We start from the raw sequence: 55,842 nt of genomic DNA, 5'->3' as shown, positions 1-55,842 counted from the left end.
CTGGTTTTTTAAAAAGGGTGTATGAGTAGTGAGATTCTGAGCTTTTAAGAAGGACGCATTGTTTTCCTTTTTTAGATTTTGCCATAACTTATAAAGATTTTGAGATTTGTAACAGCAGTAATTTAATTGTCAAGTTTTTATTGCATTTTATTTATTATTTTTGTAGAAGGAAAGAAAAAAGTTTATGTTATATGAAGTATTAATAGGATTTTTTATTGTTATTACAGGGATTGATTTCTTGTATCCAAAGAGGTATTATAGAAATTTATTGTTATATTTTATATGTTTAATATGTTTTAGTGGATTGCTTTTTAAAGCAAGTGGGGCGGAAGAGGTTATACATTTTGGGAGTGTATATTTAGTTGAGATGATGTTAAGCATTGACAATGTATTTGCATTTATTGTTATAGTATCGGCGTTTAGGTTAGATAGAAGGGGGGAGATGATTGTGGTGAATGCTGGGGTAATTATTGCGATATTAATGAGGGTTATTTTTATCAGCATTGGTGTAAAGATATATGATATATGGTATATTGAGAGGTTAATGGGGTTATTTTTAGTAATTACTGGGGTGAAGATGGTATTAATGAGAGGAAAGGAAGGGCAGTCATGGTTAATGGCAAGGATAAAGGATAAGGGTAGGGATTATGGGTTAATTATTGCGATTATATGTGTTGGGATTATGGATGTAGTATTTGCGATTGATTCTGTACCGGTTGCGTTATCACTTACAAGAAATGAGGATGCGATAATATTTGCAAATGTATTTTCTATAATGGGTATCAGGGGTTTATTTTTTATTATGAAGGAGGCTGGGCAGAGATTTAATTTTTTAGAAAATGGGATATGTTATGTACTAGTATTTATAGGATGCAAGATGTTATTGAGTATTCATATTGGGATTTTATTAAGTGTTAGTATTATTATTGGGATATTTTTATGCAGCATGGGTGTAGAGAGGTATAGATTAGTAAAATCTTAATCCGATTTCGGTTGTATTTATTGTTGTTTCTTTAGCATAGATTTGTCTATCGTATAGCATTCTATCTGTGTCAACAGCATTTAAAACATCTGTTTTTTCATTAAAGGCATTAAATGGGGAGATGATTGATGTGCGATTACCGACGAAGAGGGTTGTATTATCGGAAATGTCGTAGTTAATATGGAAGTAGGTTGATTTTATTGATATTTGGTCTTTTGATGCACTACTACCGCCTGAGCCAAGGAAGGTAATGGAGCCGATTGAAGATCCTTTTCCATAGGATGGATAGAGTTTAAATTTATATCTAAAGAGATCAAAGTGAGCGGAGAAGCCTGCTTGATACATGATGAAATTACCGTATTCATCTGATGGTTTAGATATTGCTACTTGGTTTTTAAAGTTAGATATTTGACCTGAGCCTTTAGAGTAGACGGATGATAGTTCAAGGCGAATTGCACTAGCGAGGATGGTGCGAAGTTCAAGACCACCTGCAACTGAAAGTGAGGTAATTTTTGTGTAGTCTTTATCGAGGCTAAAGTTTGTTTTCATGTTGCCATTTGGGGTGATTAATCCTGTATTAGTATTAATGATGGCAGGTTGCTCTGATGATGTAAAAGATGTAGAGCCTGTTGATTTATATGCAAAGGAGAAGGCGCCATAGAATCTATAGTTAGGGCGGATATCCATTAATTGCATTTGTTTTGCAACTGGTATTGGTGCTTTTGCGGCTTGTGTTGGTGCTTTTGATTCTGGTTTAACGATTTGCGGTGTTTCTTTAGTTGTATTTGCTATCAATCTTTGGCGAGAGAGCATCATGAAGTAAGGATTAATTTGTTCATCTGATTCAGTTGGAACGGGGATGAAGCGGTATTGTATTTTACCTGCTTGTTGTGGTTCTGGTTGGAGTATTAGGGGTTTTTGATGGCAGGTTGATTGTTTACAGCTTTTTTTACCTTTTGGGCATGGGCATTTAATGATATCGGAGAGATTACCATTTTCAAATTTTTTTAGGTCAAAGTCTTGTGTTTTTATGAATTCATCGCCTTGTTTACCTTGTTGAAAGTTTTGTACTGTATTTGGTTTTGATGGTTCATCATTTGAGTCAAAATAATCTGATGGGAATGTTGGTTTATTTTCGGTTGCAAATGAAGGATTTGACAGCGCGAGTATTATCAATGTACAATAGAGTAATTTGTTCATAGATCAATCAATTGAGGTGATGGTAGCATTAAGGTTATTATTTTCAAGAGTTTTTACAATAATATTTTCAAGAATATTTCTAGATGAGGGAAAAGGCTTATTGTATTTAGAGAATATGCGACTTAGAAGGTTGATATTGGATGTATTTTCTTGTTTAATTTGAGAGATTGTATGATAGCCGGTTGTAACGAGGAAGGCAAGTTCCAGTTTGATGTATTCAAAGCATATATCGTTTTGGTTATGCTGTATTGCTATTGAAAGGAAGTCAAGAAGGTGGGTATAAAGGTGTTTATATGTGTGGTTTTCATCGATTAGGGAGTTTAGGATTTCGATTATTGAAAGGGTTGAAAGGGTTGCTATTTTTGAGTGAAGTATTAGGCTTGAGTAGGATTTTATATTTTGGATTTTAAGAAGGCCAAGGGAGTTTTCACGGCCTTGCCAAGCAAAGTCAACAAGGTTTGATATTTGGCATATTTGGGAGTTTTTACGAGAGAGTGCGGATTTACAAAATCCACGAATTATTTGGCCGTCGCTTGAAAGAAGTTTTACAAAAGCGTCGTTTTCATTTAGTTTTTTGCAGTGTATTATTATAGCTTTACCATTCAAAGTTGTAAAATATGTTATTTTTATTTGACTTTCATATTTTAATATTGCAAGAAGTTTTTTTAGAATTTGTTATTATTTATGAAAACGGATATTTGTATTATTGGTGCGGGGCCAGTTGGGATTTTCAGTGCATTTCAGGCGGGGATGCTTGGGATGAAGTGTGTAATTATTGATGCGTTATCGTTTGCTGGTGGGCAGTGTAGTGCGCTGTATCCTGAAAAGCCGATTTACGATATTCCATCGCACAAAAGCATTACAGGGCAGGGGTTAATTGATGGATTATTAAAGCAGGCTGAGGTTTTTTCGCCAAAGTTTATTTTAGATTCCAAGGCGACGGATTTAATTGAGGAAGATGGTGGTTTTAAAGTGAGGGTAGCTCACAAGGATGGGCTTGAGTCTAGTGTATGGGCAAAAGCTGTTATAATTGCTGGTGGTTCAGGGTTTTTTGGACCAAACAGACCTCCCCTTAGCGGCATTGAGAAATTTGAGGGCGACAGTATATTGTATTTTATAGACAAGATGTCAAGATTTGAGGGCAAGGATGTTGTAATTGCAGGGGGTGGAGATTCTGCTGTGGACTGGGCGATAAGTTTGGCAGCGATTGCAAAAAGTGTATCTATTGTGCACAGGCGTGGAGATTTTCGTGCAATGCCAGAGAGTGAAAAGCAGCTTTTAGAGCTTGGAAATAGTGGAAAGATTGGCATTTTTACACCATATCAATTAAGCGGGATTGTTGAAAATAATGGCGTTTTATCTGGGGTTGAGATTGAAGGCATTAACGATGAGGGAAAGAGAGTTATTAATGCTGACTATTTATTACCATTTTTTGGATTAAAGACGGATATTGGAGACATTGCAAAGTGGGATTTAGCAATTGAAAAGAAGGTTATTTCTGTTGATCCATCAAGGATGTCAACATCAAGAAAGGGTGTATATGCTGTTGGGGACATGTGTTCATACGCGGGTAAGTTAAAGCTTATTTTATGTGGATTTTCAGAGGCTGCAATTGCTGTTCACGCTGCATACGCGGATGTATTTCCAGACAAGCCATTGCATTTTGAGCATTCGACATCGAAGAAGATGTAGGCAGTATTTGCTGCATGATTTTAAATTGGCATATAGTGCAAACCAAGCGAGTTGTGTTTATTGCAGGCAGTATTTGAAATTAGCATTGGATTGCATTGATAGGTCAAGGGGCGATGCACATTTTAGCGTGCATCGTTTTGGGTTTTAGTTGTTTTAATCACGTCCGCCGCCGAAGTTACTTTTAGTGTAGTTGAGCGATGATTGATTAATTCGACTGCCACTGCCACTGCTTGGAAAATTTGAGATTAGTACTCGATTATTTACTTCATCAAGTTGGTTTGTTTTTTTAAGTTTCTCTAAATCATATTGCTTTCTGGTATATGCATTTCTTTTGTCTAAAGATTCTTGATATTCAGTGGTATCTTGAATGCGACCTTGATTTGCTTGGTTATATCTGAATGTATTTGTTATTGGGTTTACCTTGCCATCAACTATAGCATAAACCTTGTTAGTTTCTTTTGCTATTTCATCTTGCTGATCTTTTAGTGAGTTAAGAAGAGTTTTACAAGTTTTTCGTACAATAATTTCTTGTTTTTGATTGATTGTGCTTTGTTCATTTCTTGTGTTTTCCAATGCGTTATATACTTTAGTTTGATTAGCATTACCTTGTTCCTTTTTGTTAAATCTGAATGTTTGTTTTTGTGGAATGTTGACGATTGTATTATGCGATATACTATTTTGATGGGCTTGACTGTCATTTTGTTTGGCAATTTGCAAGAATGTTTGATTTTGTATTCTTTGCTGAGTTGTAGCAATGTGTGCTGCTTTTGTGACATCTTCTTTAATGTCAAGCATTTGCACGCGAGTTTCTATTGGCTGTCTTGATGAGAACTGCTCAAGAAGCTCATCTGATGATGTAGTTTTGAATATTTCTGCTTGGGTTTTTTCTCTTTTTAGGCGTGTTTCATTTCTGCCTGTATTATACGCAGTTGTATTTGTTGGAAGGTCTGCGTTGCTCTGTTGTATTTTTAATGTAATCATTTTAGCATTTTGTTGTCGTATGCTATTTTGTGCATCGACAATGCCTTGTTTTGCGTTCAATATATCAATTCTATTGATTGCATCGTTTATTTCGTCAATTTTGAGATTATAGTTGCGAATTGTAGAATTTATGTTTCCAATTTCATTCTTATCTTCTTGCGACGATAGTTGATTGCGTGGTTTTATTAACTGTGATAGTTTATCATTTATTTCTATTTTTTGTTGAAGTAATTGCGATTTTTGTTCATGAAGGTCTGGAAGCTTATCGATTTCTTGGATTGCGTGATCAATTTTATTAATTTCATTTTGTTTTTCATCAGGGCTATTATCGTATTTAGCATTTTCATAAATGTCTTGAATTAATTCCAATTTTGCATCCTCAAGTAATAAAATTGCCTCATCTTTTGTTAGTTCTTGTTTATTCACTTTTTCTTTTACTTCTTCTATTGTTACTTCTTGTTTTACTTCTTCTCCACCTTTTCTCTTTTCTTCTTCTTTTATTAACAAATTCATTGGTGTAATGATTTTTACAACAAGAGCATTTATTTTTTCAAGTTCTTTTACATCTTCTGTTTTAGAAGATTCCTCTTGCAGTCTGCGTAGCATTACTGAAAGTGTGAGAATATAAAAGTGAGTATTATATATGGCAGTTAGAGTTAGACCTTGTGTATCAGTTAGTTTCATTTTGTCAAATTCATTTTCCATTTTTTCAATATTATTTTGCTGAAGCTGAGTTGAGTTAATGAGCTTGCGTTTTGGTTGGAAGGCAGATGAAGATTTGAAGGCTCATAATGTTGTGGAAGGTCTGATGGTTTTCATAAAAGCTTTTAAATAAGTTTTCATAAAAGCTTTTAAATAAGTTTTCATAAAAGCTTTTAAATAAAGATACAAAGGGAGTATATGAGGAAAAAAATAAAAGTCAAGAAGTGCTTGCAAATTATTTTTTTATTTGTAGTGTGGTTATTGCGAGAGATCGCTATGGCAATATAGTGCGTGGTTTTGAGTATTCTTTTTGGACTAGGGGGCAGAACCCTACACCTCCACCACGAGGGCTGAATTTGGTTTTGTTGCATAGGTCATTTTCAGCTTTCTTGATGGGGGTGAATTAGCTTCGACAGGGAGAGAAAAGGGATTAAGCCTTGCTGGGTTGATGAGATTCCCACCGCTTGCGGTAAAAATTATCAAAGCTATGTAAATGGCAAAAAACTAATTGCTGCTGTTGCCGCTTTTGCTGCGACTATTGCAACTGCGTTTGCGTCTGTTAGAAATAACATCGCATCAAGCTTCGCTCCACGCGTAAGCTACGCTTTTGCTTAAGTCATAAGGCTTAAGACGGCCGTTGTGACAAGCATTGTGCCTTGTCAGATGGCGCGGTGTGAATCACCATAATCTTCAGGGGTTTGCCACTTCTCCTTGCAACAGAAAGAGTGGGTTTTAGGCGAAAATCCTAAGCATCACCTGATAATCTTCAAGGCAGTTTCCACTCTCCATGGAATGAGAAAAAGTGGGATATAGGCGAAAATCCTAAGTGTCATCGGATAATCTTCAAGGCAGTTTCCACTCTCCATGGAATGAGAAAGAGTGGGATATAGGCGAAAATCCTAAGTGTCATCGGATAATCTTCAAGGCAGTTTCCACTCTCCATGGAATGAGAAAGAGTGGGATATAGGCGAAAATCCTAAGTGTCATCGGATAATCTTCAAGGCGGTTCCCACTTCTCCTTGCAACAGAAAGAGTGGGTTTTAGGCGAAAATTACTTTGCGTTAGCGGATAATCTTCAGAGTGGCTGTTATCATAAACAAGTGGATTGATTAAAGGGGTTGTAGGCATTTTTTCGAGGGCTTGTTTGCAAGATAAGATGGGAAAGTGTAGTATTTATGGGGGTATTTTGGTTATTTTTTGAGTATATGGGGGTGCATTTAGGTTGGCAATGATTTTATATAGAAATTGATTATTATAGTTGATGATTTTGATTTTTTAAACAAAGAAAAAACTTGACTTTATTATTTTTTAATCTAGATGTCAAGTGAAGTTAGTTGTTTTTACATGATAGCTGGGAAAATTATTCAGATTATATCGTCTGTTGTTGACATTGAATTTGAGGGTGAATTACCGAAGATTTTAAATGCACTTGAGTGCGAGCATGATGGCAGAAAAGTGATTTTAGAGACTGTTCAGCACATTGGAAATAATGTTGTAAGGGCTATAGCTATGGATACAACTGATGGATTAATTCGTGGGCTTAAGGTAGTGGATAGCGGAAAGCCGATTTGCGTTCCGGTTGGGCAGAAGGTTTTAGGCAGAATACTTGATGTATGCGGCAATCCTGTTGACGGAAGAGGTGATGTAAATTCTGAGGAAAAATGGGAGATTTACAGGTCTGCGCCTGAATTTACAAAGCAAAGCACGAAGGTTGAAATATTTTATACTGGAATTAAGGTAATTGATCTTTTAGCACCCTATATTAAGGGCGGAAAGATTGGATTATTTGGCGGCGCGGGTGTTGGAAAAACCGTGTTAATTACTGAGCTTATTAACAATGTTGCGAAAGCGCACGGAGGGGTATCTGTATTTGCAGGCGTTGGCGAGAGAACAAGAGAGGGTAATGATTTATATCACGAGATGATTGAATCTGGGGTGATTAATGATAAGGATCTTGAGAAATCTAAGGTTGCGCTTGTATATGGGCAGATGAATGAATCACCGGGGGCGCGTGCGAGAGTTGCTATGTCTGGGCTTACGCTTGCGGAGTATTTCCGTGATGTAAAGTCACAGGATGTGTTATTTTTTGTGGACAATATATTTAGATTTACGCAGGCAGGGGCGGAGCTTTCGGCGCTACTTGGAAGAATTCCATCTGCTGTGGGGTATCAATCTACGCTTGCAACTGAAATGGGAGCCTTGCAGGAGAGAATTACCTCGACTGTAAATGGGTCTATTACATCTGTGCAGGCTATTTATGTTCCTGCGGATGATTTGACGGATCCTGCGCCTGCGACATCTTTTGCGCACCTTGATGCAACCACGGTTTTATCGCGTCAGATTGCGGAAATGGGGATATATCCTGCGGTTGACCCGCTTGACTCGACATCTACAGCGCTTGATCCGCACATTGTTGGAAAGCAGCATTATGAAGTTGCAAGAAAGGTACAGGCGATATTGCAAAAATACAAGTCTTTACAGGACATTATTGCGATTTTGGGTATGGACGAGCTATCTGAGGAAGACAAGCTTACAGTATATCGTGCAAGGAAAATACAGAAGTTTTTATCACAGCCGTTTCATGTTGCGGAGGTTTTCACTGGGGTAAAAGGGGTATTTGTTGATATTAAAGAGACAATTCGTGGCTTTAGCGGCATTTGTGATGGCGAGTTTGACGAAATTCCTGAGCAATATTTCTACATGGCAGGCAGCATTGACGAGGTCTTAGCAAGGAATGCAAAGTAGCACCACAATTGAGATTTTTAAAGCACGATACAGTTTAGCTTTGGATATATTTCCTTTGTTTTAATGAAATTAAATTGACATCAACTTTACGAAATTATTTGCTGCAAAGTGGTAATTTAGTGTGATTTATTTTGATTTAAGGATTGACGAGGTCTTGGCAAGGAATGCAAAGTAGCACTACAATTGAGATTTTTAAAGCACGATACAGTTTAGCTTTAGTAGATTTTTTGGTTACAAAGTGTGAATTTAAAGTTTATCTTATATGTTTAAAGACAGTTAAGCTATATGAAGGATTGATGAGGTAGGCATTGAAGATATAGGGGGTGTGATGTATAATTTCGTGGATATTTTTTAGTTTTAGGAAAAAGGAAGAAAAAGCTTGACAATAAATAAAGTATTTTTTGAGTGTTTTAAGATTTGATATAAAAATGTTTGACACTAATTCAATTATTTGGTTTAATGGGAAGCTTGTGCGTGCAAGTGAGGTATCGCTTAGTGTTTTTACGCATGCTGTGCATTATGGAACGGCGATTTTTGAGGGCTGTAGGGCGTATAATGGGAAGATTTTTAAATGCGATGAGCACAGTGCGAGATTGATAAATTCCGGCGTGTTAATTGATGTTCCTGTTGGTTACAGCAAGGAGGAGTTATCAAAGGCTGCATATAGCGTACTTGATGCAAATGGGTTAAGGGACGGGTATGTTAGGCCGTTTGCATGGCGTGGGGATGAAAATCTTGGGATAAAGTCATATGCGAATTCTGTAAATGTAGCGATTTTAGCGTGGAGTTGGCCAAGTTATTTTGGACCTGAAAAGCTTAGCGAGGGTTTGAAATTATCTGCAACGAAATATGTAAGGCCGGATCCAAGAAGCACCCAGACGCAGGCAAAGGCTTCTGGGTTGTATTTTGTTGGCAGTATTATGCAAAACAAGTGCAAGAATGAGGGTTATGACGATGTATTAATGCTTGATTGGAGGGGGTATATTGCAGAGTGTGCGTCGTGCAATGTATTTTTCATTAAGGGTGATGAGATACACACGCCTATTGCGGATTGTTTTTTAAATGGAATTACACGTCAGACTGTAATGGATATTGCAAGGGGGCTTGGGTATCGGGTAATTGAAAGGCACATTATGCCGCAGGAGTTAGGCAGTTTTAGTGAGGCGTTTACGACTGGAACTGCTGTTGAGATTATGCCAATTGGTGAGATTTTTGACAGTTTCAATTATAGCAAAAGGGATGTTACAATGAGGATAAGAGATGAGTATTTAAAGATGGTAAATAGATGAAGTATAGTGATTTTCTTGAACATTTTATTGCATTAAAAAGGGTAATTTTAAGGATATTGTGTTTTTTTTTAGTATGCTTTGGTATTGCGTATTGCAATTACGAAAGCCTGCTGTGTATTTTAACCAAGCCTTTTAGCGATAAGGTAAGCGATATTTCGATGATTTACACTGGGCTGACCGAGGGGTTTTTATTGCGTATTGGGATATGTTTTTCGTGCAGCATTTTTGCAAGCATTCCATTTGGGTTGCAGCAGATATATGGATTTTGCGCAATTGGGCTGAAGAAGAGAGAGAGGGTAATGGCAAAGTATGCGATTATTTCTAGTGTTATGCTATTTTTTATTGGGGCATTAGTTGCATATTATTTTATTATTCCATCTGCGATTGATTTTTTTATAAAGCACTCAAGCACATCTATTATTGCTGCAACGCTTGAGCCGAAGATTGTTGATTACATTGATTTAACGCTATCGATTATGCTTGGATTTGGGATTGCATTTCAGGCGCCGCTTATAATATTTTTTTTACACGCAAGCGGTTTAGTTGATGTAGATGTTATGTGTAGGTACAGAAGGCACATTATTGTTATTGCTTTTATTATTGGGGCGATTTTCACGCCACCTGATGTAATGAGCCAGATTATTTTAGCATGTATTATGATTGGATTAATAGAGGCATCGTTTATTGTATGCAGAGCATTTCGTAGTGCAAGGGGTTGAGTTTAAGGTTTGATTACTAGTGATTAAAACCACATACCAAGGATTATTCCTTGTGCTTTATTACCTTCTTTACTATGGCCGATATATTTTGATGATATTTCGTAGAAAAGACCGAATTGGACGAGGATATTGGAGCCTGCGTCAAAGAGGGTTGATACAAGGATTTGATTTATATCGTTATATTGTATGCCGTTTTGTTGTGGGGTTATGAGTGGATTATTAAAGTCTTTATAGATTTTATTTATTCTAAAGTATTGTATTAGAAGCATTTTAAGGGTATCATCATTAATTTTATAGCCAAGGTCTATTTCTGAGCGTATTTCATTATAATTGAGGTATTTTTGATTTTTACGATATGCGACTTCAAGGTTAATGAAGGAGCCATCGCCGCCTATGATACCTGAGAGCAGTCCGCCGTTACCGCCGCCAAGGCCGAGCATTATTCGAGTTTCGAAGGCATTATTTGGTTTAGTATTTTGAGGGTTATACATATTATGATTACCTGGTATTGCAAGGGTTGCTTGGGTTGAGAGGGCGACATAATCTGTTTTAAGGATATTAATTTTAGTGAAGAGTTCTGTGAAGTCTATTGCTGTTTTTTGGTCATTAGGGTTTTGGGCTGATTCATCGTATATTTGTTTAATACCGCCAAAGGACGTTATACCTATTGATATTCTATTTGTGAGGCCGTGTTCAAGAAATAGTGAAAGGGATGATGCTTTTATATGTGCGGATATATCATTACCGCCGTATCTATTACCGTAGATATTAGAGCGGGTATTCCAGTTTTGGATGATGAGTTGTTGTTTATTTTTACCGACAAGCCAAGCTGCTGCGAGGGAGTTATTGGTGTGTATTATTGCAATTAGAGTTACAAGGATGGGAAGTTTTATGATATTTAGTGATTTATTAGGGGTGATTGAGGTTATGGATTTTATTATTTGAGGCAGTAGCATATTTATGATTTATTAGGATGGATCCAGTCTATTCTAATATTAAAGAGTGCATATTTACCATCGCCGGGGTTATTTTTATTTATGAGGGTTATTTTAGGGGAGACAAGGGTACGGGAAAGAGGGGAGATGGAGGTAAATATTTCATCTTGAAGGTTACGGGGGTGGCCTGGGAGGAACATTTGAGTTTCAAAGTCTTCGTAAAAGAGGTCATGTTTTATGAGGAAGTGTATATGTGGTGCACGGGTACCGTAGTAGCCGGGGGCTATTGTAGTGAATTCATAGTGGCCGAGGTTATCTGTTACAAATGTACCGCTACCTGGGAAGTCTATATCGTATTTTGTATCATCTTCGGTATTTTTAAGAAGATGGTTATAGTAGCCAAAGATATTAGTTTGCCAGATGTATATTCTAGCGTTTTCGATTGGATTATTTAGAAGGTCTGTGACATAGCCTTCTATGAAGAGATATTCACCTTTAGCAAGGAATGGGCTACCTGTTTTACGGCGAAGGTTATTAGTTTTATAGAATTCTTGTGGTTTTGTTGGGGCATCTTGGTCATCTGGGATGGATGGGGTTATGAAGCGGCGATTATAGAGTATTATTTCTGGGGAGTGTTTTGCATATGATATTGGTGCATACAAAAGGAGTATAGCAAGGATGGATATTTTATATGATATTACAGGCATTTTCATAGATTTTATAGTCAATTTTTTTAAGGTCAGAGGTATCGATTTCATCGAGGGTTTTGGTATTATCTGAGTCATCATCTATTTTATCATTTGCAAAGACATATAGTTTTTTAGCATCAAGGATTGGTTTAAGGGATTTACAGCGGGCGACATGGAGGCGGACTGCGATTAAAAGGTTATAGTAGAATTCTCGTGCGATTTGGCGGGCGACATTATCTTGGGCGTTAAGTTCTGCGGTATATTCTGCAAAGAGGTCTATTGGGCTACCGGAGTATTGGGCGGATGACTGAACGATGCCTTGGTATATAGTATATTGTGTTTGTGTATTAGATGGGGCAGGTAGTTGATTATTATTTATTGGTTTTGAGACGGGGTTAATTGGTTTAGAGGATTTATTAAGGACTAGTTTATATGAAAGGATTGCTTGTTTAGTGTATTGCATTATTACGCCTGATGTACTAGCGCCAGATGGCATTTTATTGAATTGTATATCTATATCAACTGAGAGATGTTTATTTGAGGATATACGGGAGTGATTAGCTGTCATATCATAGAAGGTATTAGCGAATATTCTATGGTGATTTTCTTTATATGGGATATTTAGTGTTATTTGGTCTACGATGGATCTAATATCTGAGCTTTCTGTATTGGATGGATTGGATGTCAAAATTGAGCAGGAGGAGATGAGGATTAAGAGTATAAAATACATTTTTTTTGCAAAATTTTATGTTGTTATAACATAAAAAATGTAAAAGTAAAATTTTTTTTTTTGGGAAAAGTATTGATAGATATTGAGATTTTTAAAAAAGTATGATATTTTCTAAAAAAAACACTTGCGAAATATATTTTTTCTTTTATTAATGGGTAATAATTTGTATGTTATTTAATTTTTATTATGCAAACTTTCAAAAAACAAGACTTAATTGATTCTACTGCGAGTGCAACTGGAATGTCAAAAGTTCAATCTAAAATAGTTGTTGACACTATTGTTAGCACTATTATTGAGGCTCTTGAGCGTGGTGATTCTGTTGCGATACAGAATTTTGGTTCATTCAATGTGAAGCAAAGAAATGCAAGAACTGGTGTAAATCCTGCTACAGGACAAAAAATCAAGATTCCTGCAAGAAAAACTGTAACATTCAAGGCAAGCTCTCAGCTTAAAACTGGTGTTAACAATGGTGGCGTGAAGAAAAAAATAAAGAAATAGTTTTATTTTAGCCCAAGGAGATGTCTATTTATTAGGTATTGACTTGGGTTTTTTAGTATTTAGATTATGGCCAAGATGCCGCATTGGCTGATAAAAATGAAGTAGCCAAGGAGATGTCTATTTATTAGGTATTGACTTGGGTTTTTTAGTATTTAGATTATGGCCAAGATGCCGCATTGGCCGCTATATTTAGGGGCAAACAAAGAGAGGGTTGACAGCAGGGAAAAGGTATTAAGGGTACTTAGTGCTTTGCATGATCCACACATGGATTTAAGGAATATTATACACATAACGGGGACGAACGGAAAGGGGTCTACTGCGGGGTATATTAGTGAGATTTTAAAGCAATCTGGATACAAGGTTGGAAGGTACACATCGCCGCATATACATATTTGCAACGAAAGGATTTGCATAAATGACGAGATGATAAGTGACATTGATTTATACGAGATTATTGAGGAGATTAGGGTAATTTGTGAAAGGCAGGGGATTGATTTAACGATTTTTGAGGCAACGACGCTATGTGCGTTTATATATTTTAGAAGAAATGAGTGTGATTTCAATGTAATTGAGGTTGGCATGGGTGGGATGATTGATGCGACGAATGTTTTTGATGAAAACAGGCCGATTTGTTCGATTATAACGCCGATTCACCTTGATCATGTGAAATATCTTGGGGCGAGTATGGAGGAGATTGCGTTTCAAAAGGCGTTTATTATCAAGGGGGATTCGTTATGTATTTGCGCGCATCAAAGCGAGAGTGTTGAAAAGCTTATTGAGCTAAGGTGTGAGGCTGTTGGGTCTAAGGTATATTTTGAGGGAAGGGATTTTAGTGGAAGTTACATTGAGGAAAATGAGGATGAGTGGTTATTTTCGATGCATTTTGAGAAGTATGGCAGGGATATTATGAGAGATATAGTATTACCAAGGCCAAGTTTAGCCGGGTGGCATCAGATAGGAAACGCATCTATTGCAACCATGGCGTGTATTGAGATTAGTGCAAGGCTGGGGATTGAGGTGTAATTATGGGTTAATTTGCAGGAGGGATGTTGTAAAGTCTGAGAGTTCATATGGGTGTGCCGGGTTTGTTTGCAAGCCAAATGGTGCATTTGGCCAAAATGGGTCGTGTGTAAATCTAGCGATTATATGGCAGTGAAGTTGAGGGGTTTTATTACCAAGCATTGAGATATTTAATTGGTCTGGTTTTAGGGTAGTGTTTATAGTTTTGGAAACGAGGTTAATTTCATACCAAAGGAGATTTTGCAAGTTTTGGTCGAGGTCTAGGATATTTTTAGCATTATTTACCATTGGAACAAGAATGACCCATTTTAGGTCTAGGATGGGTTCGACAAGGATTTTACAAAGCTTAAGGTCTTTAACAAATATTTTATTATTAAAGTCTGGATGGAGAATGAAAGACATGCAAGGAGTATATTTTATGGGATATTAGGGGTAAATTTTTTAAAGTAAAGGGTTTAGTGAAAAAGTTTATGTTGAATTATATAATTTATATGTTGTATGATGGGGTGATGTGGTATTAATTATGGCAAAGTTTAGTGTATATATTGTTATATTTTTATTAGGGTTATGCTGCGCGCGGGCAAATGAGATAGTAGCTGTGATAGATGACAAGGTTATTATTACATCTGACGAGATGAAGCAGAATATTAAGATTGCGATATTAATGATGAAGATAATGAATGATAAGAAGGGTATTAGCGGATTAACGAATGAGGCGTTAGAAAAGGAGATTGGCGGTTTAAGAGAAGGGGATATAAAGGGGTTTTTAAATGGGATGGTTGATGACAAGATAGTTTTTTTAGAAAGAAATGAGGAGGCTATGGTTGATCCAAGTAGTTTTATTGATGGATTTGCAAAGAGGCACAAGATAAAGGATATTGATGTATTTTTAAGGGAATATGGCATTAGAAAGACATATTTTGAGGAAAGATTTATAAGGGATATTGTAAAGGATGGGATTGTAGGAAGTATTTGTCATGAGAGAAAGATATATGATGTATCGGAAAGTGAGATTATGGCAAGATTAGGAGAGATGAAGTTAGGAGATGATGAGGAGGCAAAAAAGAGGGCGAGGTATTATATTATTATGACAAGGCGTGGGGAGATTGAGAAAAGTTTCATTAAGGTGCTGAGGAAAAAGCACTATATTGAGATATTAATTTGATGGTTTATCAGGGGTTGTATTTTGGGATGGTTTTTCTATTTGTATATCATATTTTAGAAGGTTTTTATTAGAGAATTTTGGTTTATTTTGTTGATCGATTGGTTTTTGATCAAAGTAGAGGGATGAGACAACATCTGATGAGAAGGTTATTTTAAGAAGGTCTCGGTCAAGTGGTAAGAAGCTTGTGAGGTTACCGTCTGTACCGTTTATTCGTGCGTAGTACCAAGTATTATCATCATGATAGAAGGATGGATGGCCGATATTTTGAATTATTTCTGATTTAGTTGTTTTATTAACTTGTATTTGTGATTGTATTTTTTGGATATTTGGATAGCCTATGAAGCGAACATTCTTTTCGCATGATAAAAGCAGGAGGGTTATTATAGTGTAGTATAAGTATTTCATATTAAAATGGTGTTCTAAGATATTTAGGTGAGATGATTTGATTTTTGTCAAGAGTTTTTTTAAAGTAGGAGGCTGCGGTTATCATTGCTATTGGGGAGGTTTTAGTTGCAATGATTTTATTATCACAGGAGAGATTATTAGATATTGAGTCTTCGAGTATATAGAGGGTATTATTATTTATGTTAAGGTTTTCAAGGGTTGTAAGGGATGGGTTAGAGGTTATAGTATGATTTAGTGGGTTGTATGTTTTTATGAATATTGAGTTTAGGGAGTCTGCTTTAAGTATGACTGATATTGAGTTATATGGAGTTGTATTTGGGTTATTTAGGAGAAAGTGAGAGTATGATATATCGAAGGTATCTATTGAGTGTATTGAAGGGTTTTTATTAAAGGCAAGAAGGCCTGCAAGGTATGAGGAAGCTATTCTAAGGCCTGTGAAGCTACCTGGGCCAAGGTTTATTATGAAGTCTGTGATGTTATGAAGTTTGAGATTTTGGTTAGCAAGGAGGTTATCGATTTCTTGTATTAGAATTTCTGCGTGAGCGTTAATTTTTGAGCTAAGAAATGTATGTATTGAGTTATTATGTTTTAGGGCAAGTGAGAGGTAGGCATTTGCGGTATCTATTGCAAGATGAGTCATTGTAGTAGCGATGCGTAGTGTATTGTGTATGAGGGAAGATAAAAAGCAATGAAAAATTATTGACAATAAGATTTATTTTTTTATAAAGCTAGGGATGGTTTATTAAAAGTATGAAGATGTTTAGTTCAAGAATATTAAGTGAGTGTGGGATAGGGCATGGATTTGTAGGGATGGAGTTTGAAGGTGGAGAGAATATAAATTTTAGCAGGGGAAATGATGTATTAAGGGCGAGAAGTTATGCGTTATTGGAAAACGAGATTGGGATGGAAGTATTGGGGTTAGATCAGGTGCATTCAAGTGATATTTTAGTAGTTGATGATGAGGCAAGGTTTAGTGTAAGTGGCAATGGTTATGATATATCAAGGTTACCAAAGGGTGATGGGATAATATGCACAAAGCGTGGATTTGCTATAGGCATTCAGACTGCGGATTGCGTGCCGGTATTATTTACAGACAAGGGCAAGAGTGTGATAGCTGGGGTGCATAGTGGGTGGCGTGGAACATTTGGTGGAATATCGCAGAAAATGATTGGATGTCTTGAGGATCTTGGGTTTAGGGCTGGGGATTTAGTTGCGGTATTAGGGCCGAGCATTGCACAAAGGGATTATGAGGTTGATGTAGATTTTAGGGAGAAGTTTGTAGGTATGGACAGGGCAAGTGGTGTATTTTTTTACCCATCTGAGGATGGAAAGTACTATTTTGACAACAGTGGATATATTAGAAGCGAGCTTGAGAGATTAGGTGTTGGATTAATTGAGGATATTGGTGTAAATACGTATAGCGAGGGGTCATTATATTCATATCGGGGTGCAAAAAAGGGTGTAAAGGGTGATGGGACGAATGTAAGTTTTATTTGCCTTAAGTAGTTTAGGTTTTGAGTTAGTATTAGTATAGATTTAGGGGCAAAAAAGGCTAATGCTTGACATTTAGCATTTTAGGGTTAGGATTGGTAAAATTTTTAGTGTATGACTGGTGAGCAAATTATTCTTTCATCGTCTGTACCGACGTTTTTCATTATTGTTGGGCTTGCATTTATTTTACCGAAGAAGGGTGAGAAAAGTGATGTGAGAAAGGGTATTTAGTATACCCTGTTATTAGGCAAAACTTGAGCGTAAAAACCACAAATGTTTTTGATGAGCGGCGAGTCTTTCGTTTAGCATATCTACTGTTACATCATCTGATGATTTTTTAACATCTTCGATTTGAAGGATGATATTTTCATGGTCTAGGGCAAGGTTTTTTAGCATATCACTTGGTAAAAGATTTGGATTAATTTCAAGATTTTGCGATATTGATGGCACTTTATCGCCAAGGATGCGTATTCTTTCTGCTATTTCATCGATTGAGTTTGAGATTTCTTCGTATTGTTCTTCAAACATTTTATGAAGGCTGTAGAAGTTAGACCCTTGTACATTCCAGTGGAAGTTTTGAGTTTTCAGTGCAAGATTATGTGTAAGGATAAGGATATTAAGTAGTTTTGGCATATTAATAAAAAAAATTGTTTAAAGATTTAGCTGTGAGTAAATTGGATGGTATATGATTTAAGTTTTGTCTCAAGCCCCCCCGCAGGCACGGGGGATTATGGTTATTTAACTTGTATAGTTTTTTCACCTGCTTTCCAGTTACAAGGGCAAAGTTCATCTGTTTGAAGAGCGTCTAAGATTCTTAGTGCTTCAGATGGTTTTCTACCGACTTTCATATCAGTTACTTCAACGTATCTAATTGTTCCTTCTGGGTCAACAAGGAAGGTTGCTCTTTTTGAAACGCCGCTGTCTCTATCTAAGATGCCAAGAGATGTTGAAAGTTCGCGTTTAACATCTGCAAGCATTGGGATTGGAAGGTCTTTAAGAGCTTCATTATCGCGTCTCCAAGCAAGGTGAACGAATTCATTATCTACACTTGCACCAAGAACTTGGCAGTCTCTATCTGAGAAGTCTTTAGCAAGTTTACCGAATTCTGCAATTTCAGTAGGGCAGACGAATGTGAAGTCTTTTGGCCAAAAGAACACGCAAAGCCATTTACCTTTATAGGTTTCATTTGAGATATCTTGGAATGCTTTTTCCATTGACTCAAGAGAAACTGCTGCTGTTAGTTTAAATTGTGGGAATTTATCACCGATAGTTAACATATATTAAACAAAAAAACTCATTGCTAAGCGCAACTTATTATCGTAATACATGTGTGATTATATAAGTCAAATATATTCTTATTATATTAAAAATAAGTTTTGATTATATTAGCTGTATAGATGTGTTTTAGTTGATATAGACTTATTTGCAATTGCAAGCTGGGCTTTTTTATTTTGCATAGCGGTTTTATTGGAGATTTTGTATTTTGCACAGGATACTTGCATCATCAATAAAGCAACTGCAATGGCGTAGAGTATGTATCCGCAGTATGTTTTGAGTGTATTTTGAATTTGCATAAAGGCATTTATTTTGTGTATTATATCATATATTTAGCGTAATGTCAAGTTTTTTTATGTAAAAATTTATTATTGTATTTAGTTTCTTGATGTGCGTTATGAATTATGTGAGAGAGTATTGTGTTTACTTGGGTTTTTGTAGGATTTTTTGCCGGAAATTTCGCGATTTAATTGCTGCATTAAAGACGTTTATAGTTTTTTGCAATTATTTATAAATATCATCATTTTCTTCAGGTTCTCTGGTATTTTCCGCGCGCCATTTAGCGATTTCTTGATGATTTCCGTCAAGCAAAACACTTGGGACGGATATTTCATTCCAGATTTGCGGTTTTGTGTACTGGGGATATTCAAGTTTACCGTTTAATGCTTTGGAAAAGCTCTCCTCGTCTACTGTTTCGTTATTTTTCAAAAATTTCGGCAAAAGACGAAGGCTTGCTTCAAGTATTACGCACACAGCCACTTCGCCGCCTAGCAAAACGTAGTTGCCAATTGAGATTTCACGGATATTATATTTATCTATTATACGCTCATCAACCGCTTCAAATCTATTGCATATTATGTTAATTTCATCGAGTTTTGCTATTTGTGATGCTGTTTTTTGCGAAAATTGAATTCCACGAGGAGATGTTAGGCAAAGCAGTCTATTTTCAGATGGATTTAGGCTTAAAAACTGCTGTGCATTTGGTATTTTCGCACAAATTGCACTTTCAAGAATATCGGGGCGCATAACAAGACCATTTCCGCCGCCGTAGGTTGTATCGTCGATTTTTTTATGTTTTCCATCGCCAAAGTCGCGAAGATTTACAATTTCAAGAGACCAAACGCCTGTTTCCATCGCATTTTTCAGCAGGGATACAGTGAGATTATTTTGGAAATATTCGGGATATGCAGTGAAAATTCTAACCAACATTTTGCGTGACAAAACTCATGAAGTAATTAATTTTCGGCGATTTTATAAGGGAAAATTCGCTTTTGAGCGGATTGTATTTTAAACCACAAATATCGACATTTTTAAAGTTATTTGCCTCCATTTTTTCATTAACTTGATATGGTGTGAGGAATTTTTCTATACTGTGAGTGCCTTTTGGAACGATATTTAGGATATATTCAGCCGCAAATTTTGCAAGCAAGATCGAGGCAAGATTGCGATTAATAGTTGAGATTATAACGATAGATTTTTCCTTTGCGAATTTTAGATTTTCATGCAAAAATTCACCCAGATTATCAACATGTTCCAAAACTTCCATAATAGTAATTACATCGAATTTTTTATTGCAATTTACTAGATTTGTTGCGTAGTGTATATTGTCAATTTTACCGATATTTGCGTGGTTTTTTGCAGTTTCGACATTACTTTCACTTGCGTCAATTCCAACAACATTATGCCCAAGTTTTGCAAGGGATTCTGAAAGTATTCCACAGCCGCAACCAAGGTCTAAAATATCAAGATTTCCTGCATTATTACTGTATTTTTCGATGATATTTTGTATATATTGAACGCGTATTGGGTTAATTTTATGCAACATCTTCATATCGCCGTTTTCATCCCACCAATTATGGGAATATTGTGAAAATTTCTGCGCTTCCGACATAAAATTCTTGCAAGTTATTTTTAATGTTATTTACTCAAAAAACAAAAATCAAGTGTTTTATGAAAAAGCTTATTATTGGAAACTGGAAAATGAATTGCAGTCGCGAGTTTTTATGCGATTTTGGCGTGAATTTTCGTCCAAATCTTAACAAATTTGATGTTGCAATTTGCGCCCCCTACACATTTTTACAGGATGCAAAGGAAAAAATGCCTGATGGCGTAAGGGTTTTTGCGCAAGATGTTGCAGGTTTTACATCCGGTGCTTACACTGGGCAGATTAGCGCGAAAATGTTGATGGATATTGGTATTTGCGGCACTTTAATAGGTCATAGCGAAACAAGAAAATATTTTCAAGACGAAGAAATTAGCTCAAAAGTGCAGTGCGCAAGCAGCGAGAAAATTGACATAATTTACTGCATTGGAGAAAGCGAAAAAGCTAGGTCTGATGGCGTTTATTTGGAGTTTTTAGAAGCTCAGCTAAAGGCCATAAAAGACATTAATTGTATGATAGCATACGAGCCGATTTGGGCCATCGGCACTGGGAAAGTTGCAGGTATTGCCGATATTTCAGAAGTTTCTAGCTTTATATCATCAAAATTTGGAAAAAAAGTGCTATACGGCGGCTCTGTAAATCTTGAAAACTACGCACAAATACTAGAAATTCCCAGCATTCATGGGCTTTTAATTGGCGGCGTTAGTCTAAAAGTTGATGAAATGAATGAGATTTTAAAATAACGACTACCAGCCTAGCTTTTGAGAAAATCTTCGTTAATTTTGTCTAAAAATATCTTTTGCCTATCATGATTTCATACTAACGGAAAAATACTGAAATCCCCAGCATTTATCGAAGTAAATTAGGCTTTTAAACAAAACATTGCAACACTATGCTTTACAATTTACAAATATAGCTACTTGGCTGAATACCCCAGTATTTATCGGTATAAATCAGATTTTTGCACGCTACTTAGCTTTTCAAAAAATCTTCGTTAATTTCATCTGAAAATATCTTCATTATCAGCGATATATACTCATTATTTTTGTATTTTTCATCTTTTATGATTGATTTTACAAATTTTACCGCCTTTTCCATAACATCAAAATCACGCTGAATACTTGCAATTTTATAGCCCACATCGCCACTTTGAGCCGTTCCAAGAAGACTGCCGGTGCCCCGCATACGCATATCTTCCTTCGCAATTTCGAAGCCATTACTGGTATTTTTCAGTATTTTAAGACGCTCAAGTGATGGATTTTCCGCCTCGCAATTATGCAATAAGATGCAGTACGATTGAAGATTTCCACGCCCAACACGCCCACGAAGCTGATGCAGCTGCGCAAGCCCAAATTTATTTGCATCCTCTACAATAATCACAGTTGCCATCGGGATATTTACACCAACTTCAACGACTGTGGTTGCGATTAAAAGTGCTATATTTCCATGTTGAAAATCGTTAATAATTGCGTTTTTTTCGTCCTCCTTCATTTTGCCATGTAAAACTGCAATTTTCTCAGGATTTATGCGTGTTTTTATATCATTTGCACGCTGAAAAACCCCAGCTTCGCCGTCACTATCGTCAATTAAACTGCATATCCAGTATATTTTCTCGCCACCATCGATCTTTTTTGCAATATGCGATATTAAATCTTCATATCTTGCCATAGACATTATACTTGTCTGAATTTCCTTTTGGAATGAGGGTTTTTCGACAATTTGCAGCACATCTATATCACCATACATTCCCATTGCAAGAGTTCGCGGAATTGGCGTTGCAGACATCATAATTATATCGACTGCATCTTGCTTTTTCACCATTTTCATTCTCTGTTTCACACCAAATCTATGCTGTTCGTCAATAATAATAAGCCCGATTTTCTCTGATTCCAGCTCATCATTTAACAATGAATGCGTTCCAAAAAGCACATCAATTTCACCGTTTTTAAAATTTGCAACAATCTTTTTTCGCCGTGCAGCGGTAATTTTACTAGTTAGAATCTCGCTTTTTACACCAGTTCCAAGAAAAAGTTTTTCCGCAAGTTGAAAATGCTGCATAGCAAGTATTGTAGTTGGAGCCAAAAACATAGCTTGCATCGAGGTTTTTACCACATTCAAGCACGAAAGCAGGGCAACTATTGTTTTTCCAGAGCCAACATCACCCTGTATCAATTTAAAGATTTTCTCAATACCCAATTGACTTTTTTCAATATTTTCAAACACAGATTTTTGATCGCAGGTTAATGGGTATGCAAAATTTTCAAGCAAAATCTCCTGTTCTTTCCTTGCTTTTTTATAGGAAAATCCACGATTTTTATGGTCTTTTTTACGAAGATATTGTATAGTAAAAATTGAAGCGGAAAATTCGGCGAAAGCAAGGGTTTTAATGCTATTTAATAGGTTTTTTTCATTATCGGGAAAGTGAATTTTCTCCAAAACGGTAATTAAATCGACATTTTCCAAATTTTCATTTAAAACATTAATTTTTTCCGAAAGCGAGTTTTTAGCAATATCTATCGCAATTTTTATAATATTTTTTACATCATTTTGCGCAACTTTATCAACCAAGCTATATTTTGGCAAGATTGCGAAATTCTCAGCTTCTATCAAGGTATTTTCATCAAAAGATTCACTAGTTCCAAGCAAACTTGGATGTGAAAACACATAATTTCCTCGATAGAAAGTGAGTTTTCCGCGAACACGAACTATTTTATCGCTTACAAATTTATCCAAATACGTTTGATTATATTTAAAAAAATTCAGCAATACCTTAGTATGATTTTGCGTCAAACATGCGATGGAATATACAGTTTTCCGCCCACCTTTTAGATAAATTGGCTTTATATGTTTCACAACTTTCAGCAAAATTGTAACATCCGAACCAATAAAAGCATCGGAAACATCGACGCAGTCTTGGAATTTCACGTATTTTACAGGCACATAAAGCAGCAAATCAATTAATCTTGGCAAATTTTGATTAAACAGCAATTTAATTTTTCCAAGCTGTGATTTTGTAAACTGACCTTCAAATTTCGCAGTATTTATGTAGAAAATTTCATGCATAAAAATATACTTGACTTTTAAAAAATTACCCTTTTTTCTATCCTAGAACTTTATTTTTTCAATGTCAACAAGAAATACTATTGAGGACTGTATAAAAGTAGTAGAAAACCGTTTTGAGCTTGTATTACTTGCATCTTGCAGGGCTCGTGAGCTTTTTTCTGGTGCTGAAGCAAAGATAGAAGGCGAAAATGCCGCTGAAAGTGAGATGTTGACATCTTTACAGGAGATAGCGGAAAATGCGATAGATATTGATATTTTGCGTGCAAGACTTGCAAGCGGAGAGGGAAGGGGTGAAAGCTCTATGGCAGGGCTTGGTTCTGGAATTCCTGAGTTTTTTGCTGAGATTAGCGACAATGATGAGGAGATTTCAAAAAATGACAAGCATAATGCAAAGATAATAGATGCTGGTGTATTTGACAAGGTGTTTAGTGGGCAGGATATAACCTCTGAGGAGTAATTTATCAATTAAATTGTTACATATTTTACCTAGTCAGATTAATTTTGTTTAGTGAATATTTGATTAATTTATGCAAAACGGAAATTTAGATGAGATGGATTTTCAAGTTACAGATTATTCTATTAAAAATCTTAATGAAAATATAATTAACGCATTATTAAAACAAGCAAAAATAAATCCAGAAAAGACTATACAAGAATATAAATTTTTACTAAATAAACGCAAGGTAGATATTATTGAAAATGCGAAGAAAAGTATAAAAGATATTAAAGATTATAATGAAATTGAGGATATATTACGATACGCAGTAGAAAATAAAAAATATAATTTAGCAAATGAGATTAAAGATTATTATTTAGATATAATCAGTCTTCGTACATTATTAAAACAAGCAAAAATAAATCCAGAAAAGGCTGCAGAGGGGGCTAAAGTTTTGCTAAATCAAGGCAGCCAAGAAGCCATTGGAAATGCGCAAAATGTGTGTGATAATATTGACAAAATCGGCATTGATGTAGTCAGAAAATCTGCTATACTCGATTTTAAAAAAGCCTTCTCAGGTTATAAAAATAGCGCAAAAACAGACAATGACAAGAATCGCTTTATATTTAATTTAGGTTGTATAATTGATGATTTAAATCTATCTTTTGCAAAGATTAAGATGCCTCGAAAGAGTTGGAATAATATTAAAAATTATGAAAAATGGAGGAGCGAATTAAGCAAGCAAGCTATTAGGGATCTTGAAAATATTTTTACACAATATCAAACTGGTGAAATGTCGCAAAGGGGGTTTATTAGTTTAGCAAGTGGGATTATTAGTAATTTTATAACTTGTATAAGCAGTAATGAGAAATTAAAAGAGATGTGCAATGAAGATGGAAAGAGGATGCAGCCAAGAAGCGTGATGATTACAAAGCATATTAAGGGCAATGGTTTAGGTTTAAATGTAAATTTAAAGAAACCGTCAAGAGAAATAAGTGAAGTGGGTAAAAGATCGTCTTCAGATCAAGAAAAAAGCAAAGCAAAGCGTGAATTAATCAAAGTAAAGGCCAAAGGAAGTGGTGGAGTAGTTGATTTTGGGAGCAAAGAGGTGAGTCAAATAAGGTCGTTATAGGTTTGTTATGAGGTTTATACTTGGTTCGTCATCTGAAAGCAGGAAAATGATGTTTCAAAGGATAAGCGATATAGAGCTGGAGATTATATCGCCCGAGATTAATGAGGATGTTTTAAAGGGCGAAAAGCCAAGGAGCTATGCAATTCGCATGGCAAATGAGAAATTAGATGCTGTGATGAAAAAGGTAAGCAGTGAAGGTTTTAATGGAGATTTTTGCATTATTTGCTGCGACACTGTTTGCGCGCGCGGAAGGATCATTCTACCCAAGGCTGAAAACAACGATGATGTGCGTTATTGTATGCAGATTTTATCTGGCAGAAAACACGATGTATTTACGGCTGTATCTGTATATATTTCATCGAAAAAAAAGAAGATTAGAAAGATTTCGCACACAAAAGTAAAGTTTAAGCGTTTAATGGACAAAGACATAGCGGATATGGTGCGATCTGGTGATGGAGTTGGCAAAGCCGGTGGGTATGGAATAAACGGCTTTGCAGAGAGCTTTATCATCAGCATTAACGGGTCATATTCTGGAATTGTTGGCTTTCCATTATATATTATTCGTGGTATTTTAACATATATTGAGAATATTAGGAGAAAATAGTGATTTATCGCATATTTTGGTTATTTCCATTCCCATTTTGCTGCTGTCCGCCGTTATTATTTTGATTCCCATTTTGCTGGTGCTGATTTCCATTTTGTTGATTTTGTAGATAATTTACCCAGTTATTAAGCTGTTCTTGCGCTGGTGCTGGAGCATTATTTTGGTTATTTCCATTACCATTTTGCTGATTTGCCTGATTTTCTTGATGCACGGCGTTTGCTTGTTGTATGAAGTTTTGTATTTCATTTATATTTATCCATCCATCGTTATTATTGACCAATTGTTCATCTTGCTGTGGCGGTTGATTTTGTGCAATAAATGCCAACAATGCCTCGAGGTTATTAAATTGAAATTGATTATGATTATTGTGGTTATGGTTATCTTGATTATTGTTATTGTTCATAATAGTAAAAAAATTTAACCATTATAGCATATTTTTTATCAAATGTCAACTATTATTTTATTTTCGAGAAAAAGCTTGAAAATTATATGTCTTTAGAGTAAGGTGTGGAAAATGTGTATATATATGATAAAGCTTGGGATTTCTGGCATTAGTGGGCGGGTTGGAAGATTAATTTTAGAGATTTTGCAAGGTGATGATTTTTTTGTGCCAAGCATTGGTTTTGGAAGGTCTGAGGGTGAGATTTGCGGTGTAAAGGTTGTATCAAATGCCGTAGAATTTGTAAATTCTTGTGATATAATCGTAGATTTTTCACTACCAGATGGCCTAGAGAAGGTAATTGACGCAAATATGAGTGCAAAAAAGCCTCTTATTTCCGGAACAACTGGTTTAAGTGATGCGCAAATGGATAAATTAGTGAGGCTTTCAGGCAGCACAAAGGTTTTATGGGACATGAACATGTCGCTTGGTGTGGGCATTATAAGGGGAATTGTAGGCGATATTGGGGCGCAGCTTCCAAAGGCTGAGGTTGAGATTTTAGAAAAGCATCACAATCAGAAAAAGGATGCACCGTCTGGAACGGCGATTTTACTTGGAAAGGAGATTGCAGGGGCAAGGGGTGTTGATTTTAAAGCTGTTGCATCTTATGACAGAGATCATAAAAGGAAAGATGGCGAGATTGGTTTTGCATCGATCAGGGCCGGAAACATTGTAGGTGAGCACAGGGTATCATTTTTCTTTGGTGATGAGGAAATTGAAGTCTGCCACAAGGCTTTTAGTCGCAAAATTTTCGCACAAGGGGCAGCTGACGGCGCAAAAAAGCTTTACAGTTTAAATGTAAGCCATGGGTTTTTTTCACTTGGTGATTTAGTTTGATTTTTACTTTTGAGCTTGAGTTTGTTATGTTTGAGTATTGTGTTTTTGGGAAACAGTTTGCAAATTTAAATAGGACATGGGTTGTTTTCACTTGGTGATTTAGTTTGATTTTCACTTGAATTTCTGTGCGGTATTTCTTTGATAGATTTCGCACAAGATTTGCTCGATTTTGGAAAAGCACTGTATGGCTTATGGCTTGTCATAGTTTTTTTCACTTGGTGGTTTAGTGTGATTTTTGGGTTTTAGGTATTGCATTTTCGCAAATGGTTTTTATATTTTGGAAAGAGATTTAGGAAATAGTGTTCTTTATTAGGGGTTTTTCTTAGAAAAGAATAGATTTTGCAGATTGTAGCTAGGATTTTAGTTGTTTCATTTTGAATTGTTTTATATAGTATTGGTATTTTTTTTACAGAAAAAAATAACACACAGCCCATTTAGAGATGTGTGTTATGAAGAATATTAATATGTTTTATTTATATTATTTCTTAGCTGCAACAACAGTTACACTTCTTCTATTTTTTGCATGAACTTCTTCGCTATCACCAGGGAATTCAATTTTTTGTTTTCCGAAAGTAACAACTTTAATTTTAGCAGATTGAACGCCATGTTTTACCAAGATTGCTTTCACTGCTTTAGCTCTTTTCAAGCCAAGTGCTAAGTTGTAAGCATCAGTACCTCTTTCATCGGCATGACCTTCAACAACAACTGAAAGTTTATTAGTTTTTAGGTATTCAGCTTGAGTTTTTAAAGCTTCGATACCCTCGTGAGTAATTGCAGAAGAGTCGAAATCAAAGAAAACTCTATCTGGAACAAAAGAGTCTTTAGATAAAGAGTTTACACCTTTACTAGAGACTTTAGAATCATGGCCATAAGCTTCCTTATTGCCTTTGTTATTACCATTCTTACCGCAAGAAGCAACAAGAGCTAGTAAAATAGTTAAATAAAAATAATTTTTCATATCTATTATATCAAAAAAACAAACACTTTGAAACATACATACCCCCATTTTATTAAAAGTCAAGATTTTTCTTGACTAATAAAAAAATATTTTTAGAAACTTACAAAAATAGAGTTATGAAAGCATTATTATACGGATTTATCATGCATATTGCGCAAATAGTTGCAATTGGTCCGCAAAATATTTTCGTTTTAACAAACAGCTACAGACATAAAATTGTAATACCTGTTGTATGTATTTTACTTGATTGTATAATGATTTTTTGCATGACATTTGGTGTAATGAGTGCATTTGCAAAGAACATTTATGTATTGCAGTGCATAAGGGTATGTGGTGTAATTTTCCTTTTAAAATATGGAATATCTGCGTTCCACAGGGCAATATACAAGAGCGAGTCTTTAGATGCAGTTCAAAAGCCGATTGAGAAATATATTATTTTAAACACGATTTTTATTAGTATATTCAACCCTGGGGTATGGATTGACACGGTAACAATTAGTACCATTAGTCTTGAATATGACGGTGTATCAAGATGGTTATTTTATCTTGGAAATGTAGCGTCGTCGATTGTATGGTTTGCTGCGATTGGATTTCTTGGATATATTTTTGGAAAGTTTTTACAAAGTGCAAAGGTATGGAGGTATATAAATTTTGGAACCGGTATAGTTATGGTATTTATGGCGATAAAGCTAATTTTTAATTAAGCGATTTTTTAGGTAATAAATTTATTGCAAATTAAAAATAATATTGTATGATTTAGTGTATTTATATATTAGGCGATGTCAAGCTATATTTCATTTTTTTTTGCAAAGTATATCACGCTTAGGTGCGGGCTTGCGATTTTAACTTCATTTCTTGCGATGGTGATGATTATGCCGCGTGGTATAAGGTTTTTAAAGGGTTTGCAAAAGGATGGACAGCCTATTCGAAATGACGGACCTGAGACGCATGCTGCAAAGAAGGGAACGCCGACCATGGGTGGGGTTTTTATGGTTTTTTCGATTTTATTATCGTCATTAATTTGGTGTGATTTAAGCGAGTATAAGGTGTGGATTGTGCTGCTTACGATGGTTATTTTTTGCATTATAGGTTTTTTTGATGATTTTCAGAAATTAACGAAGAAATCTACTGCGGGGATCAGGGGAAAGTGGAAGTTTATTTTTGAGATAGTAATTTCATGTGGAATAATTTATTTAGCGCACTGCATAAATCCTGAGCAAATTGATACGAAATTGTATTTTCCGGTACTTAAAAATCTTGTTTTAACGCTTGGAGTTGTGTATTTTATATTTGGGGCTTTGGTAATTACAGGTGCAAGCAATGCGGTGAATTTAACAGATGGGCTCGATGGGCTTGTATCTATGCCGATTTTTTTATGCTCGCTGACCCTTGGTATTGTTGCGTATTTTTGTGGAGATTTGATATATTCGGGATATTTACACATTCCGCACATTAGCGGGGCAGGCGAAATTTCGGTATTTTGTGCGGCTATGATGGGGGCGTGTCTTGGATTTTTATGGTTTAATTCAAAGCCGGCGGACATTTTTATGGGAGACACGGGCAGCCTTCCACTTGGGGCATCACTTGGGATAATTTCAGTATTAATCAAGCAGGAGATATTATTATTTTTTGCAGGGATGCTGTTTGTAATTGAGGCACTTAGTGTTATTTTACAGGTTGGGTCGTATAAATTGCGTAACAAAAAGAGGATTTTCCTTATGGCGCCGCTACATCATCATTACGAGAAAAAGGGATTAAGCGAGACAAAGGTTGTTATAAGATTTTGGATTTTAGCGTTTTTATTCAACATTTTAGCCCTTGGGATGATAAAGATTAGGTAGTGCAAATGCTGCTTAAGGGTCTTGATTTGCGTGTGTTGGATTAGAGTTTTGCAAGGCAAAAGGGAGTGAATTGGTGTAGCCCTTGGGATGATAAAGATTAGGTAATTTAGGGCTTGATTATTGCGTGATTTTATGGGGTTTTATTGGTGTGTATTTTGGTTATTTTCCAGAATTACTTAGTCTTTATGGCAAAGATTAGGTAGGGCTTGGCTTGAGATATGGTGTAAATTGTGTGTATTTTTAGTGCAATTTGTGGTTAGTTTTTAGATTTTGACGCAAGGAGGGATTGACGGAAGTTTTTATCGAGTTTAAAGATGTAAAACCCTATTGAAAGAGAGATAATTTCCATTACAAACATTGTTATTCCGGTTGATATAAAGTTACTAGCGTAAAAGTAAGAGGCGATTTGTATTCCGATGGATGAAAAAACCCATTTTAAAACGGTAAGGACGGCGGATATTCTACCTTGCATATTAGGTATTGAGGAAAGGGAGCCTATGTAAAGGATATTAACCGGTATTACTGCGCCTATTGACAAAAGGAGGGTTGAAAGGGTGATAAATAGTGGGTTTTGAACATTATTTATTATGATATATGCGTATGAGGCTAGAAATGAGAATATTAAAGAGATTGAGGCAAGAAATGCGGTTTTTTTACCGAGAATATTTGTGATTAATGGGCTAATTATTGAGAATATTCCAAAGGCAAGGGTGAGCGCACCTTGATAAAAGCCATAGTGTTTTAGGTCAACATTTAAGGCGTTTATGTAGATTATTGGCGCCATACCGACGAAGGTATAATAAAGGCCGATTGCTATTGTGCAGGAAAGGATGTACATCATTGGCAGTTTTGATGAAAAGATTATTTTATATTCGGCAAAGTTTACTTTAGAGGTTTGGGTATTTATTGTTGATTTTGGAAGGAAGAGGTTAAAGAAGAGAGCGACAAAGGTAAAGGCAAGGAGGATAGTGAAGTTTGCTTGCCAGTTCCAAACGAGGGTTGCATATGAGCCGATAGTTGGGGCTGTGCATATTGCGATTGTGCATATTCCATTTAGGATATTCATCATTTTTTCTTGTTTTTGTTTGTTAGTATATAGGTCCATTATGAAAAGTGGGGCAAGAACCATTGGGGCTGAGGAGCCTATACCTTGGATTATACGGCCTATTATTAGGGTTGGATAATTTTTAGAAAGTATGCAAAGGAGGGTGCCAAGGGCGAAGATAAGAAAGCCGAAATTCATTATTTTTCTTTTACCGTATTTATCTGCGAGATTGCCGACAAATATTGCTGCTATGCAGTGGAATATGAGATTAACACTGAGGATCATTTCAACCGAGAAGGCAGAGAGGTTAAAGAGGTTTTTAATATCCGGAAAGCTTGGAACGCAGATATCAATTTCGGCTGCTGAGACAAAAATTGCTATTGCCATTGCGATAAAGGGTAAGATTTTCATATATATTTTTGATTGATTGTATAGGGAAAATATTATTGTCAAGGTTAATGTTTTGTATTATAGAGATTAAATTTTTGCATAAGGGATGGTTTTATTGTAAGTTTTGTCATTTGAGTTGGGTGTATATCATTTAGTGAGTATTCTGAGAATCTATGGCGTATTAGTCTATTTACTTCAAGACCGAAGTGGGAAAGGATTTTACGAACTTCACGGTTTTTACCTTCGAATATTTTTATAGTAAGTTTATGATTTTTCTTTTTATCGTCGTTGATGAATGATGGATTACCGTCATATTTAAGGATTACTTTATCGTAGTTTATATTATCTATTGTTATACCGTGGAATGCTTTATCTGATATATCTATCATTTTTTTTTGTGAGAGGAAGCCGAAGGCACGGACATGGTATATGCGTTCTATTTTACTAGAGGGGATTTCCATGAATCTGGCGAATTCACCGTCGTTAGTAAAGAGGATAAGGCCTTCTGTATTAAAGTCAAGACGGCCGATTGTAATGAGGTTTTTATATTTACCTTTTAATGCATCGTATATTGTTGGGCGGCCGTTTGGGTCAAAGCGGGATGTTATGCAGCCTTTAGGTTTATAGAAACCGAAGAGTTCTGTTTTTGGTGGGATGAATTTATAGTGTTTTTTAGAGACTATTATTGTATCACCTATAGAGACTTCTGTGGAGAAGTCTTCTATTAGGTGGCCATTAAGGTAGACTTGTTTATCAAGGATTAGTTTATCTGCTTGTTTACGAGTGCAGATACCAAGGCGGGATATAGCTTTATTAATGCGGTACATAATTATTTTTTATTTTTATCCAATTTATCGGTATTTGATGAGGTAATATTAGAGGCTTGTGTTTTAATGCGTTTAAAGTTACCGTTGATTTCGGCGCCATCTTCAATTGAAAGTGTACCATATTCTATATCGCCGTGTATTTTAGCTGTGGAGAATATTTTAACTATTGGGGCGGAGATATTACCGTTAATTGAGCCTTTAATTTTTAGCATTTCACTTTTAACATTACCTGTGACGATACCTGTTTCACGGACTGTGAGATTATTTACATTGCAGTCACCATTTATTGCGCCAAGTATTTCGACGGAGCCTTTATCTGCTGAGATGTTACCTGTGATTGACATATTTTCACCAATGAAGGAAATTGCATTTTCTTCCACTGATATTGCCTCTTTTGCTTTCATAGAATAAAAAAAAATATTATCTTTGTTGTACAATAAAACGCTTTGGATTAATTGCAAGATTATTTATTCGAATTTCATAATGAAGGTGAGATCCTGTTGATTTACCGGAGTTTCCTTGGCGGCCTATGAGGGTACCGGGGTATACTTTTTGGCCAAGGCGTGCGTCTATATGGGACATATGGGCGTAGCGAGTTGTTATACCATGGCCATGTGCGACATCGACTGACCAGCCGTATCCATTATGCCATCCTGATTTTATTACTGTACCGTGGGCTGTAGAGAAGATTTTAGCGCCATAGGAAAGGACAAGGTCCATACCTTCATGTTTTGCCATTTTTTTATGTACGGGGTCTATTCGATAGCCGAAGGGGCTTGAGAATTTACCGTTTTTAAGGGGGTTTCCGAGGGGTATTTCCATGATGAGTCCTTCGAGTTTAATCATTGATGGTATGAAGTCATCATCTGTAGCTTGCATATGATTTTTTACTTTATAAGAGGTAGCGGCGTTTTGGATATGGCCTGAGTTGCATATTCTAGTTTTCATTTTTTCAAAGACTTGAGATTCGGTGGCATTAGAGGATATACCTATTGCGTCTATGACATATTCTGCTTTAGAGAGGGCTTTTGAAAACCAAGATGATGATTTACAGTTTAGAAGGTCGAGTTTAAGGAGGACATCTTGGATATAGGCATAACGGGTGTTGATCATAGCGTACCAGTATGCTATTTTACTACGAAGGATTTTATTAAGGTCTTGTATTGTGTAGTTATCGAAGTTATTGTTATTATAGGCAAGATTTAATGGGACGCGAGATTCTGATGGATTAAGGAGTTCTTCGCGTTTTTTATTTATATCTTTTTTATCATTATTTTTAGTATTTTTTTGGGGTGTTATTATGTCATTTTCATCATCATTTTGTTGTTTATCTTGGTCTTGTTCGGAGTTTTGATTTTCATTTTTATTATTGTTATCATCGATATTTTTTACATCGTCATCTGATATAGTTTTACGAGAGATTTTTTCGAAGTATTCATTGATTTTTTCCATATGGATAATCATTTTAGCGACTTCGACTTTTGTAACTTGTCCATCTTGACGCATTTGGTCTATTTTACGTTGTTTTTTATCGATTGTACCGTATAGTTTAACGCCGAAGACGAAGAAGAAGGTAAGGGTGAGAAGAACGAAGATAAATATGGAGAATATGAATATTTGGGCTTTTTTAGTGAATTTAATTGTTCTAACGGATTTTTCTGAGGATATTACTATTCTTTGGTCTATAAAGCATTTATTAAAAAATGTTTTTATATATTTCATAGGAAATAGAGAGTTATTAGATAGTTTAGGATGATTTTTTTAAAATCAAGTTTTTTATATTTATGTTGTTATGACAGGGGTTTTATGGGGCATGATGGAGGGATGGAATTGGGTTTAGGAGGCAGATTTCAGTTGAGTTTTTATGTATATGGATAATGTTTTGGTTTTGTGTTAGGTAATGGAGTTATTGGGGATTAATTGGATTATGCAGTAGTTATTTTACGCATTACGAAGGATTTTCTTTTGAAGTTGCATTATGCCGTAGAGCAGGGCTTCTGCGGTTGGTGGGCAGCCGGGGACATAGACATCGACTGGAACTATTCTATCGCAGCCACGAACGACGGAGTATGAGTAGTGGTAGTATCCGCCGCCATTTGCGCATGAGCCCATGGATATTACCCATTTTGGTTCTGCCATTTGGTCATATACTTTGCGAAGCACTGGTGCCATTTTATTTGTGAGGGTTCCTGCAACTATCATAACATCTGATTGACGAGGGGAGGCGCGAAAAACCACGCCGAATTTATCGAGATCATAGCGGGATCCTGCTGTTTGCATCATTTCCACCGCGCAGCATGCAAGGCCGAAGGTCATAGGCCAGAGTGATCCGGTTTGAGCCCATTTTACTATTTTATCGAGGTTTGCGATTAGAAAGCCTTGGTTATTAAGGCTAGTTATTGCTTCTTGTATTACATCGTTATTAAAGGCTGAAAGTGAGTAATTTAGGTTATTAGCATCATTTTGCATTTTATAATCAAAGAGCAGAAATTTATAATGATAAATAAATAAAAATCAAGTTTTGTTTTTGATATTTTTTATCGGGGTATGGTTAGGGCTTTGTGGTATGGAAATATATTTCTTGACAATTAAATTTAGTTTCATTTAAATGAATTAGCATTTTATTTTTATGTATGTTAAATTCATTAGAACAGAAAGTATTTTTAGATTTATCGTATGAGGAGCTTGAGGCAAGAAACCTTGAGTTAAAAGCTGAGAGAAAAGAGGGAAAGACGCAGGATTATTTTGCGCAAAAGGTTTTGAAGATATTAAAGGATGAGAAGAAAATTAAGGCTGTGATGTTATGTTTTACAGACATTGAGGGCAAGTTATTAAACCTTGATTACGACAAGACATTTTTTATAAATTCGCACGACAATTTAACGTTCGATGGTTCATCTGTGCGTGGATTTTCAACGCAGGACAAGTCAGATTTAAGGTTGCAGGTTGATTTTTCAAGTTTGCGTTTTTTACCAAGCTGTGTATTTGGGCCGGGTAAGGTTATGATGTTTGCAAGTGCATTTACGCAAGATGGCAAGCCATATGAGAGTGATTTTAGGCAGAAGTTACATAGTTTATGTGATGATTTATACGCAAAGGACAAGACTATAGTAAATGTTGCACCGGAAATTGAGGGGTTTTTATTAGATGGGATAGACAGTGAGCAAAATTTTGAGGCATTAGGAAAGTTTGAGCTTGTAACTACGGGTGGATATTTTAATTCACTTCCGCAGGACAAATTAAGGAAGTTTATTGACGCTGTAGCGGAGATTAAAAGGTGTATGGGTTTTGAAAATGAAAAGGATCACCCAGAGGTTGCACCATCGCAATTTGAGCTAAATTATAAGTACACAAAGGCTTTAGAGGCGGCGGATCAGATTCAGATTTACAAGCTTATTTGCAGACAGGTTGCAAAATTAATGGGATGCACTGCGTCATTTTTACCAAAGCCTGTTATGAATATTAATGGAAGCGGTATGCACATGAACATTTCACTTGAGACGGCGGGGCGTAACATTTTTTTTGAAAAGGGAAGTGAGATTTCGGAAAGTGGGAAGAAATTTGCGACATCTATTTTGTATTATGCTAAGGATTTATGTTTAATTTTAAATTCAAGTGTTAATGCCTATAGAAGGCTTGACCCGAAGTTTGAAGCGCCAAATGAGATTAAGATTTCATCAAGTGACAGAAGTGCGATGATAAGAATTCCTATTGGCAATGAGAAGTCTTCGCGTATTGAGATAAGGTCTGTTGCGCCTGATTGCAATCCATATTTAATGATTTTTGCAGTTGTATCAATTGGCGTTTCAAAGCAAGATGACAAGGAGATGTCCAAGATTTTAAACAAGCGTGAGAAGTTACCGGGCAATATTTATGATGCACTGCGTTATTTCAAGGCAAGTGGGACATTAAAGGCTATACTTGGAGATGTTTCATGCGAGAAATTTGCGGAAATAAAGGAAATGGCTGCAAACAGATGCCCTAAAGATCTTGGATGCAAGGTTAAGGTATCTGAGATTATATATCACCACGAGGTAACAAATCAGGTTTTATGGTATAATTTTTAGGCTAGGTGCGAGATTTATATCATATTAATATCACTTGAGTGATTTTATGGTGTTTTTTTGAGGTGGATAGTGTTTAACTTTATGTCAAATGCTATCTGGTATTGTATTTAGGTTTTATGGTTAATTTATAGCTGGCATTTGGATATTTAGAGTAATTTTATTTTAGTGATTGATTTTAAGTAAAAATGGTATTATAGTAATGTGATAGTATTTTTTAGAGGTAATGAATTTTTTTGAAAAAGATGGCATTGTAGTTGGTGTTGATGAGGCTGGGCGTGGAGCGCTTGCGGGCCCTGTTGTAGCGGCTGGGTGTATAATTTTTAAGAAAGATGAGGGTTTTTTTAAAGAGTATGTGCGTGATTCCAAAAAGATGAGCAAAAAGCAGAGGGTGGATGCGCGTATTGAGCTTGAAAAGTATTGTATTTTTGAAGTATTTGAGGTTGGAAATGATGAGATTGAAAGGGTAAATATATTAAATGCAACACTAGTTGCCATGAATGGTGCGATTGAGAAGGTATTAAAGCATGGCTATGATGTATCAAGGATTATAGTTGATGGAAACAGGGCTCCAAGGAAAGATTGTGAGACGATTATAAAGGGTGATGACAGATATTACGAGATAGCGGCTGCGTCTATTTTTGCCAAGACTTATCGGGATGATTTAATGACTAGGATGGGTAGCATTTTTCCGGATTATGGCTTTGACAGAAATTTTGGTTATGGCACAAAAAGACATTTTGAGCAGGTTAAAAAGCACGGATTTTGCCATATACACAGGAGGTCTTGGTTTTAGGATGGATGATGATTTATTGCTTTAGGGAGGTGGGTTTTTTGTGATTTAGGAATATGATGTTCAAGGTGTAATGTAGTGAAAATAGTGAGCAATTTTTTACAAGTATATGCTAGAGTCTTTTTTCATCTGCAAGGTATGAGCCAAAAAGTTTAACATCAAGGCATGAGGCGTGAAGTTTAGGCATGGCGATTGATAGATTTGGATCTTGAGTATGACCGCTGCAGGAGATGAAGAATTCTGCTTTATGAGATTTTACGCCCCCTGGTATATAGCTTTCGATTTTAAGCAGATCTATGTTATGGTCGCAAAGTATATTAAGGATTTTCGCAAGGCCGCCAGATTTGTTATCTATTGCAAATATAAGGGATGTTATGTAGTTTTTATTGTTTTGAAATGGGTGATTTGATGGTTTTTTTGACATTAGGATGAAATTTGTGAAATTATCTTGTGCATCTTGTATGTCTGGGTGTATGATTTGAAGATTGTATATTTTAGCGGAAAGGCTTGATGCTATGACGGCTGATGTTGTATTATTGCTTTGCATAAGGCGTTTTGCTGCGTCTGCTGTGTCGTTGACGGGTATTAACTTTGGTGTAGTTGTTGCAAATATGCGTTTTAAGTTGTCTTGGCACTGCATAATTGCCTGTTCATGAGAGAGTATTTCTGTTATATCTTGTGGTTTTGTGGCATGATTTGCAAGAAGTTGATGCTGTATTTTAAGGATATATTCTGCCTCGAAATAGATGTTATTTTTAGCGATAAGGCGGTGAACATCGGCGACGCGTCCTGCGTATGAGTTTTCGATTGGGATTACGATTTTATCGACTGTTTGTTGATTTAATGCGGCAAACGCGTCAAAGAAGTCATAAAAGCCGATATATGATGAATTTGGGGACAGAATTTGGGAGGCAATGTGTGAGTAAGCACCATCTGTGCCTTGATAACCAATCTTCATAGTGTATAATTTTTTACTATGAAAATTGGTTATTTATAAAATGCAAGGATTAGTTTATTTGTAATGCATTTTACTGTTATTTCTACTTCTATTTCTTTCTACATCTTCTTTATAATTAGGTCTTGTAAGATTTCTAAGTGTTGAGCTTCTTTGGTTAGCATTTTGCTCCTGTTCTTGGTCTGGGTATTGTTGTTGATTAATATATTGTTTTTGGCTTAGGTATTGATTATGCAACACTGCTTTTTGTTTGCGTTGTTGCTTGTTTGTAATTTCAGCTTGTTTGTTTTGTTGTTTGATAAGAATTAGGCTTCGTGGCTGCTCAACTTGCAGATCTTCTTGGTTAAAATTTTGACCTTCTTGTTCGAATTGATCTTCATTTTCATCTTGATCAAACGGTTTTGCGCGTCGACCAAGATTGTTAAATGTTAGTCGTGGACAAAGAGGAGGTCTGGAATAGCTTTGGCTGCAATAGATTTCTTCTTCTTCGAATTGATCTTGATTATTTTCTTCTTCGAGTTGATCTTGAGGTTGCAGATCTTCTTGTTGTTCCTGTTTGTTTTGGAGATAGGTATTTTGACGGTTCTTTTGCCGTTTGATGTAACCTTCTATTGTTGCCAATATTTGTTCATCATTTTTTATTTTAGAATTGCTTATTTCAAAGTATATTCCGGAAATGCACGATGGGTTGTCAGCTAACAACCTTGCAACTTCCTCACGTTTGCTATCATCAGTGGACGTAAATTTATTAAGTATAGCTCTTAAGTAAGTTTGTTGAGAGTTGTTAAGGGGTGTTTTACCTCCTTCTTGTTTCCCATTATTTACTTTATTTATTGTTTTATCATTTTGTGCGTGTTTTGTAGCATCATCAATATGCGAATGTATCGTTTGTAATATTTTTTCATCATCTGTTATCTTACGATTGCTTATTTCAAAGTATATTCCGGAAATGCACGATGGGTTGTCAGCTAACAACCTTGCAACTTCCTCACGTCTGCTATTATTAGTGGGCGTAAATTTATTAAGTATAGCTCTTAAGTAAGTTTGTTGAGAGTTGTTAAGGGGTGTTTTACCTCCTTCTTGTTTCCCATTATTTACTTTATTTATTGTTTTATCATTTTGTGTGCGTTTTGCAGCATCATCAATGTACGATTGTATCGTTTGTAATATTTGCTTATCATTTGTATCACTATCTTTTATTGCAATGTATATTCCGGCAATGCACGATGGGTTGCCAGCCAACAACCTTGTAGCTTTCACCATATATTCGTTATCATCAGTGGGCGTAAATTTATTAAGTATAGCTCTTAAGCTCCCTCTTTGTGCTTCTGTAAGCATTATTTCACCCTTTTTACCTTTACCTTTACCTTTTGATTTCTTTCTTTGTCTTTTTGCAAGCATTATTTCACCATTTTCATTTTTACTTTGGTTTATTTCTTCAAGAATTTTGTCTATCAAGGCATCGGTTGCCTCTACTTCTCCCGAAGTGGACTGCTTGTATTTGGTTATCTTTTTTTCCACAGGATTGTTTAATTGAAGATCTTCATCTTCGCTTACAATACTTTTTTCAGAGTTGTTTCCTTTGCGGCGATTAAAAAAAGATTTTCCCATAAAAATATAAAATCACCAACCATTATGAGATAATTTTTTTTAATGTCAAGAAAAAAACAATTAAAAATTTATTTTTTAGAAAGAAGGGCTTCTAAATCTTCTTTTGTATCGATGCTTATTGGAAGGTCATTGACAAGGCATGCGTATATGGACATATCATTTTCAAGGGCGCGGAGTTGTTCGAGTTTTTCGCGTTTTTCAAGGTATGAAGGGGGTGCTTTGACGAATTTTTCAAGTGTATTTTGCCTGTAAGCGTAAATTCCAAGATGATGAAAGAACTCGGCTTCGCTTAGGTTTTCAGGGTTAGCAGGGCAGAGGGATCGCGTAAAATAAAGGGCTTTATGTGCTTTATCGTCTTGGTTTTTGATAGACAAAATTGCTTTTACAACATTTGGGTTATTTGCATCTTTTAGGCTTGTTGTTTTGTACGCGGCCGTTGCGATGTCTGCGCTTGGGTTTGAGGTAAGGACGTTTTTAACTTCCGCTATGATATATGGCTTAATATCTGGCATATCGCCTTGTAGGTTGATTATTATGTCGTATTTTTCGGTTATTTGCTGGCTTGCGGCGAAAATTCTGTCGGTTCCTGAAGGTAAATTTGCATCTGTCATTATAACATTTCCGCCTGCGGCTATAACTTCTGCTTTAATCACTTCATCGTCCGTTGCGACGAAAATATCAGAAATTCCTGACTCTTTAGCACGTTCAAGAACGTGGACTATCATTGGGATGCCGTGTATTTTTGCAAGGGCTTTTTTAGGAAATCTTGTTGAGCCTATGCGTGCTGGTATGAATATTGCTGTTTTCATATTTATGTAAATAACCAATCTTCATTTCACTATGAAAACTGGTTATTTATAAAATGCAAGGATTAGTTTTGCATGCTATTGCTACTACTACTTCTACTTCTGTTAGTGTAAGATTTTATAAGATTTTGTAATTGCCGTCCTTGTGGTTGCTGTTGTTGATAATGTGGATCGTTATTTTGTTTAACTTTTTTTATAATTGGAAGTTGATAGTTTTGATGATAACCTCCTGTGTCGCCTTGATTATTTTGCATTTGTTGTTGAAATTGCAAATCATGATTAACTTTTTGAACTACTTCTTGAGCTACTTCTTGGAATTGATTATTTTGCTGTTGAAATTGTTGATTAATGTTTGCAATTTGTTGTTCATGAAGTTCTATTTGCTCAAGGGTTAGTACATTGTTTTGGAAAAATTGATCTACAGGCTGATCTACAACAGGCTGATTTACAACAGGTTGATTTACAACAGGTTGCTCTTGCTGTATTTGAACGTTATGTTGCAAGGTTGGATGTTGTTGAGGGTTTGGAATTTCATGAATTTCTGTGCCATTTAAGATGAGGTCTAAAGTGTTTTGGTCTATTTGAATATTTCTGTTTACAATTTGCAATATTTTTTTAGGATTTTCAAGTAAGAGGGTAATAAGAGTTATTTTATCATTTTTTGCTATATTTTCGTCAATGTAGCTTGTGACTATGGTGATTAACTTTTCAGATTCCTGTTTTGTAAGTGGTTGAATTTCTCCACCATTTGATATAATATCTTCTCTCACTGCTTCGATTAACCGCTCTGCTTTTCTTGCCTTTTCTTTAAAGTTACCTTGATTAAAATTTGTTACTGTTAAAGGTGTGACAGGTATTTTGTTTCTAAACAATGTATTTTTTAAACTCAGTCCAGATGATGGGTGTTGTAGTAATGTTAGTAGCAAATCGGCAGCAGTTTGATTGTCTTGTGGATAGTATAGTCCAACAAGTTTTCTGATTAAATTGTAAATATTTTTATCTGATGTAGCCCTTGCTTCACTTGATATTGTGTTCCAATTTTGGATAACTTTGTTTTTTACAAGTTGATTTTGGTCCGCATTTGCAACAACCTGCTGCATGAAACCGTTAATTTGATGTATTGGTGTAAATCTTATTTGATTATATCTTCTCATTTGTTGCTCAGCAAGAATGCGGTTTGCTTCGGTTTGAAGATTTGGATCGAGTGTGACAGGGTTGTTATTTGACCATGTTTTTTGGTTTTGATTCATAAAAAAATAAAATTACCAACTATTATGAGATATATTTTTTTAATGTCAAGAAAAAAACAATTATCGGTTTATTTCTTTATGATTAGGGTTAGGTTTTGACGAAGTTGACGAATGATATGCCAAATGTTTATTTATTTTTGCTGCGCTTGGAGTTTATCAATTTCAACAAGTAGATTTACACCGCGAATCATGTTGTTTATTAGTTCTTCAGGGGATTTACCAAATCTTTCGGAGTTAGATATATCAAATATACCGCCTTCTGAGTTGCTATTTTCACCGAAAACGCCGCGGACATCTATGTTAAATGACTTTGCAATTTCTTTAAGGAGTTTTTGATTTTTCCCAAGATTTTCAAGTTTCAAAAGCACGCTTGCACGCATTCCTGTTCCGATATTTGTTGGGCAGGAGGCAAGATAGCCGTATTTTTTACTATATGCAAATTTTATTGTTTTACGAAGTTCATTTTCAAGGTGTACAAGGTTTTCAAAAACCGAGCGTATATCGTAGTTTTCTTGTATGGATATAACGCGCATGTGGTCTTCTTCGTTAATCCAGATGACGAGTTTTTTATCTTTTGAAATGTAAATTCCGCGGGCATGAGGATAGTCACCTGAAATTCCTGCTGCGTTTAGGTGTTCATCTTCGGTTATATCGTTAAATAGAAGGTGTTCTTTGCGTAGTTTTTCCTGTTCTTTTTTACTCATTTTTTCAAGAGAGGTATAGGTTCCAGTTTTTAGGAAATCGCTTGAATTTATGGCATCTGTAATGGTTTTTTCAACCTCATAGCGCTGCTGTTTTGACATTGAAGATGGGAACGGAAATTTTTCGATATTGCGTGCAAAGCGAATTCTTGTAGACGAAATTAGTTTCTTAGCGTCATCTGAAAAGTTTTGATTTATAGCGGATACATCGTAGTTTTCAGTAGTTTTATTTTGTGTTTTGTGGTGATATTTATCAAGAACATAGTCGAAAATTGGGGCAAAGGTTTGGTAAGACTCTGCGTCGCCTGCGTAGCAACCGATTTTACTTTTTTTAGTCTTAATTCCTGACGCCATTATTTTATCAAAATCAACGCCATTTGCTGTTTTTTTATTCTCAAGGGATGCCTTAATTTTTTGGTTTTGAACGGCTTGTATGCAAAGAGGAATTTCGTTTGCAAAGGCTATATTTGGCAATAAACATGCGATAAGTACTAATTTTTTCATACAAAAAGCAACAAAATTAACCAATAGTGGACAGAAAATAATAAAAATCAAGTATAAAATGTTTTAAAGGAATATTAGTAGGTTTTATGGGGGATTATTTATGTTTTAGCAAAGATTATACTTGTGATTTTGTTAGTAGATTTTCACAGATTACAAGCGGTAATTTTGTCGATATTTTGCATATATGGTTTGAGTGCATTTGGGATATTGAAGGTTCCATCTGGGTTTTGGTAGTTTTCAATTATTGCAACAATCATGCGTCCTATTGCAACTCCTGAGCCGTTTAGTGTGTGAACATAGCCCTTTTTGTTATCGTGAGTTTTGTATCGAGCCATCATTCTGCGGGCTTGGAAGTCAAGGGTATTTGAGCAAGATGAGATTTCGCGGTATTGTTTTTGCCCAGGAAGCCAGACTTCTATATCGTAGGTTTTACTTGAGCAAAAGCCTGTATCGCCTGAGCAAAGAAGGCAAACTCTATAGTGTAGGTCGAGTTTTTTTAGGATATTTTCGGCAGCCATTAGCATTCTTTCGTGTTCATCATGTGATTTTTCCGGCATGCAGATTGAGACAAGTTCCACTTTAGAAAATTGATGTTGGCGAAACATACCTGCTGTATCTTTACCTGCTGCGCCTGCTTCTGATCTAAAGCATTGAGAGTAGGATGTAAATCTCATAGGGAGTTTTTCTTCTGAGATTATCATATCTGCTGCGATATTTGTAAGGGGAACTTCGGATGTTGGAATAAGGTACATTCCGTCTGTTGTGATATAGCCATTATCAAATTTTGGCAGCTGCCCTGTGCCAAACATTGAGTTTGCATTAACTAAGTGTGGAACATAGATTTCTTCATAGCCGAATTCTGCTGCGTGGGTATCTAGCATAAAGTTTTTTAAAGCGCGTTCAAGTTTTGCAAGGTCAGAGCGTAGCAAAACAAAGCGTGAGCCTGAGATTTTACGGGCAGATTCAAAGTCCATTATACCGAGTTTTTCACCGATTTCATAGTGTTCTTTAATATCGAAGTTAAAGGATTTTTTTTCGCCAAAGGCAGATATTTGAAGATTTTGAGTATCATCTGTTCCAAATGGAACTGCGTCTTGGAGGATATTTGGGATAGTTGCAAGGATTTCTTTAATTTCATGCTGAAGTTTTGCGTCATTTTCTTCAAGTTTTGCAAGGGTGTGTTTAATTTCTTCTGATTGCTTCATTAGGTCGTCGATATTTCCGTCTTTTTTAGCTGATTTAATCATGCCTATTTCTTTAGCGATTGCATTTTGTTTACTTTGCATATTTTGAGTTTCTTGCATAACGCTTCTGCGATTATCGTCTAATTTTAGCAGGGCATCAAAGTCAAAGGTAAAGGAGCGATTTTTCATGCTATTTTTAACGATTTCAAGGTTATTTTTTATGAAGTTAATATCGAGCATATAGGCAAAAAGTAATTTTTTTTATTAAAAAGTAAAAAATATAATTTACAATTAAAATTTTTATGTTACAGTAAATTAAATTTGTTTTTTTGTTAATAAATGTCAAAAGATGATATAATTGAGATGGATGGTGTGATTTTAAAATGCCAGCCTGGTGCGATTTTTTTAGTAAAGCTTGAAAATGGTGTGGAGATTTTGTGCCATGTATCTGGGAATGTTAGGAGGAATAAAATTAAGATTGTAATTGGAGACAAGGTAAAAGTTGAGCTATCTGTATACGATTTAACAAAAGGAAGGATTTCTTATAGGTATTAATGGATTTAGTTGATATTTTTACAAACACATATATTAGCGTTGTAACGTTTGATGTAATTTTAAATTATTACGATGCAGTTGTTGCGATATATCCTGAAAAGATTCGTGGTTTAGCGCATTTAGTAATGTGTATTGCTGAGATATTAGGTATATTGACGATTTTTCTTGTTGGCAGAGGATTAAAGCCGTTATTTAATAAGGATAATAGGATTATGAGTTTTAAGTCAATGAATTCCGGACATTATTATTTACTATTTGCGCCTTTATTTTTTTCAACTTTAGCGTCAAGTGTTGGCATTTTTTTCATTGGTATACAAAGGTTTAATTATTTGAACATAAAGATACTTGAGTTAATATTGTGCATGAGGATATTTGTGCATATTTGTGGGTGGCTTTTAGGTTGATTTTATTGCGTTTTTTTCAGCTTTGATAAGCGGTATATGAGGTTAGGAGTTAAATATTTCGTACATCATTATAGCTGCTGCATTTGAGACATTTAGGCTATCTGAGTCGGGATTTATTTGTATTTGGAGGGTTTCATGGCATGTATCACGGATTGATTGGCGTATGCCGTATCCTTCGCTACCCATTACAAAGGCGATTTTTTTATTTTCATTAGTGATATTGGAGATTTTTCTAGACTGAGCGTTAAGGTCTAGGGCGATGGTATAAAAGCCTGAGTTTTGAAGGGTTTGGAGTGTGTTATTTATATTAGTTACTGTGAGGATATTAACATATTCACTCATACCTGCTGAAGAGCGAATTACGCTTGCGTTTATTTCTGGCATATTGTATTTTGTGATGATTACAAGGTCGATATTAAAGCAGCGTGCGGAGCGAAGTATAGCGCCAAGGTTATGGGGGTCATTTATTTGGTCGAGAATTACTATTGATGCTTTATTTTGGCGGGAGAAAATGTCGATATAGTCTTCAAGTTTAAGGGATTCTATAAGAGAGCTAACATGAGCGAGATAGCCTTGATGTTTATCGCCATCTTTACACATTTTAGAAAGGGTATCTTTGGAGACATATTCTATTTTTATATTTTTAGTGATTTGTATTTTATCTTTAAGGTCTGATTGGATATAGAGTTTATAGATTATTCTATTATCATTTTGAAGGACGGCTTGTATGGCGTGTTTTCCGTAGACGATATGGAAGTTTTTTTTATGTTTATCGTTATGTATTTTTTTCATAAAGAAGATTTTTATTTATGGTATTTGATATAATTTTAAAAGCAAGTAGAAAGTGGAGATTATAGTATATTTTTGGATTGACTTTAAGAAAAGGATAGTCAGGTTTAGATAGCATTTATTGATGTTATGGTTATTGGCATTTTTGGAAACAACATTACTGCAAAGGTTGCGTTTTTGGTATTGAGGGCAAGGGGAGTGGAGTGTAGATTATTTGGAAAGTTGTATAGTGATGATGAGGCGTTATTGCATAGGAGTAGATTTGCAAGCAGAACTATGGCTATTTCTATAGATAATTTAGAGACATTAAGATGCATTATGGATTGCGAGAGTTTATTTGAAAAATCTGGGGTTATAGAAAGGATTTTAGTATTAAACGGGCAGGATAGCAAGGGGCATGATGTTGAGCTAAGGGCTAGAGATTTTGGATATGACAAGATGGGGTATATTATTGATTACAATGGGTTATGTGAGGAGATAGATAGGGCGATTGATGGAAAGATGGTATGTGATGTAAGAGGTATTAAGAGGGATGGTGGTGGATTTATAGTGGAAAGGGATGGATGTAGCGAGGGTTTAGACAGGATTATTTTAACAGACGGGATGTATGATGATATATGTGATTTTGATGTAAGTGAAGGAAGAGTAGGGTATGATTACAAGGAGTATGGAATGACGATTAATGTAGAGCATGAGTTTTTGCACAACAACACTGCGATAGAGTGGTTTACAAGGCTTGGGCCGCTTGCGTTATTACCGATGAGGGATGGGAAAAGGTCTAACATTGTAAGGACTATACCAAGTGATTTAGCAAGGGATGTTATGGAGCTTGAGGGCGACAAGAGGAATGAGTTTATTTTATCGTATTTAACGAATTTATTATCTGGTTATGTAGGAAGGATTGAGATATTAGGTGATGTATCGATATTTCCGTTATGTGTTGGATATGGGCGGCAGAGCAAGGATGATGGGATATGTTTTATTGGGACGAAGAGTTTTATTATGCATCCTATTGCCGGGCAGGGTTTTAATGTGATTTTAAGGGATATAGAAAGGCTAGCGGAAAGTATATGCAAAAGTGGAGGATTTAGTGATTTTAAGGGGAGTTTAAAAAGGAAGATTGATGTTTTATCTATGTTATTTATGACGCACAATTTGAATCAGTTTTTCAAGATTTCAAACCCTATTATTTCTGGGGTGCGAAGGCTTGGGATGGGCATTTTTAACAATATTGATTTTTTAAAAAGAGCGTGTGTGAACAACGCGATTGGCACTGGTTTTTTCAATGGAGGAAAGGGGGTATAGTTTTAGGATATAAGGATTTTTTTAATTATTGGAGAAAGTGCTATTATTGCGATTACATTTAGTATTATTGCAAGATTAAAGCCTATATCTGCAAGGGGCATTATTGAGGCAAAAGACATATTAGCGCATATCATGCAGGCGAAAATATATGTGATTTTAGAAAGGAGTATGAAGCGACCATTTGAAAGGTAGTACCATGTTTTTTCGACGTAGTAGCCATTACTTATTATGCTAGTTAGACCAAAAATGCTAATATTGAACCAGAAGATATATTTTATTAAATTACCGCCGTTTGCAAAGGCTATACTTACTGTATGTATACCATTTGAAAGTTCGTGCAGATGAGCGCCTGTGAGCATTACGACAAGGCTACTAACTATCATCATAAGGGCAACGAGCATGGGTTCTATTGAGACTATAAGGGCTTGTTGTATTGAGGATTTATTTGAGTTACTATTTGCTATTGCTGCTGCGCCTGTGCCTGAGTCTGAGCCAAAGAGAATGCGTTGAAGAGAGTAGACTACAACGAATATCATACCGCCGTATTTAGAGTTATTTTCTGGAGAAAATGCTGACTGCAGGATGCTTTTTAGAACATCATCGAAGTTATGGATATGAAGTGTTATTATTACGATTGAGCAAAATAGATGGCAAATTACCATAAAAGGCACGAGTGCTGTTGAGATTTTTGCTATTCTATGTATACCGCCGACAAGAACTGCGAGAGAGAAAAATCCTATTAAAATAGCTGTTATTATGCGGTATTTTTCTTTATTAATGATTTCATTTGCGACAAGGGAGGATATTTGATTCATTTGGAAAGCGCCTGCTGCAAGGTAGGCTATGATGAATGCTATTGCGTAGATTATGGAAAATATTAGGCCGATGCGGGCAAGATTAAGTTTTGCAAAGCCGTCACGGATATAGAAAAATGCACCGCCGCTTATGACATGATTTTTATCTTCATGGCGAAAGTGATGTCCGAGGGCTGTTTCTGCGAATTTAATCATTGAGAGAAGGAGGCTGAAGATTATTATCCAAAATATTGAGCCTGGGCCTGCTATTTTTACTGCTATTGCGCCGCCAACGATATTACCCATTCCAAGGGTTGATCCAGCTGCGGACATAAAGGCGCCAAAGCCTGAGACTTCGTCTTTTTTACTTCTTCCGACTTTATTTTTTCTTTCTTTTAAAAAGCCTGTGATATTGATGAATTTTAAGCGAATTGAAAGGTATAAACTTGCAAAAACAACAAGGAGCACCAAGAATGGAACGCCGAAAATTGGGTAGAGTATTAAAGATGTAAGCTTTGCAATTGCAAAATTCATTAATTAAGAATCATTTAAGCAAGGTTATGATTAGAAAGTTAAATGTCAAGGATTTATTTATTCAAGATAGCAATGATGAGGCCGGAAAGTGACGTCATCATAACGCCGATTGCAATTATTGTTTTGTAGTAATACTCGCGCAAATCTCTTTTTGTTGCAAGTATATTTAGATTCTTCTCCTCAATCTCTTTTAGGACGTTAATGATATTTTTCGCTTGAGCATCAGTAAAGGTATTATTTTTTGTTAAAATTTCAACAAAACGAAGTGTATCAAAAGAAAACTGCATATTTTTTCAATGGTTTGCTTATATGTGTGGTAAAGAAAGTTTAAATGTCAAGCAGATTATTAACCTATATCACAAGACCGCCACCTGTTAAAGAATTTCTCGTATTACTTTTGTTACTAACCTCTTCGACATTTTGATAAAATTTAGTAGAAAGTATACTTTGTATGTTTTTTCCTCCCAAGTATGGACGATATGGAATAAACTTTCTAGCACTATATTGTGGATCTTTTGGTACTTTTCCTTCCAGTATAAGGTTTGAAATACTTTGAAGTTTATCAATACATTCTTGAATTGCAACAATTTTAAGATTAACAACTTCAGCATTTTGTTTATTTTGTTGACCTGTTTCAGAAAGAATTTTGTTTTCATTTTTCAGATCTTGTTTTTCTTTGAGTAATTGTGCAATTTTACCATGAATAATGTCATTTACGTTGCCTTTAAGTTGAAAAATTTTGTCCTTTTTGTTATGATCAAATAGTATTTGAACTATATCGGCATTCGCTGGCAATCTTAAAGGGTTGTTCGTCATTGAAACATTACAGCCTGTATAAACAGAATTATAAGGAATTTTAACGTTTGTAATGTCAAATAAATCACTCATTTCTCTAAATATATTACACGATATAAACATGAAGCGTAAATGTTCATTTTTATTGCTTTCTAAAAATTCTAACATTTTATTAGTCTCATTTGATAACATTTGTGAAATGAAGTAAACTTTATTTACACCTTGTTGTTGGTATTGCTGTATAATTTTGTTTACATCATCAGATGAAAAATCATCTGGGATTTCTTGTGCAATTGTTTTACCGGCACTCTTTAATATTTTAATGCCATCATTTATCTCTCTATCTTTCAAACTTTCTTTTGTATACAAAACTACGCTATTTGATTGGTTGTTATTTTGATCCATATATTTACACTAAAAGTTATTGCATTATACGCGAAAATTAATCAATTGTCAAGAGATTTTCGTATATTAGTTGATTTTAGGAAAAAAGACTTGCTTTTTGATTATATTGTTTTATGATTGGGAAAATGGTTTTTTATAATGTATCGTGTATTAGATAGGGTCAATTTTCCAGATGACATGAGGGGTTTTAGCGTAGACGAGCTAAGAGATCTTGCACAGGACATTCGTGGATATATGATCGAGACATTATCAAAAACCGGTGGACATCTTGGGGCTGGGCTTGGAGTTGTTGAGTTATCGATTGCGCTGCATTATGTATTTAAAACGCCGATTGACAAGGTGATATGGGACATAGGGCATCAGGCGTATCCGCACAAGATTTTAACTGGCAGAAAGGATTTATTACCGACGATTAGGCAGGCTGGGGGGATTTCGGGTTTTTGTTCGATATTTGAAAGCGAGTATGATGTATTTGGGGCTGGGCATAGTTCTACGTCTATTTCTGCTGCGCTTGGGCTTGCAAAGGGTAGAGATTTAAAGGGCGAGAGGCATGATGTAGTTGCGGTTATTGGAGATAGCAGTATAACAGGGGGGATGGCGTATGAGGGGTTAAACAATGCAAGTGATTTAGGCAGCAAGGTTATTATTATTTTAAACGATAATGACATGTCTATTGCGCCAGCTGTTGGGGCCATGAGGAATTATTTAGTAAGGTTAATTGGGTCAAGCAGATATATTCGTGCAAGGGGCAGGATTAAGTCTATGTTACCTGATTTTGCATCAAGATTTATGAAAAAGGCGGAGAGTGCTGTAAAGGACATGATAATTGGGGGGAATATATTTGAGTCAATGGGTTTTTATTACATTGGGCCAATTGACGGACATGAGATTGAGGATGTTATAGAGGTATTAAAGACTGCAAAGGAAAGTGATATGGCAAAGCCGATTTTAATTCATGTTAGAACGGAAAAGGGAAGAGGTTACGAGCCTGCAAAGCATGCACAGGACAAGCTACATGGGGTTGTAAAGTTTGATATTGCAACGGGAAAGCAGGAAAAGTGTAGAAATTTAACATATACTGATGTTTTTTCAAGAACTCTTATACATCTTGCAAGGGGTGATGAGAGGGTTGTTGCAATTACTGCTGGTATGCCAAATGGGACGGGGCTTGACAAGTTTGGAGGGCAGTTTCCAAGTCGAATGTTTGATGTTGCAATTGCGGAGCAGCATGCTGTTACATTTTCAGGGGGTCTTGCTATGTGTGGATACAAGCCGTATTGCGTGATATATTCGACATTTTTGCAGCGCGCGTATGATCAGATTATTCACGATATTTGCATACAGAAATTACCTGTAAGATTTGCAATTGACAGGGCTGGATATGTTGGGGCAGATGGGGCGACGCATGCGGGGTCTTTTGACATAGCATTTCTGTCGATTTTACCAAACATTATAGTTATGGCGCCATCGTGTGAGATTGAGTTAATTAGCATGATGAAGGCTGCAAATGAGATTAATGACATGCCGTGTGCGTTTAGGTATCCAAGGGGCTTAACATGTCTTGAGGAGATGCCGGATATTGAGGGTATTAATGCGGCTGAAATTGGGAAGATGCGAGACATTTATGTGCATGAGGGTGATGTTGTAATTATTTCATATGGGGCGTGTTTAGGCGAGGTAAAGCTTGCATATGAGGAGTTAAAAAATGTGCATGGCATTTTAGTTTCTGTAATTGATGGGCGTTTTGCAAAGCCACTTGATGAGGCAAGGCTAAAGGCTTTAGGGGGGCGGAAGATTATTACAGTTGAGGAGGGCTCGGTATGTGGGTTTGGCGGTATTGTAGCGGACTTTATGTCAAGGAATAATTTAGGTGCAAGGGTGGTTAGTTTGCATATGAGTGATGAGTTTTTAGCGCACGACACTATTTCAAACATGAAGGCGAAATCCGGCATTGATAAGGATGGAATTGTAAGTTTTGTGCTTGGAATTTAAGGGATGCAATATTAATTAAAAAAATACTTGACAGTTGAGAAAAGATATGGTATAATTTCTCAATATTTTATTTTAATATGAATAGTAATCACGAAGATGCAAGTAATTTTGACGCTATATTATCAAAAGCTGTAGGTGAAATTGAAAATTATAATGCTGGAAAGTCATCATCTAATAGTAATGTAGGCAATGTTTTTAGTTATACTGAAACGATATTGCACATAAAGCAACAACAGCAACAACAAGTGCAGAATAATCAATTTCAAGATCAAGATTATAGCGATTTAGTTCCAGATGAAGATGTTGTTGCAGATATGGACACTACAATACAAGCACAACAACCTACATCGCAAATACAAAATTTGCAAGCAGTACAACAACAAGTTCAGAATAATCAATCTGTAGCTCAAGTATTGGCAAACATTCACAATCATTCTTTAGTAAATCAAGGCAATAAGTCACCAAATTGCAGAGGTCATTGATTAAAATATGAGCAGAGGTGCGAGATTTTACAGTTTTTGCAGTCTGGTTTTTTAGCTTTACAAACATATCTACCGTGTAGAATTAGTAGATGGTGGGTATGTTTTTTAAGGCTATGGGAGTTAATTTGAAGAAGGAATTTTTCTGCATCCTCGGGTTTAGTAAAGTTTGCATTAAAGATGCGATTTGTAAGGCGGAAAACGTGTGTATCTACGGCTATAGTTGGTTTATCAAGGGCGACGTTTAGGAAGACATTTGCGGTTTTTCTGCCAACGCCTGGAAGTTTCATGAGGTCTTCAAGGGTATTTGGGATGGATTGCATTTGGTTTAGGATATGGGCTGTTTTGATGATATTTTGGGCTTTAGTATTATAGTAATTTAGGATTTTAATGTGTAGTTTTAGTTCATCTATACCAAGATTTATTAGGTCTTGCGGGGTATTAATGAGTTTAAAGAGGGTATTTGTTGCTATATTTACCATTTTATCTGTTGTTTGAGCGGAAAGGATTATTGCGATCAAAAGGGTAAAGTGGTTTGTATAGTGAAGTTCTGTTTGAGGGTTTGGAAAGGATTTAATGAGGATTTTAGATATTTCTTTGAGTTTTAGGATATTAGTCATGATTATGTAGATTTTTTAGTCAAATATTTCTGGCAATTGGTTATCTGTTGCTTTTGGCATACCGGGGGTTGAGAAGACATTAGCTTGTATTTGCGCTGCGTGGATTGAATTCCATTTATCATCATGAGGAAGATAGTATTTATAGACGAGGATATCGAATGAGTCTACTGTTTTTAGGCTTGAGACTGTAGTTGCGCTACGCATTGATTGGTCTATTGGTTTAAAGGGTTCTTGGCGAAAGGGCAGGAGGTTTGTTATTCGAAGGTCAGTTGGGGGCATCATATTACCTTTACCGATTGGTTTATTCATAAAGCCTGACATTGGAAGGTAAGGGCCTTGGCAGGATGCAAGCAGGAGTAATGTTATGATTTTTTTCATATGAAGAAAAAGTTTTTGCATTATAGCTGATTTTTAAGTAAAATGCAAGTTATTTTTTTTGATCATCGGAATCTGAGAGACCTTTTTTAAAGTTTTTTATACCTTTACCTATTTCACCCATTACTATTGGAAGTTTACCTGCGCCAAAGAGTATTAGAACAAGGATAATTATGAGGACAAGTTGCCAGATTCCTATTGACATATTATTGCATTTATTTTGTATATTATGGGGATATATTATTTAATAATCAAGCATTTTTATTTTAAACACCCGCAAAAACAAACACATTTCCTGCAAAAAGCGTTGGTTGCATGTTGTTGTGGGATTGTCCGCCACCTGCACTACCTGTGTTTGTTACTTGAGGATATCCGCCATAATTGCCACCAGCGGCAACTGCATATCCAGTAGAAAAAGCACCATTTGAATGTGAATGTGATGGCATTTCATTTACTGTTAGAGTGTGGGTTTCAGCGCCAACTTTCTGTCCAAGAGTGCGGTTTGTAAGTCCTGAACCCTGACCTATTGCGGCAAAGGTGCGACCGCGGAAGTCTGGGAGGTTGAAAGTTAAAGTGCCGTCACCTGCACCGAAATTTGTTCCAAGAAGTGCAAAAAGCTCAGAATATGTGGTGCGTGAAACGGCTTGTCCATTGCACAAAAGCCAAGAGTTGTGGTTTGCGGTTTGGGCGGAGTTTTTGTAGTCGCCAACGATAAAAGATGAAGCGGATGAGGATGATGAGGAATTTGATGAAATATAGGATTTTATTTTATCAATTGACCAAGTTTTTGATGTAGAGGTTGAGAGGGTATCTGCAAGAATTGATGCTATGAGGGTTTGGACATCTGATAGCATTTGGTAGTTTTTATCGTTTGTAAATGCAGAGATATTAGTTGGGATTTGTGGGATTGAGGGTTTATTAGTCAAGTCGTTATAAGAGCCTGTTGTTGCGACGGTTGAAAGGGTTGGTTTATTAAGGATTTGAGATATGCCTGAGGTTGAGTTCCAGTCTGAGTTGACTTGTGGTGATGGGATTGAGGGTTTATTTTTGATGAAGTCTGGGGAGGTTGATGTTGTTTGGTTCCAGTCGGATTGGATTTGAGAGGTGGTTGTGCCGCTTGAGGTAATTGTTGGTTTATCGGTTAAATCATTATAAGAGCCTGTTGTTGCGACTTTTGCAAGTCCGAGATTTGTTTTAGCTGCGTCTTTATCTGAAAGCTCAAGCAAGTTGTTGGTTTTGTAAAGGACATCTGAGGAATTTGCTTTTGAGTTTAGTGCTGTTTCTATTTCTGTTTTTGAGTATACATTTAGGTTATTTCTAGCTATTGATTTATCTGGCAGATCTTGAAGATTACTTGATTTTTTCATTGCGCCAAGGTTTGCAAGTGCGGTATCTTTATCGGAAAGTTCAAGGAGGTTATTGGTTTTGTAGAGGACATCTGAGGAATTTGCTTTTTTATCAAGCTCTATTTGCGTTGCAGTGGAGACTGGTTTATTTGCATCGCTTGTGTTATCGACATTTGAGAATATGTCATTTTGAAGGTTGCTTAGTTTAGATGGGATGGTTGGTTTATTTTTGATGAAGTCTGGGGAGGTTGATGTTGTTTGATTCCAGTCGGATTGGATTTGAGATGATGAGCCGGATTGGTTATTTGTGTTATTTTGTGATGCATTGGAAACGATTTTCCATGTGTTGTTTGTGTATACATAGTGGGCAAGTTCCGAGACTACAAAGAATGTCATATTTTCTTGTGGGGCGATGAATTTAAAGCCAAAGTTTACGTGGTATATGCAGATGTTATTTGCTTTAGAGGAAAGGGCATTATCTGGGGTATTTGAGACTATGAAGGCTGTGCCGTTATCGAGGGTTTCGGTTGGCAGGGTTGTGATTATTTTTGCAACTTTACACACTGCAAGGGAGTCTATTATTATGTTATTTTCGTTTATTATTGTCTCTTTAGCGGATTGATTTTGAGCGATTTGAGAAAGGTTCATGTTTTTTGTTTTCATACAAATGGAAAATTTGTGTTTTATGTATGAAGGGTTTTTATTTCTGGAAGCATTTTTTTAGAAGGTGTGAGTATTGGTTTATTGTATGGGGTTTTAGGATGGTTTATTAATTAAAAAGTGATTTAATTTTATTGATAAAATTATTAGTTTTAGGGTTCATTTTATCATCTATTGAGCGATCGAGTTCTTCTACTATGCGTTTTTGGTCTTTAGAGAGGTTAATTGGGGTTTCGATTTTTATGTAGATGAATAGGTCGCCAAAGTTATTAGAGTTATAGCGTGGCATACCTTTAGATGAAACTTTTATTCTATCGCCATTTTGGATACCTTCTGAGATATTTAGTTTATGTATTGTGCCGTCTATTAGTGGTATTGCTATTTCGCCACCAAGGATTGCACGAGTGAATTTAACGGGTATATCGCATATTAGATTATCGCCGTCACGTCTGAAGAAGTCATCTTCTGTGATTTTAATAGCAACGAAAAGGTCACCTGATTGGCCACCGCGAATACCTGCTTCACCTGATTGTGAAACGCGTATATTATCTGAGTCAGACACGCCACGAGGGATATCTACTGTGATGTTAAATTCCTTTTCTTTTCTACCTGAGCCTTTACAAGAGCGGCAAGGGTTTTTAATCATTATACCGTCTCCACGGCATTTTGGGCAGGTATTTTCGACGATGAAGAAGCCTTGTTGATAGCGGATTGTTCCTGCGCCATTACATTCGTTACATGTTATTACGCCTTCGCCGCCTTTACCGTTACATTGGTCGCATTTACCAAGGGCTTTAAAGGAGATATTTTTTTTAATACCAAGGTATGCTTCTTTTAGTGTTAGTTTTACTGTATAGCGGAGGTCTGAGCCCTTTTGTCTTCCATCGCTGCGTTCTCTACGGGAGCGGGATGATGCGCCGCCGAACATGCTGTTTATATCTTCGAATAT

62 protein-coding genes and 1 other RNA gene (2 of these 63 cut by a window edge) are annotated in these 55,842 nt (G+C 35.9%); 24 read left to right on the top strand and 39 right to left on the bottom strand.

The features are described from left to right. A protein-coding gene (rpmG, locus tag deia_RS04485) for a 50S ribosomal protein L33 (protein ID WP_146820979.1) crosses the window boundary here: on the bottom strand, positions 1-85 show its 5' portion. It extends 92 nt beyond the left edge of the window; 85 of the gene's 177 nt are visible here — the first part of the coding sequence; its start codon is at positions 83-85; its stop codon lies beyond the left edge, outside the window. A gap of 99 nt (positions 86-184) precedes the next feature. On the opposite strand from rpmG, the gene deia_RS04480 reads away from it, so the two are divergent. After that, the gene (locus deia_RS04480) at positions 185-982 is read left to right on the top strand and encodes a TerC family protein (protein ID WP_146820977.1); all 798 of its coding nucleotides are present in this window, start codon (positions 185-187) and stop codon (positions 980-982) included. On the opposite strand, the gene deia_RS04475 is transcribed toward deia_RS04480, so the two are convergent. Both deia_RS04475 and recO read right to left on the bottom strand, forming a co-directional pair. After that, positions 968-2,182, bottom strand: a complete 1,215-nt coding sequence (locus deia_RS04475) for a hypothetical protein (protein ID WP_146820975.1) — start codon at positions 2,180-2,182, stop codon at positions 968-970. The genes deia_RS04480 and deia_RS04475 overlap by 15 nt on opposite strands. A 3-nt stretch (positions 2,183-2,185) precedes the next feature. Then, on the bottom strand, positions 2,186-2,788 hold the full coding sequence (gene recO, locus deia_RS04470) for a DNA repair protein RecO (RefSeq protein ID WP_161982866.1): 603 nt from the start codon (positions 2,786-2,788) through the stop codon (positions 2,186-2,188). Positions 2,789-2,866: 78 nt separating this feature from the next. Here recO and deia_RS04465 point away from each other — a divergent pair, with 78 nt between their 5' ends. Continuing rightward, entirely contained in the window at positions 2,867-3,874 is a 1,008-nt protein-coding gene (locus deia_RS04465) for an NAD(P)/FAD-dependent oxidoreductase (RefSeq protein ID WP_146820971.1), read from the top strand. A 153-nt stretch (positions 3,875-4,027) separates the two neighbouring features. On the opposite strand, the gene deia_RS04460 is transcribed toward deia_RS04465, so the two are convergent. Continuing rightward, positions 4,028-5,560 (bottom strand): hypothetical protein, encoded by a 1,533-nt coding sequence (locus deia_RS04460; protein ID WP_153259913.1) that lies wholly within the window; start codon positions 5,558-5,560, stop codon positions 4,028-4,030. A 221-nt stretch (positions 5,561-5,781) separates the two neighbouring features. On the opposite strand from deia_RS04460, the gene ssrA reads away from it, so the two are divergent. The 4 genes from ssrA to tatC all read left to right on the top strand — a co-directional run bounded on the left by ssrA (position 5,782) and on the right by tatC (position 10,310). Then, positions 5,782-6,145: a transfer-messenger RNA gene (gene ssrA, locus deia_RS04455) on the top strand. A 756-nt stretch (positions 6,146-6,901) separates the two neighbouring features. After that, positions 6,902-8,302: a F0F1 ATP synthase subunit beta gene (gene atpD, locus deia_RS04450; protein ID WP_146821508.1), complete on the top strand. Its 1,401-nt coding sequence runs from the start codon at positions 6,902-6,904 to the stop codon at positions 8,300-8,302. 428 nt (positions 8,303-8,730) lie between these two features. Beyond that, on the top strand, positions 8,731-9,591 hold the full coding sequence (locus deia_RS04445) for a branched-chain amino acid transaminase (RefSeq protein ID WP_146820967.1): 861 nt from the start codon (positions 8,731-8,733) through the stop codon (positions 9,589-9,591). Beyond that, complete coding sequence (gene tatC, locus deia_RS04440; protein WP_146820966.1) at positions 9,588-10,310, top strand: twin-arginine translocase subunit TatC; 723 nt, start codon at positions 9,588-9,590, stop codon at positions 10,308-10,310. The genes deia_RS04445 and tatC overlap by 4 nt, the downstream gene beginning before the upstream one ends. A 23-nt stretch (positions 10,311-10,333) precedes the next feature. On the opposite strand, the gene deia_RS04435 is transcribed toward tatC, so the two are convergent. From deia_RS04435 to deia_RS04425, 3 genes are read right to left on the bottom strand one after another with little or no spacing between them, the layout of a single operon-like run. Then, positions 10,334-11,266: a hypothetical protein gene (locus tag deia_RS04435; protein WP_146820964.1), complete on the bottom strand. Its 933-nt coding sequence runs from the start codon at positions 11,264-11,266 to the stop codon at positions 10,334-10,336. Between the two features lie 2 nt (positions 11,267-11,268). Then, the gene (locus tag deia_RS04430; RefSeq protein ID WP_161982865.1) at positions 11,269-11,958 is read right to left on the bottom strand and encodes a dioxygenase family protein; all 690 of its coding nucleotides are present in this window, start codon (positions 11,956-11,958) and stop codon (positions 11,269-11,271) included. Continuing rightward, positions 11,933-12,664 (bottom strand): hypothetical protein, encoded by a 732-nt coding sequence (locus deia_RS04425; RefSeq protein WP_146820960.1) that lies wholly within the window; start codon positions 12,662-12,664, stop codon positions 11,933-11,935. The genes deia_RS04430 and deia_RS04425 overlap by 26 nt, the downstream gene beginning before the upstream one ends. A 186-nt stretch (positions 12,665-12,850) precedes the next feature. Between deia_RS04425 and deia_RS04420 the strand changes: the two genes are divergently transcribed. Continuing rightward, complete coding sequence (locus deia_RS04420) at positions 12,851-13,162, top strand: HU family DNA-binding protein (RefSeq protein WP_146820958.1); 312 nt, start codon at positions 12,851-12,853, stop codon at positions 13,160-13,162. Between the two features lie 159 nt (positions 13,163-13,321). Next, on the top strand, positions 13,322-14,185 hold the full coding sequence (locus tag deia_RS04415) for a bifunctional folylpolyglutamate synthase/dihydrofolate synthase (RefSeq protein ID WP_146820956.1): 864 nt from the start codon (positions 13,322-13,324) through the stop codon (positions 14,183-14,185). Here the strand turns inward: deia_RS04415 and deia_RS04410 are convergent, their stop codons facing one another. After that, entirely contained in the window at positions 14,186-14,584 is a 399-nt protein-coding gene (locus deia_RS04410; protein WP_146820954.1) for an HIT domain-containing protein, read from the bottom strand. A 121-nt stretch (positions 14,585-14,705) separates the two neighbouring features. Here deia_RS04410 and deia_RS04405 point away from each other — a divergent pair, with 121 nt between their 5' ends. After that, on the top strand, positions 14,706-15,347 hold the full coding sequence (locus deia_RS04405; protein ID WP_146820952.1) for a hypothetical protein: 642 nt from the start codon (positions 14,706-14,708) through the stop codon (positions 15,345-15,347). On the opposite strand, the gene deia_RS04400 is transcribed toward deia_RS04405, so the two are convergent. Together deia_RS04400 and tsaB are read right to left on the bottom strand one after the other, a co-directional pair. Next, positions 15,339-15,752 carry a hypothetical protein gene (locus deia_RS04400; RefSeq protein WP_146820950.1) on the bottom strand — a complete coding sequence of 138 codons (414 nt, stop codon included), beginning with the start codon at positions 15,750-15,752 and terminating at the stop codon, positions 15,339-15,341. The two genes, deia_RS04405 and deia_RS04400, sit on opposite strands and share 9 nt — an antisense overlap. 1 nt (position 15,753) lies before the next feature. After that, on the bottom strand, positions 15,754-16,392 hold the full coding sequence (tsaB, locus tag deia_RS04395; protein ID WP_146820948.1) for a tRNA (adenosine(37)-N6)-threonylcarbamoyltransferase complex dimerization subunit type 1 TsaB: 639 nt from the start codon (positions 16,390-16,392) through the stop codon (positions 15,754-15,756). Between the two features lie 110 nt (positions 16,393-16,502). On the opposite strand from tsaB, the gene pgeF reads away from it, so the two are divergent. Continuing rightward, positions 16,503-17,258 (top strand): peptidoglycan editing factor PgeF, encoded by a 756-nt coding sequence (pgeF, locus tag deia_RS04390; protein ID WP_146820946.1) that lies wholly within the window; start codon positions 16,503-16,505, stop codon positions 17,256-17,258. A gap of 228 nt (positions 17,259-17,486) precedes the next feature. Here the strand turns inward: pgeF and deia_RS04385 are convergent, their stop codons facing one another. From deia_RS04385 to ubiG, 5 genes are all read right to left on the bottom strand, one after another. Beyond that, positions 17,487-17,876 (bottom strand): Dps family protein, encoded by a 390-nt coding sequence (locus deia_RS04385; protein ID WP_146820944.1) that lies wholly within the window; start codon positions 17,874-17,876, stop codon positions 17,487-17,489. A 101-nt stretch (positions 17,877-17,977) separates the two neighbouring features. After that, complete coding sequence (locus deia_RS04380; protein ID WP_146820942.1) at positions 17,978-18,520, bottom strand: peroxiredoxin; 543 nt, start codon at positions 18,518-18,520, stop codon at positions 17,978-17,980. A 108-nt stretch (positions 18,521-18,628) separates the two neighbouring features. Then, a complete protein-coding gene (locus deia_RS04375) occupies positions 18,629-18,817 on the bottom strand; it encodes a hypothetical protein (RefSeq protein WP_146820940.1) in 189 nt (62 codons plus the stop codon). 205 nt (positions 18,818-19,022) lie between these two features. Next, positions 19,023-19,727, bottom strand: coding sequence for a tRNA (guanosine(37)-N1)-methyltransferase TrmD (gene trmD / locus deia_RS04370; RefSeq protein WP_146820938.1), 705 nt, complete (start codon positions 19,725-19,727; stop codon positions 19,023-19,025). After that, entirely contained in the window at positions 19,717-20,409 is a 693-nt protein-coding gene (gene ubiG / locus deia_RS04365) for a bifunctional 2-polyprenyl-6-hydroxyphenol methylase/3-demethylubiquinol 3-O-methyltransferase UbiG (RefSeq protein WP_146820937.1), read from the bottom strand. The genes trmD and ubiG overlap by 11 nt, the downstream gene beginning before the upstream one ends. 59 nt (positions 20,410-20,468) lie before the next feature. Between ubiG and tpiA the strand changes: the two genes are divergently transcribed. Continuing rightward, the gene (gene tpiA, locus deia_RS04360; protein WP_161982864.1) at positions 20,469-21,143 is read left to right on the top strand and encodes a triose-phosphate isomerase; all 675 of its coding nucleotides are present in this window, start codon (positions 20,469-20,471) and stop codon (positions 21,141-21,143) included. A 229-nt stretch (positions 21,144-21,372) separates the two neighbouring features. Here the strand turns inward: tpiA and deia_RS04355 are convergent, their stop codons facing one another. Next, positions 21,373-23,463: an ATP-dependent DNA helicase RecG gene (locus tag deia_RS04355; protein WP_146820935.1), complete on the bottom strand. Its 2,091-nt coding sequence runs from the start codon at positions 23,461-23,463 to the stop codon at positions 21,373-21,375. A 61-nt stretch (positions 23,464-23,524) separates the two neighbouring features. On the opposite strand from deia_RS04355, the gene rpoZ reads away from it, so the two are divergent. The 3 genes from rpoZ to deia_RS04340 all read left to right on the top strand — a co-directional run bounded on the left by rpoZ (position 23,525) and on the right by deia_RS04340 (position 25,635). Then, the gene (gene rpoZ, locus deia_RS04350) at positions 23,525-23,920 is read left to right on the top strand and encodes a DNA-directed RNA polymerase subunit omega (protein ID WP_146820934.1); all 396 of its coding nucleotides are present in this window, start codon (positions 23,525-23,527) and stop codon (positions 23,918-23,920) included. Positions 23,921-23,990: 70 nt separating this feature from the next. After that, complete coding sequence (locus deia_RS04345) at positions 23,991-25,031, top strand: hypothetical protein (RefSeq protein ID WP_146820933.1); 1,041 nt, start codon at positions 23,991-23,993, stop codon at positions 25,029-25,031. A gap of 7 nt (positions 25,032-25,038) precedes the next feature. Next, a complete protein-coding gene (locus deia_RS04340) occupies positions 25,039-25,635 on the top strand; it encodes a Maf family protein (protein WP_146820932.1) in 597 nt (198 codons plus the stop codon). A gap of 4 nt (positions 25,636-25,639) precedes the next feature. Here deia_RS04340 and deia_RS04335 read toward each other — a convergent pair whose 3' ends face one another. Then, entirely contained in the window at positions 25,640-26,038 is a 399-nt protein-coding gene (locus tag deia_RS04335; RefSeq protein ID WP_146820931.1) for a hypothetical protein, read from the bottom strand. 123 nt (positions 26,039-26,161) lie between these two features. Between deia_RS04335 and dapB the strand changes: the two genes are divergently transcribed. Next, entirely contained in the window at positions 26,162-26,911 is a 750-nt protein-coding gene (dapB, locus tag deia_RS04330) for a 4-hydroxy-tetrahydrodipicolinate reductase (RefSeq protein WP_161982863.1), read from the top strand. 65 nt (positions 26,912-26,976) lie between these two features. Here the strand turns inward: dapB and deia_RS05785 are convergent, their stop codons facing one another. Together deia_RS05785 and deia_RS04325 are read right to left on the bottom strand one after the other, a co-directional pair. After that, positions 26,977-27,114, bottom strand: a complete 138-nt coding sequence (locus deia_RS05785; protein ID WP_153259912.1) for a hypothetical protein — start codon at positions 27,112-27,114, stop codon at positions 26,977-26,979. 275 nt (positions 27,115-27,389) lie between these two features. Continuing rightward, on the bottom strand, positions 27,390-27,905 hold the full coding sequence (locus tag deia_RS04325) for an OmpA family protein (protein WP_161982862.1): 516 nt from the start codon (positions 27,903-27,905) through the stop codon (positions 27,390-27,392). Between the two features lie 80 nt (positions 27,906-27,985). Here deia_RS04325 and deia_RS04320 point away from each other — a divergent pair, with 80 nt between their 5' ends. Next, entirely contained in the window at positions 27,986-28,573 is a 588-nt protein-coding gene (locus deia_RS04320; RefSeq protein ID WP_146820928.1) for a LysE/ArgO family amino acid transporter, read from the top strand. A 75-nt stretch (positions 28,574-28,648) separates the two neighbouring features. Further along, positions 28,649-29,710, top strand: a complete 1,062-nt coding sequence (gene mraY, locus deia_RS04315; protein ID WP_146820927.1) for a phospho-N-acetylmuramoyl-pentapeptide-transferase — start codon at positions 28,649-28,651, stop codon at positions 29,708-29,710. A gap of 256 nt (positions 29,711-29,966) precedes the next feature. Here mraY and deia_RS04310 read toward each other — a convergent pair whose 3' ends face one another. From deia_RS04310 to deia_RS04290, 5 genes are all read right to left on the bottom strand, one after another. Continuing rightward, complete coding sequence (locus deia_RS04310) at positions 29,967-31,142, bottom strand: MFS transporter (protein ID WP_222912622.1); 1,176 nt, start codon at positions 31,140-31,142, stop codon at positions 29,967-29,969. Positions 31,143-31,210: 68 nt separating this feature from the next. Continuing rightward, positions 31,211-31,972, bottom strand: coding sequence for a pseudouridine synthase (locus tag deia_RS04305; RefSeq protein WP_146820925.1), 762 nt, complete (start codon positions 31,970-31,972; stop codon positions 31,211-31,213). Positions 31,973-31,974: 2 nt separating this feature from the next. Further along, positions 31,975-32,376: a bactofilin family protein gene (locus deia_RS04300; RefSeq protein ID WP_146820924.1), complete on the bottom strand. Its 402-nt coding sequence runs from the start codon at positions 32,374-32,376 to the stop codon at positions 31,975-31,977. 16 nt (positions 32,377-32,392) lie between these two features. Beyond that, on the bottom strand, positions 32,393-33,694 hold the full coding sequence (locus deia_RS04295) for a M23 family metallopeptidase (protein WP_146820923.1): 1,302 nt from the start codon (positions 33,692-33,694) through the stop codon (positions 32,393-32,395). 219 nt (positions 33,695-33,913) lie between these two features. After that, positions 33,914-34,441, bottom strand: coding sequence for a NuoB/complex I 20 kDa subunit family protein (locus deia_RS04290; protein WP_146820922.1), 528 nt, complete (start codon positions 34,439-34,441; stop codon positions 33,914-33,916). A gap of 164 nt (positions 34,442-34,605) precedes the next feature. Here deia_RS04290 and deia_RS04285 point away from each other — a divergent pair, with 164 nt between their 5' ends. Both deia_RS04285 and deia_RS04280 read left to right on the top strand, forming a co-directional pair. Next, positions 34,606-36,039 (top strand): glutamine synthetase family protein, encoded by a 1,434-nt coding sequence (locus deia_RS04285; protein WP_146820921.1) that lies wholly within the window; start codon positions 34,606-34,608, stop codon positions 36,037-36,039. A 223-nt stretch (positions 36,040-36,262) separates the two neighbouring features. After that, complete coding sequence (locus deia_RS04280) at positions 36,263-36,832, top strand: ribonuclease HII (RefSeq protein ID WP_146820920.1); 570 nt, start codon at positions 36,263-36,265, stop codon at positions 36,830-36,832. A gap of 109 nt (positions 36,833-36,941) precedes the next feature. Here the strand turns inward: deia_RS04280 and deia_RS04275 are convergent, their stop codons facing one another. From deia_RS04275 to serS, 6 genes are all read right to left on the bottom strand, one after another. Continuing rightward, positions 36,942-37,787: a prephenate dehydratase gene (locus tag deia_RS04275; RefSeq protein WP_146820919.1), complete on the bottom strand. Its 846-nt coding sequence runs from the start codon at positions 37,785-37,787 to the stop codon at positions 36,942-36,944. 54 nt (positions 37,788-37,841) lie between these two features. Continuing rightward, entirely contained in the window at positions 37,842-39,395 is a 1,554-nt protein-coding gene (locus deia_RS04270) for a hypothetical protein (RefSeq protein WP_146820918.1), read from the bottom strand. Between the two features lie 68 nt (positions 39,396-39,463). Beyond that, complete coding sequence (locus tag deia_RS04265; protein ID WP_146820917.1) at positions 39,464-40,204, bottom strand: 3-deoxy-manno-octulosonate cytidylyltransferase; 741 nt, start codon at positions 40,202-40,204, stop codon at positions 39,464-39,466. A gap of 62 nt (positions 40,205-40,266) precedes the next feature. Next, positions 40,267-41,451: a hypothetical protein gene (locus deia_RS04260; RefSeq protein ID WP_146820916.1), complete on the bottom strand. Its 1,185-nt coding sequence runs from the start codon at positions 41,449-41,451 to the stop codon at positions 40,267-40,269. Between the two features lie 131 nt (positions 41,452-41,582). Beyond that, the gene (locus deia_RS04255; protein WP_146820915.1) at positions 41,583-42,656 is read right to left on the bottom strand and encodes an ATP--guanido phosphotransferase; all 1,074 of its coding nucleotides are present in this window, start codon (positions 42,654-42,656) and stop codon (positions 41,583-41,585) included. A gap of 143 nt (positions 42,657-42,799) precedes the next feature. After that, positions 42,800-44,080, bottom strand: a complete 1,281-nt coding sequence (gene serS, locus deia_RS04250; protein WP_146820914.1) for a serine--tRNA ligase — start codon at positions 44,078-44,080, stop codon at positions 42,800-42,802. A gap of 99 nt (positions 44,081-44,179) precedes the next feature. Between serS and infA the strand changes: the two genes are divergently transcribed. Further along, on the top strand, positions 44,180-44,395 hold the full coding sequence (gene infA, locus deia_RS04245) for a translation initiation factor IF-1 (RefSeq protein ID WP_146820913.1): 216 nt from the start codon (positions 44,180-44,182) through the stop codon (positions 44,393-44,395). Continuing rightward, positions 44,395-44,799, top strand: coding sequence for a hypothetical protein (locus deia_RS04240; RefSeq protein WP_146820912.1), 405 nt, complete (start codon positions 44,395-44,397; stop codon positions 44,797-44,799). The genes infA and deia_RS04240 overlap by 1 nt, the downstream gene beginning before the upstream one ends. A gap of 42 nt (positions 44,800-44,841) precedes the next feature. On the opposite strand, the gene rlmB is transcribed toward deia_RS04240, so the two are convergent. Beyond that, the gene (gene rlmB / locus deia_RS04235) at positions 44,842-45,591 is read right to left on the bottom strand and encodes a 23S rRNA (guanosine(2251)-2'-O)-methyltransferase RlmB (RefSeq protein ID WP_146820911.1); all 750 of its coding nucleotides are present in this window, start codon (positions 45,589-45,591) and stop codon (positions 44,842-44,844) included. A 126-nt stretch (positions 45,592-45,717) separates the two neighbouring features. Here rlmB and deia_RS04230 point away from each other — a divergent pair, with 126 nt between their 5' ends. Continuing rightward, positions 45,718-46,893, top strand: coding sequence for a Rossmann-fold NAD(P)-binding domain-containing protein (locus deia_RS04230; protein WP_146820910.1), 1,176 nt, complete (start codon positions 45,718-45,720; stop codon positions 46,891-46,893). A gap of 2 nt (positions 46,894-46,895) precedes the next feature. On the opposite strand, the gene deia_RS04225 is transcribed toward deia_RS04230, so the two are convergent. From deia_RS04225 to deia_RS04215, 3 genes are all read right to left on the bottom strand, one after another. Then, positions 46,896-48,221: an alanine:cation symporter family protein gene (locus deia_RS04225; RefSeq protein WP_146820909.1), complete on the bottom strand. Its 1,326-nt coding sequence runs from the start codon at positions 48,219-48,221 to the stop codon at positions 46,896-46,898. 53 nt (positions 48,222-48,274) lie between these two features. Beyond that, entirely contained in the window at positions 48,275-48,508 is a 234-nt protein-coding gene (locus deia_RS04220; RefSeq protein ID WP_146820908.1) for a CCDC90 family protein, read from the bottom strand. 64 nt (positions 48,509-48,572) lie between these two features. Continuing rightward, complete coding sequence (locus deia_RS04215) at positions 48,573-49,421, bottom strand: hypothetical protein (RefSeq protein WP_146820907.1); 849 nt, start codon at positions 49,419-49,421, stop codon at positions 48,573-48,575. A gap of 138 nt (positions 49,422-49,559) precedes the next feature. On the opposite strand from deia_RS04215, the gene dxs reads away from it, so the two are divergent. Together dxs and deia_RS04205 are read left to right on the top strand one after the other, a co-directional pair. Then, positions 49,560-51,413 (top strand): 1-deoxy-D-xylulose-5-phosphate synthase, encoded by a 1,854-nt coding sequence (dxs, locus tag deia_RS04210; RefSeq protein ID WP_146820906.1) that lies wholly within the window; start codon positions 49,560-49,562, stop codon positions 51,411-51,413. Between the two features lie 77 nt (positions 51,414-51,490). After that, complete coding sequence (locus tag deia_RS04205; protein ID WP_146820905.1) at positions 51,491-51,895, top strand: hypothetical protein; 405 nt, start codon at positions 51,491-51,493, stop codon at positions 51,893-51,895. Here deia_RS04205 and nth read toward each other — a convergent pair. From nth to dnaJ, 5 genes are all read right to left on the bottom strand, one after another. Beyond that, the gene (nth, locus tag deia_RS04200) at positions 51,889-52,512 is read right to left on the bottom strand and encodes an endonuclease III (RefSeq protein ID WP_146820904.1); all 624 of its coding nucleotides are present in this window, start codon (positions 52,510-52,512) and stop codon (positions 51,889-51,891) included. The genes deia_RS04205 and nth overlap by 7 nt on opposite strands. A gap of 15 nt (positions 52,513-52,527) precedes the next feature. Next, complete coding sequence (locus tag deia_RS04195) at positions 52,528-52,890, bottom strand: hypothetical protein (RefSeq protein WP_146820903.1); 363 nt, start codon at positions 52,888-52,890, stop codon at positions 52,528-52,530. 49 nt (positions 52,891-52,939) lie between these two features. Further along, a complete protein-coding gene (gene tatA / locus deia_RS04190) occupies positions 52,940-53,092 on the bottom strand; it encodes a twin-arginine translocase TatA/TatE family subunit (RefSeq protein ID WP_146820902.1) in 153 nt (50 codons plus the stop codon). Positions 53,093-53,153: 61 nt separating this feature from the next. Further along, entirely contained in the window at positions 53,154-54,896 is a 1,743-nt protein-coding gene (locus deia_RS04185; RefSeq protein WP_146820901.1) for a phage tail protein, read from the bottom strand. Positions 54,897-55,002: 106 nt separating this feature from the next. Continuing rightward, positions 55,003-55,842, bottom strand: partial view of a molecular chaperone DnaJ gene (dnaJ, locus tag deia_RS04180; protein WP_146820900.1) — the 3' portion only. It continues 291 nt past the right edge of the window; 840 of the gene's 1,131 nt are visible here — the last part of the coding sequence; its start codon lies beyond the right edge, outside the window — the gene reads right to left on this strand; it ends in the stop codon at positions 55,003-55,005.

Origin of the sequence: Candidatus Deianiraea vastatrix, assembly GCF_007993655.1 — a bacterium.
Classification (GTDB): Bacteria; Pseudomonadota; Alphaproteobacteria; order Rickettsiales; family Deianiraeaceae; genus Deianiraea; species Deianiraea vastatrix.
The sequence above is the reverse complement of the archived record's forward strand: the minus strand, read 5'-3'. Positions and strand labels throughout refer to the sequence as shown.

What these genes read in the sequence shown, in the direction of transcription:
- serS (WP_146820914.1), bottom strand. Translation starts at nt 44,080, where the DNA reads ATGCTCGATATTAACTTCATAAAAAATAACCTTGAAATCGTTAAAAAT.
- deia_RS04260 (WP_146820916.1), bottom strand. Translation starts at nt 41,451, where the DNA reads ATGAATCAAAACCAAAAAACATGGTCAAATAACAACCCTGTCACACTC.
- trmD (WP_146820938.1), bottom strand. Translation starts at nt 19,727, where the DNA reads ATGTTGGTTAGAATTTTCACTGCATATCCCGAATATTTCCAAAATAAT.
- tsaB (WP_146820948.1), bottom strand. Translation starts at nt 16,392, where the DNA reads ATGACTCATCTTGCAATAGATACCGCAAATGCCTACCTCTCACTTGCC.
- deia_RS04340 (WP_146820932.1), top strand. Translation starts at nt 25,039, where the DNA reads ATGAGGTTTATACTTGGTTCGTCATCTGAAAGCAGGAAAATGATGTTT.
- ubiG (WP_146820937.1), bottom strand. Translation starts at nt 20,409, where the DNA reads ATGTCGGAAGCGCAGAAATTTTCACAATATTCCCATAATTGGTGGGAT.
- deia_RS04325 (WP_161982862.1), bottom strand. Translation starts at nt 27,905, where the DNA reads ATGTTTCAAAGTGTTTGTTTTTTTGATATAATAGATATGAAAAATTAT.
- deia_RS04265 (WP_146820917.1), bottom strand. Translation starts at nt 40,204, where the DNA reads ATGAAAACAGCAATATTCATACCAGCACGCATAGGCTCAACAAGATTT.
- infA (WP_146820913.1), top strand. Translation starts at nt 44,180, where the DNA reads ATGTCAAAAGATGATATAATTGAGATGGATGGTGTGATTTTAAAATGC.
- deia_RS04285 (WP_146820921.1), top strand. Translation starts at nt 34,606, where the DNA reads ATGTTAAATTCATTAGAACAGAAAGTATTTTTAGATTTATCGTATGAG.
- deia_RS04335 (WP_146820931.1), bottom strand. Translation starts at nt 26,038, where the DNA reads ATGAACAATAACAATAATCAAGATAACCATAACCACAATAATCATAAT.
- tatA (WP_146820902.1), bottom strand. Translation starts at nt 53,092, where the DNA reads ATGTCAATAGGAATCTGGCAACTTGTCCTCATAATTATCCTTGTTCTA.
- mraY (WP_146820927.1), top strand. Translation starts at nt 28,649, where the DNA reads ATGTCAAGCTATATTTCATTTTTTTTTGCAAAGTATATCACGCTTAGG.
- rpoZ (WP_146820934.1), top strand. Translation starts at nt 23,525, where the DNA reads ATGTCAACAAGAAATACTATTGAGGACTGTATAAAAGTAGTAGAAAAC.
- pgeF (WP_146820946.1), top strand. Translation starts at nt 16,503, where the DNA reads ATGAAGATGTTTAGTTCAAGAATATTAAGTGAGTGTGGGATAGGGCAT.
- deia_RS04435 (WP_146820964.1), bottom strand. Translation starts at nt 11,266, where the DNA reads ATGCTACTGCCTCAAATAATAAAATCCATAACCTCAATCACCCCTAAT.
- deia_RS04270 (WP_146820918.1), bottom strand. Translation starts at nt 39,395, where the DNA reads ATGGGAAAATCTTTTTTTAATCGCCGCAAAGGAAACAACTCTGAAAAA.
- atpD (WP_146821508.1), top strand. Translation starts at nt 6,902, where the DNA reads ATGATAGCTGGGAAAATTATTCAGATTATATCGTCTGTTGTTGACATT.
- deia_RS04475 (WP_146820975.1), bottom strand. Translation starts at nt 2,182, where the DNA reads ATGAACAAATTACTCTATTGTACATTGATAATACTCGCGCTGTCAAAT.
- deia_RS04405 (WP_146820952.1), top strand. Translation starts at nt 14,706, where the DNA reads ATGGCAAAGTTTAGTGTATATATTGTTATATTTTTATTAGGGTTATGC.
- deia_RS04445 (WP_146820967.1), top strand. Translation starts at nt 8,731, where the DNA reads ATGTTTGACACTAATTCAATTATTTGGTTTAATGGGAAGCTTGTGCGT.
- deia_RS04280 (WP_146820920.1), top strand. Translation starts at nt 36,263, where the DNA reads ATGAATTTTTTTGAAAAAGATGGCATTGTAGTTGGTGTTGATGAGGCT.
- deia_RS04460 (WP_153259913.1), bottom strand. Translation starts at nt 5,560, where the DNA reads ATGGAAAATGAATTTGACAAAATGAAACTAACTGATACACAAGGTCTA.
- deia_RS04290 (WP_146820922.1), bottom strand. Translation starts at nt 34,441, where the DNA reads ATGCAAAATGATGCTAATAACCTAAATTACTCACTTTCAGCCTTTAAT.
- deia_RS05785 (WP_153259912.1), bottom strand. Translation starts at nt 27,114, where the DNA reads ATGACAAGCCATAAGCCATACAGTGCTTTTCCAAAATCGAGCAAATCT.
- deia_RS04215 (WP_146820907.1), bottom strand. Translation starts at nt 49,421, where the DNA reads ATGGATCAAAATAACAACCAATCAAATAGCGTAGTTTTGTATACAAAA.
- deia_RS04425 (WP_146820960.1), bottom strand. Translation starts at nt 12,664, where the DNA reads ATGTATTTTATACTCTTAATCCTCATCTCCTCCTGCTCAATTTTGACA.
- deia_RS04255 (WP_146820915.1), bottom strand. Translation starts at nt 42,656, where the DNA reads ATGAAAAAATTAGTACTTATCGCATGTTTATTGCCAAATATAGCCTTT.
- deia_RS04375 (WP_146820940.1), bottom strand. Translation starts at nt 18,817, where the DNA reads ATGCAAATTCAAAATACACTCAAAACATACTGCGGATACATACTCTAC.
- deia_RS04220 (WP_146820908.1), bottom strand. Translation starts at nt 48,508, where the DNA reads ATGCAGTTTTCTTTTGATACACTTCGTTTTGTTGAAATTTTAACAAAA.
- deia_RS04465 (WP_146820971.1), top strand. Translation starts at nt 2,867, where the DNA reads ATGAAAACGGATATTTGTATTATTGGTGCGGGGCCAGTTGGGATTTTC.
- deia_RS04225 (WP_146820909.1), bottom strand. Translation starts at nt 48,221, where the DNA reads ATGAATTTTGCAATTGCAAAGCTTACATCTTTAATACTCTACCCAATT.
- deia_RS04240 (WP_146820912.1), top strand. Translation starts at nt 44,395, where the DNA reads ATGGATTTAGTTGATATTTTTACAAACACATATATTAGCGTTGTAACG.
- tpiA (WP_161982864.1), top strand. Translation starts at nt 20,469, where the DNA reads ATGAAAAAGCTTATTATTGGAAACTGGAAAATGAATTGCAGTCGCGAG.
- deia_RS04275 (WP_146820919.1), bottom strand. Translation starts at nt 37,787, where the DNA reads ATGAAGATTGGTTATCAAGGCACAGATGGTGCTTACTCACACATTGCC.
- deia_RS04410 (WP_146820954.1), bottom strand. Translation starts at nt 14,584, where the DNA reads ATGTCTTTCATTCTCCATCCAGACTTTAATAATAAAATATTTGTTAAA.
- deia_RS04300 (WP_146820924.1), bottom strand. Translation starts at nt 32,376, where the DNA reads ATGAAAGCAAAAGAGGCAATATCAGTGGAAGAAAATGCAATTTCCTTC.
- deia_RS04400 (WP_146820950.1), bottom strand. Translation starts at nt 15,752, where the DNA reads ATGAAATACTTATACTACACTATAATAACCCTCCTGCTTTTATCATGC.
- deia_RS04430 (WP_161982865.1), bottom strand. Translation starts at nt 11,958, where the DNA reads ATGAAAATGCCTGTAATATCATATAAAATATCCATCCTTGCTATACTC.
- deia_RS04355 (WP_146820935.1), bottom strand. Translation starts at nt 23,463, where the DNA reads ATGCATGAAATTTTCTACATAAATACTGCGAAATTTGAAGGTCAGTTT.
- deia_RS04305 (WP_146820925.1), bottom strand. Translation starts at nt 31,972, where the DNA reads ATGTACCGCATTAATAAAGCTATATCCCGCCTTGGTATCTGCACTCGT.
- rlmB (WP_146820911.1), bottom strand. Translation starts at nt 45,591, where the DNA reads ATGAAAAAAATACATAACGATAAACATAAAAAAAACTTCCATATCGTC.
- deia_RS04385 (WP_146820944.1), bottom strand. Translation starts at nt 17,876, where the DNA reads ATGCCAAAACTACTTAATATCCTTATCCTTACACATAATCTTGCACTG.
- deia_RS04195 (WP_146820903.1), bottom strand. Translation starts at nt 52,890, where the DNA reads ATGAAAAAAATCATAACATTACTCCTGCTTGCATCCTGCCAAGGCCCT.
- deia_RS04480 (WP_146820977.1), top strand. Translation starts at nt 185, where the DNA reads ATGTTATATGAAGTATTAATAGGATTTTTTATTGTTATTACAGGGATT.
- tatC (WP_146820966.1), top strand. Translation starts at nt 9,588, where the DNA reads ATGAAGTATAGTGATTTTCTTGAACATTTTATTGCATTAAAAAGGGTA.
- deia_RS04295 (WP_146820923.1), bottom strand. Translation starts at nt 33,694, where the DNA reads ATGAAATATATAAAAACATTTTTTAATAAATGCTTTATAGACCAAAGA.
- deia_RS04320 (WP_146820928.1), top strand. Translation starts at nt 27,986, where the DNA reads ATGAAAGCATTATTATACGGATTTATCATGCATATTGCGCAAATAGTT.
- dapB (WP_161982863.1), top strand. Translation starts at nt 26,162, where the DNA reads ATGATAAAGCTTGGGATTTCTGGCATTAGTGGGCGGGTTGGAAGATTA.
- deia_RS04205 (WP_146820905.1), top strand. Translation starts at nt 51,491, where the DNA reads ATGAATAGTAATCACGAAGATGCAAGTAATTTTGACGCTATATTATCA.
- deia_RS04345 (WP_146820933.1), top strand. Translation starts at nt 23,991, where the DNA reads ATGCAAAACGGAAATTTAGATGAGATGGATTTTCAAGTTACAGATTAT.
- dxs (WP_146820906.1), top strand. Translation starts at nt 49,560, where the DNA reads ATGTATCGTGTATTAGATAGGGTCAATTTTCCAGATGACATGAGGGGT.
- deia_RS04310 (WP_222912622.1), bottom strand. Translation starts at nt 31,142, where the DNA reads ATGGCAATAGCAATTTTTGTCTCAGCAGCCGAAATTGATATCTGCGTT.
- nth (WP_146820904.1), bottom strand. Translation starts at nt 52,512, where the DNA reads ATGACTAATATCCTAAAACTCAAAGAAATATCTAAAATCCTCATTAAA.
- deia_RS04415 (WP_146820956.1), top strand. Translation starts at nt 13,322, where the DNA reads ATGGCCAAGATGCCGCATTGGCCGCTATATTTAGGGGCAAACAAAGAG.
- deia_RS04420 (WP_146820958.1), top strand. Translation starts at nt 12,851, where the DNA reads ATGCAAACTTTCAAAAAACAAGACTTAATTGATTCTACTGCGAGTGCA.
- deia_RS04230 (WP_146820910.1), top strand. Translation starts at nt 45,718, where the DNA reads ATGGTTATTGGCATTTTTGGAAACAACATTACTGCAAAGGTTGCGTTT.
- deia_RS04380 (WP_146820942.1), bottom strand. Translation starts at nt 18,520, where the DNA reads ATGTTAACTATCGGTGATAAATTCCCACAATTTAAACTAACAGCAGCA.
- deia_RS04185 (WP_146820901.1), bottom strand. Translation starts at nt 54,896, where the DNA reads ATGAAAACAAAAAACATGAACCTTTCTCAAATCGCTCAAAATCAATCC.